A 57,671-nucleotide genomic window follows, 5' to 3' on the forward strand; every position below is an offset into this window, starting at 1 on the left:
TGGCGCCCCCTGCAGATGGGGAGCCGCCGCCTCACGCAGCCGGTACAGGTCGGCACACCAGACCAGGAAGACCGGGCACTGCTCGATATACGCCTGATTGCCGGATAAGGCGGAGAGCTGCGCTTTAAGTGCAGGCTCCGTTACGGCAATTACGCTATAAGCCTGCACATTGCTGGAGGTAGAGGCCATCTGGCCCGCCCCGATAATGGCAGCGAGCAGCTCGTCACTGACCGGCTTGTCCTGAAACTGGCGGACGGAGGTATGACGGTTCAACAGCTCAAGAGTTTCATTTACGGGTTTCACAGTAGGTTCGCCTCTCTTTTCACAGTTATATAGGAATATTATGAACACAATTTAGTATCCAGACAACAGGAGGGCCTTCGCGCTACCATCCGCCCCCCCGCTTCACCTCCTGGACTATGCCCCTGATCCCCTCATCAATCTGGTCCAGCCCGGCGCGGGAAATACTGATGCGTATAAACTTGTCCCGGGTCCGGTAATCGGATAAATAGAATCCATTGCCGGATACGACGCAGATCTTCCGCTCTCCCAGCCGCTTGACCAGCCGTTCCAGATTCACGGTTACCGGCAATTTGAATTGCATGTAGACGCCGGAGCTGTCCGCAGATGCTTCAATTAAACCTTCCGTATTATACCGCCGGAGCGCCTCATACACCGCCTGGATTCTTTTGGCGTACATCGCTTTTATTTTGTGCCTGTGGTGCTCATACATGCCGTTCTTGATATATACCTCAAGCGCTGCCTGGGATAACAGGGAGGTGTCCGTGTATCCTTTATAGGCGCGGAAGGTCACAAGCAACGGCTCCGGCAGCACAACCGCCCCCAGCCTGAGGCCGGGGAAGATGATTTTGGAGAAGCTTTTCAAATAAATCACATGTGAAGTCTGGTCATACGCGTATACAGGATCAAATTGCCGTCCGGCACCCAGATCAGCCATGTAATCATCCTCAACGACATACACATCGTATTTGCCGGCCAGTCTGGCAATGGCCTGCCGCTCTGCTGTGCTGTAAGATGTTCCGAGCGGATTATGATACCTGGGCATGGTATAGAACAATTTAAACCTGCCGCTTGCGAACCGCTCCTCCAGCTCCCGCAGGTTAATCCCGGCTGCGGAGCGGCCGATTCCGCTGACAGGCAGTCCCTCCGCCTCCAAATACCTCAAATAAATATCATACCCCGGCTGTTCAACGAGGATCTCCGTCCTGCCGCTGGGGAACGGCATTCTGGCCAGAATCTCCAATGCCTGCTGGATTCCCGAAGTAAGGATAATCCGCTCTGCCTTGGCAAAAACCTGATACTCCGCCAGATGAGACACCAGCGTGCGGCGCAGCGAATCCAGTCCCTGCGCATCCCCGTAAGTGAACAGGTTGTATTTGTAATGGTCAATCGCCTTGTTAAGGCAATGCTGGAAATCCAGATACGGAAATACGTTCAGATCGGGCGATGCCGAAGCGAAGTCGATTGTTCCGCTGCCCCCGGCAGGTCCGGGTTCTTCCGTCTTCTCCACCATATAATAGCCGCTCTGCGGAATCGAATATATGGCATGTGTTCTCTCCAGCTCCCCGTAGGCCCGCAGAATGGTGCTGACACTACAGCCGTAGAATGCTGCGGCGCTGCGCACGGAAGGCAGCTTTTCCCCAGGACGGTACTGTCCTTCCTTCATCCGCTTCTCTATCTCCGTTACAACCGAATGATACTTTTTCACGCTGCCCCGCCTCCCATCGCCTTCATTCCACGGCCTGCTGTTCATGATACCTCTATTATCCTTCAATTATTATACAGGAAACAACGAACTGTACCGGTACAGTAGCGGAAAGGCGGTATTGTTCTGCTGCTGAATTCCCTTTAATTTTAAAGTAACACATACGATGTTCACAGCATCCAGTCTTACTCACACAAAGGAGATGTACCTATGCAGCAGCAAGGACTCAAGTTGGCTTATAGCTTTGCCGTACTCAATGCGGTAATTATCGGATTCTCATTCCTGTTCACCAAGGTGGCTCTCTGCCATGCCGGACCGCTCGATACATTAACCTACCGTTTCGCTGCTTCGTTTGTTGTGATGTCGGTCCCGGTCGCCTTCGGCTGGGTCAAAATCTCCTACCGCGGCAAGCCGGTTGGCCGGGCACTGCTGCTGGCAGCGATGTATCCGCTGGGATTCTTCACCCTTCAGGTATTCGGACTTCAGCGTGCAACCTCTGCCGAGGGCGGAATTCTCTATTCGTTCACTCCTGTCGTGACGATGATCATCGCTTCTATTTTCTTGAAGGAGAAGACCTCTCTGCTGCAAAAGCTGTGCATCTTCCTGTCGGTATTTGGCGTTGTGTTTATCTTTGTCATGAAGGGAAGCAGTATTCAGCTGTCCAACCTGACCGGGATTGTGCTGTTGTTCCTGACTTGTCTGGCGTTTGCCGGATACAGCGTGCTGGCCCGGTCACTCTCCAGGCACTTCAGCCCCGCTGAACTCAGCTACCTCATGATGGGGATCGGCTTCGCAACCTTCCTGATCATTTCGCTCACCGGACATGCAGCCAGCGGAACCTTCAGCGAATTCCTAAGCCCGCTCACGAGCGGCACCTTTATCCTGTCTGCAGTATATCTGGGAGTCATAGCCTCGCTGGTGACTACCCTGACTTCAACTTATATCTTGTCCAAAATCGAAGCTTCACTCATGAGTGTGTTCACCAATCTCTCAACCATCGTCTCCATTGCAGCCGGAGCATTTTTCCTGGGGGAAGAGATTACAGTGTACCATTGGATCGGATCTCTTTTGATCATAGCCGGGGTAATCGGCACCAACCGGCTCGGACGGAACAAGCCTTGCGTGCAGGTTGCCGGCCGGAGCGAGTCTGTGTAAGCAGGTAGTGCGCTGTTCCACATTGCTCTATTCAGACTACTTCTAGGGAGGCACATTGTATTCGTTTTTTCGCATACATTTGGTCCGGTTACCTTCGCAGAAGCACATTGTATTCGTTTTTTCGCATACATTGGGTCCGGATCCCTTCGCGGAGGCACATTGTATTCGTTTTTTCGCATACATTTGGTCCGGTTACCTTCGCGGAAGCACATTGTATTCGTTTTTTCGCATACATTGGGTCCGGATCCCTTCGTGGAGGCACATTGTATTCGTTTTTTCGTATACATTGGGTCCGGTTGCCTTCGCAGAAGCACATTGCGGTGCGACCCCCTTATCCCGGAGTCCTCCGTATAAAATCAGTACTTGTTGTAGATATGCTCTTTATTTCGCTTTTTCTCTCGGCCAGAAGAAGCGGGAGCGGTCTTCTAGGGTCAGCACCCACTCTGCAAAGGTAGCTGGCGGCAGGTTACGAAGGCTCGTATGCATTCTGCGATTGTTGTAAAAGTCCATGTACCGGTCCACCGCTTCATAGGCCTCTTCGAACGTTTCGAATGCCTCTTTGCGGAACAAATCCCGATCGATATTACTGTGGAATGATTCAATAAAAGCATTTAAATCCGGCGTTCGAGGCGGAATACGTTCATGGGTCATTTCCCAGCTTTCACACATGTCGCCAAACAGGTGGCTGACGAACTGTGGGCCGTTGTCGGTGCGGATCACAGGGCGAGCGCTGTCAGGGGCGCAGTGATGCTCCATGGCGCGCGCCAGCGTCTGGCAGGCGTGCTTGGCCTCACACGACGATCCCCGGTGGTAGCCGACGATGACACGGGTAAACACATCGATAATGCTCAGGACAAAGAAATGCCGGTCACGTCCCTCCACATACCCGTATTTAATGTCCATCTGCCAGAGCTGGCTCGCTCCTGTAATGACTCGGTTCTCCGGCAGCTTCCGGGGATGCTTAAAGCGCTTCTGACGCTGGGGCTGCAGGATATCCAGCTCCTGACACAGCCGGTAGCTTTTCTTGTGATTGAGCTTCAACCGGTGCTGGTTCCACAAGCACTTGGCCAGGAGTTTGTACCCGTACACGTGCTCTTCTCCAGCGATTAATTCCAGCAGCCATTCCTGGATCTCCTCGTCACTAATCTTTTCCCCAGACTCGTTAAAGGAGTAGCCTGGCTGGGGTCTTCCACGCCCCCCTTGATCGGCCTTTGGGGACAGTGACCTGCGTTTCTTACGGTCGTAGTACGTGGACTCTGCTAGCCCCATGAGACGCAGTACCAAAGCTGCGGTATTCCCCTGCTTAATGAACATGTCGGCTACCTCGATTTTTTCGGATAAGCAGGGGTTGGCTTTTTTAGCAGTTCACGCAGAATCTCAATCTCTAACTCCTTTTCGCCGAGTATCTTGACGGCCTTCTCGTATTTCTGCTCCACTTCCAGGAGGCGCTTCAGTTCCTCCACCTGCTCCTGGGGATACGGATGATCTTGTTCCCCATGGGCCCCTCGGTAATCTCTCACCCACTGATTCACCGTCGCTGGGGTCACCCCATATTTTCGGGCAACCACCGCTGCCTTAATGCCAGACAACACCTCTTGCGCTGCCTTCTCTCTTGTTCCCGTTAAGTGTCCCATTGTGTTCATCCTCCTCCTGTATTCAGTCTACATTTTTATGGGGGAGGACTCCAACTTCATTAGGGGGCTGTGGAGATTGTATTCGGTTTTTCGCATACATTGGGTCCGGATCCCTTCGCGGAGGCACATTGTATTCGGTTTTTCGCATACATTGGGTCCGGATCCCTTCGCGGAGGCACATTGTATTCGGTTTTTCGCATACATTGAGTCCGGTTACCTTCGCGGAGGCACATTGTATTCGGTTTTTCGCATACATTGGGTCCGGTTACCCCTTAGCACACTTTCGGTGGAATCAGGGGCACTAGTGCCCCTCATTTCCTCCCTTGGCCCGCCTTCGGCGGCAACACAAAGAACCGCCGGACATTAACGCTCCGGCGGTTCTTTGGTTATCGGCGCTCAAGTCCGGATCGCTCCGTCTGCAGCAGAAGCAGTGAACATTACAGCTTGACCCGCTGCAGCCGCAGCGCATTCAGCAAAACGGATACAGAGCTGAAGGCCATTGCTGCACCGGCCAGCCACGGAGCCAGGAAGCCCAGCGCGGCAACCGGTATGCCGATCGTATTGTAGGCAAGCGCCCAGAACAAATTCTGCTTGATATTGCGCATCGTCTTGCGGCTCATCAGAATGGCATCCGGAATGCTCAGCAGATCGCCGCGCATGAGCGTAATATCCGCCGCCTCCATCGCCACATCCGTGCCGGTGCCGATGGCCATACCGGTGTCTGCCGTTGCCAGTGCCGGCGCATCGTTGATGCCATCGCCAACCATGGCAACCTTGACTCCGCCGCTCTGCAGCCTGCGGATCTCGGCTGCCTTGCCTTCCGGCAGCACCTCTGCCAGCACCGTGCGGATGCCCGCCTGCTCAGCAATGGCCTGAGCCGTAATCTTGTTGTCCCCGGTGATCATAACGACCTCGATGCCCATCTCGTGTAGTCTGGATACCGCAGCGCGCGAGGTTTCCTTAATCGTATCCGCCACCGCTACGACACCGGCAATTTCGCCGTCAACAGCTACCAGCATCGCTGTTTTGCCTTCATGCTCAAGCCGGGTCATGATTGCTGTCCACGGCCCGATATCAAGGCCGCTCTCCTCCATCATCCGCCGTGTGCCCACGCTTACCTTCTGGCCGGCCACTACGGCAGATACGCCGCGGCCCGGCACAGCCTCGAACTGCCCGGCAGGCGGAAGCTCAATGCTTCTGCTCTGCGCGCCCGCTACAATGGCATCAGCCAGCGGATGCTCCGATAGCTTCTCCGCCGCCGCTGTAATCGACAGCAGCCGGTTCTCGGCAAGCACCTTGCCCTGTGCTACAATGCCGGTACTGGTTACAATGTCGGTCAGCACCGGCTTGCCGTTGGTCACGGTTCCGGTCTTATCCACTACAACAACCTTAATGCCCTGTGCAGCTTCCAGATGCTCCCCGCCCTTGAACAGGATGCCGAACTCGGCTGCCCGGCCGGACCCCGCCATTATGGAAGTCGGTGTCGCCAGTCCCAGTGCACACGGGCAGGCGATCACGAGCACCGCGATGGCTTTCTCCAGCGCATCGGCGAACTGCCCGGGTGCGCCCCAGATATACCAGATTACAAAGGTTACAGCTGCAATCCCGACGACAATCGGTACAAAGATCCCGGAAATCACATCGGCGATCCGCTGAATCGGCGCCTTCGAGCCCTGCGCCTCTTCTACCACTCGAATAATCTGCGCCAGCGCCGTATCCCGGCCGACCTTGCGGGCTTTGATCCGCAGCATGCCGTTTTTGTTCAGCGTGGCTCCTATAACCGAATCACCCGGCTTCTTCTCCACCGGCATACTCTCGCCAGTCAGCATGGATTCATCGACGGAGGACAGCCCCTCGACCACTTCACCGTCTACAGGCACCTTGGTTCCCGGCTTCACCAGCACGAGATCTCCGATAACGACATCCTCTACGGGAATGCTCAGCTCAACCCCGTCGCGCATCACCAGCGCGGTCTTGGCCTGCAGCCCCATCAGGCTGCGTATCGCGTCTGAGGAACGCCCTTTGGCCAATGCCTCGGACCATTTGCCTACAAGAATCAGCGTAATCAGAACCGCACTGGTCTCGAAGTACAGCTCCACCGTATGGTGCATACCGCTCATGTTCAAGGAATCCACCGTCAGGTACAGACTGTAGAAATAGGCCGCCGAGGTGCCCAGCACCACCAGCACATCCATATTGGCACTGCCGTTCTTCAGCGCTTTGTAGGCATTGACATAGAACTGCCAGCCGATCAGGAACTGCACGGGAGTCGCCAGCACCAGCTGGAACCAGGGATTCATCAGCAGCTCTGGTGTCCAGATCCAGGAAGTGAAAGAGAAATGGCCCGCCATGGCCCAGAGCAGCGGCAGTGACAATATAGCAGAGATTATCCACTTGTTCCGTTTGTGCGTGATTTCCTCTCCGCGCTGGCTGGCGATATCCTTGCGGTCCTGCTTCAGCGCCGCCTTGTAGCCGATGCTGCTCACCTTATCCATAATCTCAGCTGTACTGATATTCCCCGGCGAATATTCCACATGTGCCGTCTCCAGCGCCAGATTCACATTCACTGCGGCAATCCCGGGCATCCGTCCCAGCACCTTCTCAATTCTGGCCGAGCATGCCGCACAGGTCATGCCCGTAATATCGAAATCCGCCGATTCCTTCAGCGTATCATAGCCAAGCGAACGGATCTTCTCCTCGATCTGCGGCACGCCTGCGACCTTCGGATCAAATCCCACCGTTGCCTGCTCCAGCGCCAGATTGACATTCGCCCGGGATACCCCCTCCATGCGGGACAATCCCTTCTCGATCCGCGCCGCACAAGCGGAGCAGGTCATCCCGGTAATCTGCAGCGTAGCCTGCTGCTGGACAGGTTCTGCACTCTTTTCCATGATTCACGCACCTCCACATACCCCCAAGGGGTATAATTATCTTTAAAAGAAAAGGCATTGGCGCCCGGCCCTATTGCTCTAGGGTTCCCGGCTCCAAGCCCTTACATTACATTCCTTCACTTAAACTACGTCGTAGCCCTGATCCTCGATAGCTGCCTTGATTGCATCCAGGCTTACTGCGTTCTCGTCAAATTCAACCGCTACCGTCTTCGCCGGAAGATCTACCTTCGCCGCAGCCCCAACGCCGCTCACAGCTTTCTCTACAGCACTTACACAATGACCACAAGACATTCCTTCTACATTCAATGTTACGTTCGACATTTGATTACCCTCCTAATGGTTTGAATAGCATACGCCTCCTGACCAGCCTCGAAAGCATACGCTTAATTTGGTTAGCATCCGCTTAATTGCCAGCGAATGCTTGGTTTGACGGCTCCCCGCATTGCCTGCAGAGTTTGATCTTGAGAAAAAATAATCCCAGATGAAAGTAACGGAGGGGAATTTTGAAACTGTAGGAGCGCCAGCGACCGCCTTTGTCACCGGATTTCTACCGCAAATAGCGGTTTAAATTAAAGAATCCGTGGACAACAGCGGCCGAAAGTTCAAACATTCACCGCAGTTACGACCTCCATCAATAATTAGGACTTCTCCATTCAAACTCCCCAAGCCCAACCTCTATTTCATCAGCTTATTCACCGTAATCAGCAGCTCATCGATAACCTCATGCTCGCCGGCTTCGATCCGCTCGATAATGCAGCTCTTCATATGGCCTTCAAGCAGCAGCTTGCCGACACTGTTCAGTGCCGCCTGCACCGCCGCCAGCTGATTAAGCACATCATCACAGTAGGTATCCCGTTCAATCATGCCTTTGACGCCGCGGATCTGTCCCTCAATCCGGTTAAGCCGGGTGGTCAGTCCACTCTTGAATTCCGGGGAATGATGGCTCTTGCGGACGCCGGAAGCAGAAGAATGGCAATCCTCGCCGCAGTCATGCCCGGCATGCTCCTTCTCATTTGTTGACACAGGAATCAGCCTCCTCAAGTAACAATATAATATACCCCCCATGGGTATGTCAAGACCTCACTGCAACTTATCTCCTTTATCCTGTAACACATGCGTATTTGTCATGATTTAGCAGGAGAATTCCCGTTTGAACGCGAATCTCCTAGAATAAAACATCTACAACTACGTGAATGGAGGAGGAGCAGTGCTCAAATCAATCATCAGCCAGATGCATCGCCGCAGGAGCTATTTGTACTCCTTTATCATATGCATTGCCGGGCTGGGCTTGTTCATTTATCAAACGGAACCGCAAATTCTTCAGCTCTCCTCATCCGGCTGGGGCTGGGTTACCGCCATGTCAGGCGCGGCCGTCCTGCTCACCGTCTTCACCTTCCAGCTGCCTCCGCAGGGGAACGGGCTGTCACTGGATTCTTCCATCTATCTGGCCTGTATCTTTATCTTCGGCGCCCCATCCGCCCTTCTGGTTCTCCTGCTCTGCTCCATCGTACTGCTGTTCATCGAATGGGGAAGCACTCCGCTCTGGAAGCATCTCAATAATTTCGCCGTGTACTGTATCATGATCACTTCCGCAGCCTTTATCTTCTCGTGGTCCGGGGGCCGGCAGGGACCGCTTCTCAGCAGCTATCTGGCAGCATACCTCAGCGCTATGGCCATATATTTCATCCTGAACCTGCTGCTTGTCGGCTTCTTCTACTACATAATTTTCCGTGAGAATCTCTACAATACACTCAAAGCAATGCTGACAGACGCCGTACTGGCCTATTTGTGCACGCTGGTGCTCTCCCTGGTGCTGACCGTTCTGCTCTTCTATAACGGAATTACCGGCCTGGCCTTATTCCTGGGCCTCAGTGTACTGATCTCCTATTCCTTCAAACGGCTGTTCAGCATGTACCGTGACATTGAAGAGCGGGCTAACCGCGATCAGCGTACCGGACTGTTTAACCACAGCTATTTCGAAGCGGCGCTAGAAGAGGAAATGCGCAGATCGCAGGCAGGCGGCAGCGCACTCTCCCTGGCCATGATTGATATCGATGATTTCAAGAAATACAATGATCACTTCGGCCATCTTAAGGGGGACGGGCTTATTGTTTTTCTGGCTGAGCTACTGAAGAAGGAAACCGGGTCCACCGATATTATTGTCTCCAGATATGGCGGTGAAGAATTCACCCTGCTGATGCCGGGCTACGATGCCGTGACGGCCAGGCAATTCATCGAAAAGCTGCGCAAAACGCTCAACAATTCTATTTTTGAAGGCAGCGAGATCTTCCCGCAGGGCTGTCTGGCGTTCTCCGCAGGCGTAGCCGGATACCGGCCCGATGTCCACTTCAAGTCAGAGCTGGTCGACCATGCCGATCAGGCGCTGTACTATGCCAAAAAACAGGGCAAGAACATGGTCCACGTCTACGGCAACCAGTCTCTCTTGGAGCGCGACATCGATTTCAGTCAGGATGTGCGCGATATTGAGCAGCAGCTTAATCTTTTTATGTACAAGGATCTGGAGACCTTCAAGCATTCCAAACGCGTATTCCGCTATGCCATGGACATCAGCGAGCTGCTGGCGCTGGACAATCTCTCCAAACGGCAGTTCACGCTCGGCGCACTGATCCACGATATCGGCAAGCTGGAGATTCCCTGGGGCATACTTAACAAGAAGGATAAGCTCGCGCCGGAGGAATGGGAGATGGTCAAATGGCATGTCACCTGGGGCAAAGAGATGGCACTTACCAACGATAAATACAAGGATCTCGCCCCTTATATCGAGCTGCACCACGAACGGTATGACGGCAAAGGGTATCCGTACGGCTTCAAGGGAGAAGAGATTCCCCGGCTATGCCGGATGCTGACCATTATCGACTCGTTCGATGCCATGACCACGGAGCGTCCGTACCAGCCGACCAAATCGTTCGCAGAAGCTATTGTGGAGCTGCGGGCCTGCGCGGGAAGCCAGTTTGACCCGGAGCTGACTGAGCTGTTCATCAGGTACATAGAAGCCCGGGAGCTGCGTTCAAGCGATGCGGCCATGTAGGAAGAAGCATCTACCCCCGCTGCGGATAAAGGTCCGCCTGCGAGGGAATACCATACATAGAAGTCCTGCCGTTCTTGTTGTACAAGGGCGGCTTATTTGCGTCCACAGCATTATTTAATATTTAATTTTGAAAAAAAGGATTGCCACCCTATTCAAATTTGAATATAATAAGATTTGCCATTGAATACTGAACGTAAAGGAGTCTGTAAATGCATACTAAAGAAAGCAATCTTAAGCTCGTCGTTGCCGGCCTGCTGCTCGGTATTCTGATGTCTGCCATGGATAATACGATTGTGGCCTCAGCTATGGGCACCATCGTCTCCGACCTCGGGGGACTTGATAAAATCGTCTGGGTAACCTCTGCTTATATGGTCATGGTTATGGCCGGAACCCCCATCTTCGGCAAATTGTCCGATATGTACGGACGCAAGCGCTTCTTCATCTTCGGACTGATCGTGTTCCTGATCGGCTCCGCCCTGTGCGGAACGGCGGCCAGCATCACACAGCTCAGTATTTACCGGGCGATCCAAGGGATTGGCGGCGGTGCGCTGATGCCGATCGCCTTCACGATTGTATTTGATATTTTCCCGCCGCAAAAAAGAGGCAAGCTCACCGGATTATTCGGTGCTGTCTTCGGGATCTCCAGCGTAATCGGCCCTCTGCTGGGCGCTTATATCACTGATTACGTCGGCTGGAACTGGATTTTCTATATTAATGTACCGATTGGTATCGTCTCCTTCTTCCTGATTATGACGTCCTACAAGGAATCCGTCTCCCATGCCAAACAGCGGATTGACTGGGGCGGCGCCTTCACGCTGGTGGCAGGAATTATCTGCCTGATGTTCGCGCTTGAGCTTGGCGGCAATCAGTATGCCTGGGATTCAGCAACGATTCTCGGACTGTTCGCCGGCTTCGCCGTATTCCTGATTGCCTTCATCTTCATTGAGCAGAATGCGGCAGAGCCGGTCATCTCGTTCAACATGTTCCGGGGGCGCCTGTTTGCCACCAGCAGTCTGCTCGGCTTGTTCTACGGCTCGGCGTTTATCGTAGCTACGGTATACATTCCGATCTATGTCCAGGGGGTATACGGCGGCTCCGCCACCAACTCCGGTCTGATCCTGATGCCGATGATGATTGGTACGGTAATCGGCAGCCAGTCCGGCGGTCTGCTCACCACCAAGACGAGCTTCCGCAACATCATGCTGTTGTCCGCAGTGTGTTTCGTTGCCGGTATCTTCTCACTCAGCACACTGACACCGGATACTTCCCGTCTGCTGCTGAATGCGTTCATGGCGCTGACCGGCTTCGGGGTAGGGTTCTCCTTCTCCGTACTCAGCATGTCATCCATTCACCATTTCGATATGCGCCAGCGCGGTTCAGCTACCTCCACCAGCACCTTCCTGCGCTCGCTCGGGATGACGCTGGGGATTACCATCTTCGGTATTATCCAGCGCAACAGCTTCACTTCGGAGCTTAGCACGGCCTTCGGAGACGGCGGCCAGGCCTCTTCCTTCGGCGATCCGCGTTCTGCGCTGACCCCTGAGGCCCGTGCACAGATTCCGGCACCGGTGCTGGAGAAGATCACAAATTCACTGTCTACCTCGATCGCACATACCTTCATGTGGGCTATCGTGCCAGCGGTGCTTGCCGTTATCTTTGTCCTGCTAATGCCCAAAGACCGGCTGACGATTCAGCCTAAGGAATCCCAGCCAGCTCCGGCTTCCGGGCAGAGGTAAGCACCATGTCCATGAAGCTGCTGATTCTGGGGCTGCTGCTGGAACGGGATATGCATCCTTATGAGATTACTCTCGTCATGAAGGAACGTACGATGGACCAGTTCATTAAGCTGCAGATGGGCTCATTATATTATGCAGTCGACAAGCTGGCCGAGGGCGGTCATATCGAAGCTGTGGAGATCATCCGCAGCGCGGACCGGCCGGATAAAACCATCTACCGGATTACGGATAAAGGCAAGGAGTTAATGGAACAGCTCATTCTGCAGCAGATCAAGAAGAGCGACCCCCTGTATCATCCGCAGTACATGGCCTTGGCACTCTCGCGCTACATTGACCAGGAGAAGGTGGAGATACTACTGGAGGAACGCATCCGCGAAGCGGAGCACCAGGTGAACTTCGCCTACCAGGTATACGAGGAGCATATCTCCATTGTGCCGCGTTCGGCGCTGCATCTGATGTACGGCCGGTATGAGCATAGCCTGACAGAGCTGAAATGGCTGAAGCGGCTCCATGAGGATGTGGCCGCCCGCAGGCTGAGTGACAAAGGCAGCCCGATTATTCCGCAATAAGTATAGCATTTCAGGAGGATTGTTCCGCCGCCGTTACAGGCAGCCGGAGCAGTCCTCCATTTCATTTCCAAAGCCTGTTCACACAGGAACCTGCGGTTTATCACAGGTCCCTGTGTTTAATTAGCCCGAATTGTGTTTATTAGGGAGCAAACTGCCGGCAAGGCTCAGGAGAATTCTCTAGCACATTCCCCATCCTTGTCCTGCAAATATTCCGAAAGGGAAGTGAACTTAAGATGAGCCATAGTGACGATAAGAAGCCGATAAGAGACGAACGCGACCACCCTGAGCAATACAGGGCCGACAAGCCAAGCTTATTCGACCTTGATGAAAGCGAACAGAATGTAGATCCGATTCCGGTGGAGGATCTGACACTCGAGAAGCAGGAGGAGAAGGATAAGGAAGGCACGAAACACCGCTCCTCCAGCGACAAAAAATACCATACCGGATTCTAAAAGTGTACACTTAATCTTAGAGCATTCAAAAGTTATGGCTTATGGAGGGATACAATTGCTGAAAGCGTTACCACTTAACAAACGCGGAATTCCTGCCAGCCGCATTGCGCTGGGCTGTATGGGGCTTGGCGGAGGCTGGGACCATGAACCGGTTACAGCGGAGAACATAAAGCAGGGGCATGAGGCGCTGGATGCAGCGCTGTCGATCGGCATCAATTTTTTTGACCATGCGGATATCTATACCCGGGGCAAGGCGGAGAAGGTATTCGGACAGATCTTCAGGGAGCGTCCGGGTCTGCGTGAGGAGATCATCCTGCAGTCGAAATGCGGCATCAGGCTGATGGAGCCGGGTGATATCACCAATATGTTCGACTTCTCCAAGGAGCATATTCTGTCCAGTGTAGACGGAACGCTCTCCCGGCTGGGCACTGAGTATATTGATATTCTGCTGCTGCACCGCCCCGACCCGCTGATGGACCCCGAGGAAGTCGCCGAAGCACTGCGCATGCTTAAGGCAGCCGGCAAGGTGCGCCACTTCGGTGTCTCCAATATGAGTGCTGCCCAGATCAAACTGCTGGAGACCTATTGTGACGAGCCCTTCATCGTCAATCAGCTGCATATGAGCCTGGCCAAGATCAGCTGGGTCGATGCCGTACTCAGCGTGAACCGGGAACAGTGGAAAGACCTTACGTTTCCTGAGGGTACAATAGAGTATTGCCGTGCGGGGAACATCCAGCTTCAGGCCTGGGGCCCGCTGGCCCAGGGGCTGTTCAGCGGACGGCCGCTTGAAGGACAGCCGGAGAACGTGGTGAATACAGCGGCCAGAGTACAGGCGCTTGCCGATGAGAAGAATACAACACCTGAGGCCATCGTCCTGGCCTGGCTGATGACGCATCCAGCAGCCATCCAGCCTGTAATCGGCACCGTCAATCCGCTGCGCATCGCAGCCTGCGGAGGGGCGGATAAGATTGAGCTCTCCCGCAAGGAGTGGTACGAGCTGTACGTCAGCTCACGCGGAGAGAAGCTTCCTTAAGGAGCGGACTTCACTACAAATGGAAAGGTTATGCCATCCGTATTTGTTATGCGGATAGCATAACCTTTTTTTGTTCTCAATAAAGAACATTTGTGAAAAACAGCGATATATCAAGAAAATTAAAGATAATCAGATGCATCCGTGCTTTATTGCGAACAATTCGCTGAAATTGACATTTCTCTTTTCCCGGGTGCGCAGTGTATGATTTCATTACGAAGACGTTCTTAATAAAGAACGAATATAACGAATATCAATCAGTAAGCCATGAGAGGGGGCCTACCTTTGTACCCCAGATCCGCCAAACGGCGTAAACGGAAATACACGAAACTCGGTCTTCGGATCCTGCAATCCGGTGTGGCTGTATCTGTTCTTATAATGTATACCTCCAATCAGATTGGCAGTACTTACGGAGAGTATAACACTTCCCAGGAACAGAACACCTCTATCGGGCTCTGCTCCGTATTTCCGGGTCAGATCGAACAGCTGCTGTCAGAGTTCAGCGGACATGTCCGCACAATTACCCAGCTGAAGTCTTCTCTTGGCAGCCACATTACGAGCGGGAACTATAACACTCCCCCGGTCTCTGAAGAACTGTCAGCGGAGGAACTGGATCAGATCTCCAGTGAGATCTCGGAACAAATCCGGCTGGCAAGCGATACAGTTAGCGCACTGGATACACAGCTGAGCCTCAATGCAGGTATCTGGCAGCAAATTCTGCAGGAAATTGGCAGTGCAGCAGCCATTCTGCATCAACTCGGAGGATATATGGTTAATCTCGAACCCAATTGCCTGGAAATCCGTGACGCCCGGTTCTTCGAACAGCTGCAGGAAGGTCTCCATCAAAGCGGGGTGCTGTCGGAATCCCTGACGGATACATTAACGGGCATTGTGCATTATCTGAATACGATTCATGATTTCGGCGGCTCGCTGCCGACCGGTAATCCTGACCGGGTGCTTCTCCGGCAAGAAAGCTTCGGCTTCCCTGCCGAGGAACCGATTTTCTCACTCATGGCCAGAGCCTACAATGCAGACCCCAATGTATCTCCCGCCTTACAGTCAAGCTACGATCAGTTAAGTGCAGAATTAACAGCCTCCAGAGACAACCTATCGTCCACAATCTCCACGCTGCAGGAACAGCAGGTACACATTGCTGAAGCGAAGGCGGCGCTGGAGGAGAAAGCCAAGGCTGAAGAAGCGGAACGGCTGGCGCTTGAGAAAGCCAAGGCTGAGGAAGCGGAACGGGATGCACTGGAGAAGCAGAAACAAGAGAACGATCAAACCAAGAATAATCCGCCCGCAGCCAGCATTCCTGGAGAAGATAAGACCATCGATGAACCTGCTATAGAAGCTCCTGAGGGAGAAAAACCGGCTCCTGCACCCTCACCGGATGCAGAGGTTACCGCTCCGCCTGCCACACCGGCACCGGAAGCCAATCTTCCGGAGGCGACTCCAGCGGCAGACTCACCTGGGGAGCTCCCGGATAGCGGTACAGATACCGCGCAGCCAACAGCTACAGTTACACCTACAGCTACACCTGCTCCACAATCGGATACCAGCAAAGGCGGGGAATAATATGCGCATTAAAAAGATAGTCAGCACCACATTGTCCACACTGATATTTATGATTTTCCTGGTGCTGGTAACAGCAGTAGTCATCTCCAAAGCCTCCGGAGGCGAACCTTCCTTCTTCGGCTATCAGATCAAGACGGTGTTATCCGGTTCCATGGAGCCGGGCATCCAGACCGGATCTATAGTAGCGATTAAGCCGGGCGGGGATATGACCCGTTTTCAAAAAGGCGATGTGATTACTTTCATGAATTCCGATAACCTCCTGATTACACACCGTGTGGTCGATGCTTCAATAAACAGTGCCATAGGTGAAGCCAGCTATACCACCAAGGGGGACAATAACGATGCAGCCGATACCTCAGCGGTCAGCTCAACAAATGTGGTAGGCCAATATACCGGCGTCACCGTCCCTTATGTAGGATATGCCATGAATTTTGCGGTCTCCAAAGCCGGAAGCGTAATGCTGATGATTATCCCCGGGCTGCTCCTGCTCCTCTACGCACTGTATTCCTCCTGGAAAGCCGTAGCGGCACTGGAGAAGAAGAATGCAGGGCCAGCGGTGACCGGCGGACCGGATACCCTTCCAGACATTGTGCAATAAACCGATTGTCCTCTCCCGTTTACGAAACGCGGAGCAACAATAAATTTTCCCCGAAGACAGGTAAAGACAAAAAAAGAACGATGAGAGAGGGATGAACAAATGAACGTTAAAAAAACATTAGGTCTCGGCGTTGTATCGGCAGCACTCGGATTAACCCTGGTCGGCGGAGGAACCTTCGCTTACTTCAGCAGTACCTCCACCACTGCAGCTTCTTTTAACAACGGAACTTTATTACTTAATTCGGACCCCTCCGTTATTGTCAATCTCAGCAATCTTAAACCGGGGGATACGATCCTAAGAGATTTTAAATTGAAAAATGACGGAACGCTCAATATTCCCAAAGTTGTTCTGCGTACCTCATCTGTCATTACAGATGCCCAGGGAGATAACGGCGCCCATAATCTCAAAGACGATATTATTGTGACGTTCCTAGTTAACAAGGATAAGGTAACATCACCTGTTCTGGTCGTTTCACTGGCCGAACTTGAGCAGCAAAGTCCGGATCTTGTAGCCAAGGGAATTCTCGGCGGAATCTTTGGTGTAGAGAATGGGGGCATCAAAGCAGGCACCTCAGATAAACTGAGCGTACAGTTTGCCTTCAAGGAAACCTTCCAGCCGCAAAACTACTATCAAGGCGATACACTGGCCCTGACCCTGAACTTCGAAGCCAACCAGGAAAAAGGCGCCCTCAAATAATCTATCTGTATATGCATTCCTGATCACCGATCTTAAAAAAACATAATATACTCGAGGAGGAAATTAATTATGGGTATCAAAAAAACATTGGGTCTTGGCGTAGCATCGGCAGCACTGGGATTGTCTTTAATCGGAGGGGGCACCTTCGCTTACTTCAGCTCCACAGCAACCAGCACGGCAACCTTCGCGGCAGGCACGCTGAAGCTCGGCTCTTCCTTTAATACACCTGTTGCCCTGACCAATCTGAAACCGGGTGATTACACCGTACGCACGTTCACCTTGTCCAATGACGGCACCCTGGATATCAAACTCCTAACGCTGGCCACCAGCTACACTGTAACTGATGCGAAGGGCGATAATGCCGGCCAGGATCTTGGAGATCACTTCAAAATCAAACTTCTCGACAGCTCTTATACCAGCGGTCCGCTTGCCGGCCATGTGCTGTCCGAGATCTCCCTGAAGGACCTGAAGAACACTTCCAGCTATGATCTCGTAACGGCGGGTGTACTGCCGGGAGGCATCGCCGCTACCCAAACCAAAACCTTCAAGATTGCTTTCGAATTCGTTGACAATACCCAGGATCAGAATATCTTCCAGGGTGACGGCTTGGCGCTGAACTGGACATTCAATGCTACGCAAGGTTTGGGAGAAGCCAAATAAGGCTATTAAATTATATACACAAAACGGCATATCCTCCCTCATCCGGGCTGGATATGCCGTTTTGTCTCTCCCCGCCAGCTTCTGGCAGGAACAAGGGTTTTTGTCCGTTTTGCGAATTTTTGTTATACTGATAACAAAAAGTACGGAGGGCGTTGTAATCGTGTCAGATAATATGGGAAGCCGCATCCATAGGCTCCGGCTGGAGAAGGGTTATTCTTTATCCGAGCTTGCGGATAAGGCTGACGTGGCGAAATCATACTTAAGTAATGTCGAACGGAATATCCAATCCAACCCCTCCATTCAATTTATCGAAAAAATTGCCGATGCACTCCAAGTATCCATTCACGTATTACTGTATGGCGGAATTGCAGAAACTGCAGAGCCGGTTCTCGATGGAGAATGGTTCAGGCTGGTTCAGGATGCGATGGCCTCTGGTATAAGCAAACGTGAATTCAAGGAGTTTCTCGATTATCAGAAATGGCGGCTGGAGCAGAAGGATAACTGAAATACCCCACAAAGTGAGGCAGCAGCCTCGATGATTACCCAGGTACTTTGCGGGGACCCCGAAACAACATGTAAATTCCAACAGAAGAGGGCACAGCGTGTACACCGCTGTGCCCTCTTCTGTATGTATCCGTACAATGCTGAATGCCCTACATCGCCTGGAGTGCTTTTTCAGTAAAAAAACGCCGAATCTCGTCTGCCTGGATGCCAGCCTGCTTAGCAGACATTAGCAAATGCACCCATTCTAAATCCAGATCAACTGCCTGCAGTTCGTCATTCCCCTGGTTGGACTTATCCAAGAAATCTCCTCCTAGAATTTTCGCGTCCCCAGGCAGTCCGGCCATCATAGTATTTCTACTTTAGATCCGAGACTTTGTGCCCCTGTCTTTCGGCAGGTTTACCCTTTACTGGACCCTTTACATGAAAGGATCTGAAAAGAATCGATGAAACCGTTCTCCGCAATAACATTATACAAGATCTTACATGAAAAGTGTGTCGTTTTCTGGAATTTTTTTATGTTAAATCGTGAAGACCCTTAGCTAAAATTGCCAATAGCTTGTATAAATAATTCCAATTCATCTTCAATCGGTCCAAATTAGTTTAAATATACTAAATAGATATTAATCCCGTAACACAATATAGAAACAATTACCCATTTCTATGATTTACAACCACCTAAATCCCTTAATTTTTATTAATTTTAACGATATTTTATTTTTCCGGCTTCACCCGGAAAATTTATGATTGTTCCGTATGAATCCCCCGCTGAATCATACCGTTTTGCGAACGGATTGCACGAAAGTATGAATTGATTACCCTGCCGGAAAGTAGCACAATAAGATGAGAATGAAACCGCAAACATCGCAGCTCCGCTAAGCGGTGTTCCTAATATACCGCATGTGGAGTTTATCCGTTAGGAGGACCTACTCATGGCCGTCAAAGAGCCCTATAACGAATCTGTCTGGAGCAAGTATTACGGTCCCAATCTGGGCTACATTCAGGAGAAATACGAGCAGTTTGTCAAGGACCCCACTTCCGTAGAGCATCATTACCGCGACCTCTTCACAGTATCCGGCCCGCCTCCCCTGGCTCCGGATGCCGTCAAGACGCCTCCCCCCGCCATCTCAGGAGATACAGAGTGGCTCAGGAAAGCCGTTAAAGCTTCCAAGCTAATGGCTAACATCCGAATATACGGCCATATGGCTGCCGATATCGATCCGCTGGAGCGGAGCACCAACCCGATGGCGAAATGGCTGGAGATCGAGACCTATGAGCTGACGCGCGAAGATCTGAATGCCCTGCCGGCTTCATTGATCTGGGAGAATGCCCCTGAGGGCGTGCATACCGCTATGGATGCCGTTCACAGAATGCGCCAGGCCTACACACAGACCATTGCCTATGAATTCGGGCATGTGCATGACGAGCGTGAGCTGCGCTGGCTCAACAGCCAGGCGGAATCCACAACGTCGCCTGCTCCACTGAACCATGCGGAACGCAAAGAGCTGCTGAAACGCCTGATTCAGGTAGAGCAGTTCGAGACCTTCCTGCATAAGACCTTCGTCGGCCAGAAGCGCTTCAGCCTGGAGGGCAATGATGCCCTCGTGCCTATGCTGGATGAAATTGTCCGCGCTGCCGCACATGACGGCGCAGAGCATATCCTGATGGGTATGGCCCACCGCGGAAGACTTAATGTGCTTGCCCACATTCTGGGCAAACCTTATGATATTATTTTCTCGGAATTCCATCATTCGCCGAACAAGGAGCTCTTCCCGTCCGAAGGCTCCATGGGTGTCACCTATGGCTGGAGCGGGGATGTGAAATACCATCTAGGCGCCGACCGCGCCGTCCGCGAAGGCGAAACTGTGCGTACCCGCATCACGCTTGCGAACAACCCGAGCCATCTCGAGTTCGTGAATCCGGTCGTTGAAGGCTTCACGCGTGCAGCCCAGGAGGAACGGGGCACCCCAGGCCTGCCTAAGCTGAATACGGACAAAGCCATGGCCGTGCTTATGCATGGCGATGCCGCCTTCCCTGGTGAAGGCATTGTTGCGGAAACACTTAATATCGGCAAATTGCAAGGTTATCAGAATGGCGGCACTGTGCATATTATCGTCAATAACCGGATCGGCTTCACCACCGAAAGTGAAGATTCCCGCTCCACGCATTACGCCAGTGATCTGGCGAAGGGCTATGAGATCCCGGTAGTGCATGTCAATGCCGACGACCCCGAAGCCTGTATTGCTGCCGTCCGTATGGCCAGCGCTTACCGCCATTTGTTCAAGAAGGATTTCCTGATTGATCTGATCGGGTACCGCCGGCACGGCCATAATGAGATGGATGATCCGGAAACCACCCAGCCGGTGGTTTATGGCAAGGTCCGCAACCACCCTACCGTCTACCGCGTTTATGCGGAACGCCTGCAGCGCGAGAAGGTCGTTACAGCCGATGAGGTGAAGAACATGATTGCCGAGGCCGAGAGTGTGCTGCAGCAGGCCTTCGAGCAGATGAAGGAAGGGAAACAGAAGAACGCCGAGTCCAAGACTTCGGTCGTCCTGGATACGGGAACACCGGTGCACCGCCCTACAGCGGTTCCGCTGGCCAGCCTCCAGGAGATTAACCGTGAGCTGCTGAGCGTACCGGCCGGCTTCACAGTCTATCCGAAGCTGGAGCGGATTCTGCAGCGGCGCAAGGATGCGCTGAATGACGGTGAACGGGTAGACTGGGCGCTGGCCGAAACCCTGGCCTTCGCTACCATTCTGAAGGACGGCACGCCGATCCGCCTCAGCGGACAGGATTCACAGCGCGGCACCTTCGCTCACCGCCACCTTGTCCTGCATGACAGTGAGAGCGGGGAGCTCTTCTCCCCTCTTCACCAGCTTAAGGATTCCCGCGCCTCCTTCGGCGTCTACAACAGCCCGCTGTCAGAAGCCTCTGTACTCGGCTATGAATACGGCTATAATGTGTTCGCACCGGAGACCTTCGTGCTCTGGGAAGCGCAATACGGCGATTTCGCCAATGCCGCCCAGGTCATTATCGACCAGTTCATCTCTGCCGGACGCGCCAAGTGGACACAGCGCAGCAATCTTGCGATTCTGCTGCCGCATGGATATGAAGGCCAGGGACCGGAACACTCCAGCGGCAGGCTGGAACGTTATCTGCAGCTCTCCGCCGAGGAGAACTGGACCGTAGCGAATCTGACCTGCGCGGCCCAATATTTCCATCTGCTGCGCCGTCAGGCTGCACTCTGCGGACAGCCCGACGCCCGGCCGCTGGTAATCATGGCACCGAAGAGCCTGATCCGCAATCCGCGCAGTACCTCGGCCGGTGCTGATCTCGCCTCCGGCAGCTTCCAGCCCGTGCTTCCGGAACCGCTGCTCGGCAGCAAGCCCGAAGAGGTCAAGCGCCTGGTGGTATGCAGCGGCAAGGTCGCCATCGACCTGCAGACTGAGCTGGAAGCCGCCCGCGGACAGGACTTCTCATGGCTGCATATTCTCCGCCTGGAGCAGCTGTATCCGTTCCCGGAACGTGAGCTTGGCGCACATCTCAGTTCGTTCCGTTCCCTGCAGGAAATCATCTGGGTGCAGGAGGAACCGAAGAATATGGGCGGCTGGAGCTACGCCGAACCCCGGCTGCGTGCCATTGCCCCGCAGAATGTTACCGTCCAGTATATCGGACGTCCGGATCGCTCCAGCCCGGCCAGCGGTTATGCGGATGTGCACAGCTTCGAGCAGCGGCGCATCGTTAGAGAAGCCCTGAAACTAAACGCTCAAGTACAAGCACCTGTACCGTCTTCCTGACAGCAGCAAGGCGGTCTCTCGATAACGTAAACTACTATATTTGGGGAGGTAACGGCCTGTGTCCGAAATTAAAGTACCCGATTTGGGCGAATCCATTTCCGAAGGAACGATCTACAAATGGCTGGTTAAAGAGGGCGACACTGTCGGCCAGGGCGATGTGCTCGCGGAGCTTGAGACCGACAAGGTCAACCTGGAGATCAGTGCGGAGGAGGATGGTGTCATCTCCTCCATCCTGCGCCAGGCGGGCGAGAACGTTGCTGTTGGCGAAGCTATCGGCATTATCGGCAGCGCCGACGGTGCGGCAGTAGCCGGAGGCGGCAAGCCGGAAGCAGCAAGCGCAGCGACGGGCAGCAGCGCCTCTGACGGCGGTAAGCCGGAAGCGGCAAGTGCAGCGACGGGCGGCAGCGCCTCTGACGGCGGTAAGCCGGAAGCGGCAAGTGCTCCGGCCGCCTCCGAAGGTGCGGCGGCGGGCTCTGCGGCCCTGGCTTCGCCGGGGGCGCGCAAGCTGGCCCGGGAGCGGGGCATCGACCTCGGCGAGGTCAGTGCCCGCGACCCCATCGGCCGGATCGGCCAGGCCGATGTGAACGGCCATGGCGCAGCCGTGCCGGAGGCCGCTGCGCCTGCAGCTCCGGCGGCGGCGGCGCGGCCGGAGCCGGTGAAGCCGCCCGCGCCGGCGGGCAAGGCGCCGCATGCCGAGGACGGCAAAGCGACCGAGCGCAAGCGCATGTCGCGCAGACGGCTGACGATTGCCAGCCGCCTGGTCGAAGCGCAGCAGACGGCTGCCATGCTGACCACCTTCAACGAGGTGGACATGACCGCTATTCTCGACATCCGCAAACGCCGCAAGGATGCCTTCAAAGAGAAGCATGAGGTCGGACTCGGCTTCATGTCCTTCTTCACCAAAGCCGTGATCGGCGCACTCAAGGCTTATCCGCTGCTGAATGCCGAGATCGACGGTGAGGATCTCCTGCTGAAGAAATACTATGACATCGGCATTGCCGTAGCCGCCAAGGAAGGCTTGGTCGTGCCGGTCGTCCGCGATGCCGACCGGCTTAGCTTCCCGGAAATCGAGCGCAAGATCGGCGAGCTCGCCTCCAAAGCGCGCGCCAACACGCTCAGTCTGCCGGAGCTGCAGGGCGGTACCTTCACGATCACCAACGGTGGTGTATTCGGATCTCTGCTGTCTACGCCGATCCTCAATACGCCGCAGGTCGGCATTCTCGGCATGCATAAGATCCAGCTTCGTCCGATCGCCTTGGATGAAGAGCGGACAGCCAACCGTCCGATGATGTATGTCGCCTTATCGTACGATCACCGGATTGTGGACGGTTCAGAGGCGGTAGGCTTCCTTGTCAAAGTCAAGGAATTACTGGAAGATCCAGAGGCGCTGCTGTTGGAGGGCTAAGCCCTCCTCCCGCGGCATCCTTCATTCCTCATACGTATGAACACCAAAGGCATCCGCAGAGCGTATTCGCTCTACGGATGCCTTTTTGGATTCCTTTTTGAATACCTTTTAATACCTAAATTGAATTCAATCTATTCACTTAAGCTGCTGGCTGCTCAACGATGAATATTTGGACTTCCGGCTGCTGTTTAAGCAAGAGTTGCCCGATTCATCCTTTGCACATGGAGTGCTTATTAAAATCCTGCACAGAATACAACATTTCCCTCAATAACACGGCCTAAATCTATAATTGTTGCACAAAATGCAGCAATTCCCTCGTTCCAGGCCGATTAACGAAGCTATTGTTGTATTTCATACAACAATCCTACTGAACAGCCGGTATTTATGAACCAATGTTGCAGTACGTACAACATTTATGCCTGTATAGACTGAACTTAACAAAATCACTCACCAGAACCGCCGCCTACAGCCCGCCCCGGATCAATTCACCCGCCAAATCCAGCAGCTGCTCCTTGGTCAGCTTCCGGTCACCGTAGGTGGTGACAATATAATACGCATCCTGCTGCTCGTTGTACCAGTTCAGGTAATGGTAGCTTATATCCGGCCGTACCTCTGGCTTGTCGGCGTGATTGTATACGATCTCACGGCCCTCTACCTCCAGCTTCTCTGCGGCCACCTCCGGTCTTAGCATGACCTGCACATTGCCTCCATGCAGCAGGGTAGCCCCTATTTCGATGACCGCCCCTTCTCTGGTATACTTGCCGCCAATAGAAGCCGCTTCGGTCCACGGGATCGCCTTCATGAACAGATTGCGGCCGGTATTCTGCTTCGCCTCAGCCATCAGTTCGTCAAGAGTCTGACGGTAAAGCGGATTTTCATCGCGTTCCGCGGCTAAGGGTGAGCCGGGGTGTATCGTGCCATACTTAAATTCATAACCTCCGGCTTCCTTGGGCAATACAGGCGTCTTCAATTTATTCATCTCTCCAAGGAAAGCCGGGTAATCGGTCAGACGCAGCTCCTTGCCTGCAAACTGCAGTGCCGATTCCGCCCCTTCAGGAAGCTTCTCTCCTCTAACGAAATAGGCGATCAGTTCCCCCGGTTTGGCAAAATCCATCAGCTTCCATGCGTATTTGTTATACGCAGCCGGCGGTCCCGGATTGGGGTTCTCTGCCTGGTGCTGTACCTTCACCTCGCCTGCCTTATTCCGGATCTGAATATACTCCGAGGCAGCGTAGGCTGTTACTGTGATCAGCAGCAGCATAACCAGCATCCCTGTGAACGCTGCCGTTTTACCGGCGAATCTGATCCCGCGCAGACTCCGCTTCTGTTCAGTCCCCCGCACACGTACCATAACTCTATCAGTAACCTCAATCACGGATAGCTGCTCTTCACGGACTGCAGCGTCTCTTATATCTTGGTACTCATTGCCGATTCCTGCCCGTTCCATGATATCCCCTCCTCCGCTTGCATCGTTTCCCGCACTTTTCGTTTGATCCGCTCCATCCTTTTATGCAGCGCATTAGGCGTAATATTCAGAATTGCGCTGATCTCCAGAAAGGTCTGCTCTTCAAATACCCGCAGAACAAGCAAATTCCGTTCCTCCAGCGATAGCCGTCCAAGTGCAGCCTCCAGCGCCGGACTGTATAGCCGCTCTTCCAGCGTCTGCTCCGGACCGGCCGCTGCCGCCGTATCGGGACGGAACACCCGCAGGAAGTGCCCCTGCATCCGCCGCCGGCGCAGCAGATTCAGACAATGATTGCCGGCAATCCGGTACAGCCAGGCTGAGAAGCTGACGGTGGGCTTGTACCCCCTAATGGATTGATAGGCTTTGACCAGTACATCCTGCACCGCATCCTCGGCATCCTGCCTGTTCCCCAGCATCCGGCAGCAATACCGGTAAACCGGCTGCTGAAAAGCATCTACAATGAACGCAAAGGATTCCTGCTCCCCTTGTTGAACCCTGATAATGGCCGCCTCTACCTGCCGCATATCCGGCATATTCTCCTGTGACGTTGCCCTCACCTCCTTGCTTGTATATCTCTATAACACCTGACTTCTGCAAAAAGTGCCTACCGGCACAACTTTATTCGAGTAAAAACGGTTGTACGGGTTTCATCCTATGTAGTCTTTCAATCCAATATAATATAACTTTAGCAGATTTATTGAAGGCTGATTTATGCACTTTCCACCTCTCATCCGGCCCCCTCCGGACTCTTACCCCTCTCCACAGAAAAAAAGAGACCTCCCCCTCCGCTCACGCGGAAGTATGGACATCTCTTCTCCGAAACCAGTCTCTTGGTCTTCAGCACTCTTTTTTACAGCACTCTTTTTTACAGTACTCTTTCTCTACAACACTCATTGCCCGTCATTCTCTTTCTCTACAACACTCGTTCCCCGTCATTCTCTTACTTTACAGCACTCTTGGTCTGCCATTCTCTTTCTCTACGACACTCTTTGTCTCTGTTTCTTTCAAGCCAACATCAATCTCTATATGGTTAAGCCGTATGCCGTGAAGGCTTCAGGCTCATTCCCTTTACTTTTGCCTGCCCTGCTACCGGAGGCTTCAGGGAAACCGCCAGGATGCAGGCCAGGATACACAGCAGACCAATCACGATGAACGTAGGCTTGAACCCGCCCAGGAACGCGGCGATGAACGAGCCGGACAACGCGCCGATGCCGAAGCCCTGATAGACAATGCCATAGTTCTTGCTGTGGTTCTTCAGGCCGAAGAAGTCGCTGACAATCGCCGGGAATACGGTAATATTACCGCCGAAGCAGAAGGCAATCGCCGCCACACAGGTGAAGAATATGCCGTAGCTCAGGGTGGCGTAGCTGAGAGTAAACATCGCTACAGCCGTAACAGCCAGCGTTACACTAATCAGCTTCAAGCGGCTCATGCGGTCGGATAATGCACCCAGAATCAGGCGCCCGGCCGTATTGAAGATGGCGATCATCGCTACAGCATTCGCTGCTGCCGCAACATCCAGTCCGGCCAGCTGCACACCGATATCCTTCACGATGCCGATCAGATAGAGGCCGCTCATGCAGGCGGTGAAGAAGATTACGAACAGCAGGTATGCTTCCTTCGTGCGGAGCATTTCTTTAACAGTGTAATCTTTCGGCACAATAATGGCTCCAGCGGCAGCCTTCACCCGATTCCCGGCAGCCATAGCCGCCGATGCCGGGGCCGCCACTGGCGCTTCCCGGACCAGCATTGAGCCGATTACGATCATAATCATCACCATGAAGCCCCAGTACAGAAAAGCATTCGACACGCCCGCCGACTCAATCAGGCTGCCGTTGATATATTTGAAGATTAGACTGCCCGTGCCGTAAGCACCCACGGATACACCGGAGATCAGTCCCTTATTCTTCGGGAACCACTTAATCAGGTTGGAGAGTGAAGTAATATATGCCGTTCCGTCCGCGTACCCGACAATTACGCCGGCCAGCAGGTAGAACATCGGGAGGGAGCTGGCCTGCGAACTTAGAATCAGACCAAGCCCCAGCATAATTCCGGCAGCAGCGGTCAGTCTGCGGAGGCCGAACCGGTCCTGCAGTTTCCCCGCGAATAGTGTCGCGAAGGCCAGGGCAAAGCTGGTGATGGAAAAAGTTATCGAAACAGAGCTGAGCTCCCAGCCGAACTTGCTGACAAGATGGGCATTGAACAGGCTCCAGGTGTAGATCGTACCCAGTCCCATTTGCATAATCACTGTACCTAGCACGATGAGCCAACGCTTGCTGCCTGGCGTAGTCGTAGTCATGGGTGATTCCCTCTTTCTCTCTAATATCGCTTCCAAAGTCGCTTCAAGGCTTGCTTTGCCTCTTCATTGTAGCGAAAAGATGCTGACTTAAGAGAAATCCGGAATGAGATGACGCAAACGGGGAATGAACTGCCGCTAGAGGCGCATGATCTGCCTGAATTCCTTCACCTTGCCGCGGCTGACCGGCACCTCGAAGTCCAAATCACGCAGCCGGAGCAGATAGGTGTTGTTGAACCAGGGGATGATTTCCTTGATCTTGGACAGATTGACGAGATACGAACGGTGGCAGCGGAAGAACTGCTCCTGCGGCAGGCGGCTATGGAATTCGCTGATGCTTAAGGCCATGCTGTACTCCCCGTCTTTGGTAATGACGCTCGTTGTTTTCTCCTGCGCCGAAGCATAGTAGATCTCGTCCGTATCGACGACGATGATCTTTTCATTTTTCCACAGATTGACCTTACCGCTGCTGAGCTTGACCGGCTCTTCTTCCCCCTGGCGGCTCCTGGCCGCAATGGCCCCCTCCAGCTTCTGCAGCATCGCTTTGATCCGCGTCTCACTGTAAGGCTTCAGGATATAGTCGAACGCTTCGATCTCGAACGCCTCGGCGGCATGCTCCTTATAGGCTGTGATGAACACAATATAGGGCTTGACCGCGAAACGGCTAATATTATGGGCCAGCAGCACGCCGTCAACCGAAGGAATATTGATATCCAGAAAAATCACATCCACCGTATCCGTCTGCAGATACTTCAGCGCATCCAGCCCGTCTTCGAACTCGGCGGCAATCTTGAAACTGCTGTGTGCCTGTATCAGAAAAGCAAGCTCCTGCCTCGCCAGCACTTCATCCTCGACAATTATCGCTCTCATCGCTGCTCCTTTATCACATCAAAGTAAATTTCCGTACCCTTGGCAAGCCGGCGGATCGTCAGACCCGTGCCATAGATCAGCTTCACCCGCTGGTGCACGTTGTACAGTCCGATTTTGTTCCCTTCCATGCTGCCGCTGTAGACCTTGGCAATCGTCTCTTCACTAATTCCCGCTCCGGTGTCGGCAATTCTCACCCTTACGCTGTCCCCGTAGTCTTTGACTGAAATATCCACAGTGCCATTGCCCTTCTCCTTCAAAATCCCGTGGACAATCGCGTTCTCCACCAGCGGCTGAATAATCAGGCTTGGAATACGCACCGCCACCTCATCAATATCGTACAGAACGGTCAGGCGGCTGCCGAAGCGGGCCTTCTCAATCTCCACATAATGCTGGACCTGCTGCAGCTCCCGGTGGATATCAATGGACTCATCGGTCAGCTCCAGATTATATCTCATATACCCCGACAGGTTGACGATCAGCTCGCGCGCCTTGTCCGGATCGATCCGGATCGAGGAGATAATGGCATTCAGCGCATTGAACAGAAAATGGGGGTTGATGCTCGTCTGCAGCGCCTTCAGCTCAGCCTTGTTGGCCATCTCCTTGATCCCCTCCACCCGCGAAACCTCCATTAGTGTAGAGATGATTTGTGACAGCCCGACTGCCATTGCCTGAAGGGAATAGGTGATTTTATGCGCATTGGTATAGTAAATCTTGAGCGCCCCCGTCACTTCACCCTTCTCCTTCAGCGGAATAATGATCAGCGAGCGGATGCCACGGTTCATGTACTCGGTATCGTCATCGCGGATGGTGATCTCCCCGCTCTTCAGCGTCTGCTTGGTCTCTTCACTGATAATCTCATTGGCCTCGGCATAATACTCTTCACCGACACCGACATAGGCCAGAATGAACCGCGTATCGGTAATCGCCACCGCATCCGCTCCGATATCCTCCTTGATAATCCCGCAGATGGTACGCAGCGACTCTGGATTAATATTGCGGAAATACGGAAGCGTCTTGTTGGCAATATCCAGCGCAAGCTTGGACTGCTTGGCCGCAATCCGTTCCTTCTCCCCCTCGACACTCTGCACGAGCGTAACAATTAGCCCGACACTGATCTGACCGATAATCATCGGAAAAGCAATCTTCGACACAATATCCACACCCAGCGAATAAGGGTCCGCCATGATCAGAATCAGCGCCATCGTCAGCGCCTCACAGGCCATCCCGGCCGCGATACCGGCGATCCAGCGTCGTTCCGGTGAGGTGCGCCGGTAGATGATCCCCGATACAAGCCCTGCTGTGATGCTTGTAATCAGACACGGTAGCGAGGTGACCCCGCCGATATCAATCAGGAAACGGTGCACCCCCGAGATAATCCCGGTAATCAGCCCGACCCAGGGGCCGAAGAGAATCCCGCCAGCCATAATGGCGATAATCCGCACATTGACCAGCGACCCTTCCACATTAATCCCGCTGTAGGTTCCGAAGATGGCGAACAGGCTGAAGATCACCGTTACAATCGCCAGCTCCTGCGGCGCATATATCCCTTTGGCAAAAATCTCTTTAAAGCGCGGCAGCCGGGTCAGTACGAACAGACACATCAGCAGCAGCGCCGCCCGCTCAAACAATTGCAGCAGAATACTCAGGTTATGTTGCACATTCAGGCCCCCATCGGACAATCTATCGGTCCATTATAAAGCCTTATTTTTCAGAAAAAAAGGCCTTCTGCGAAGCATACACTTTCCGCTCCATCCGGGCTATAATGGATTATTGTCTTCATTTCAGCAGAGAAAGAAGAGATTATACAATGATAATAACCAGTGAAGCAGACATTCTCCGGCGGGTGATGGGAGATGCCTGGATGATGGATATTCTGAAGGCTGCCGGAACTTTGCAATTACCGGACTGGTGGGTCTGCGCCGGATTTGTGCGGTCGAAGATCTGGGATGTGCAGCATGGTTATACGGAGAGGACACCCCTCGCGGATATTGATGTGATCTATTATGACCCCGGGGACCTGCGGGAGGAAGTGGAGAAATCCTGGGAAGTCCAGCTGAAGCGCCGGTATCCCGGAATCCCCTGGTCAGTCAAGAATCAGGCCAGGATGCATACCGTCAATAACCTGCCGCCCTATTACTCGTCCACAGACGGCATGTCCAAATTCCCCGAGACGGCAACGGCGCTTGGACTCTCCCTGGACGGGAATGGGGAAGTAATTCTGGCCGCACCTCATGGAATTTCGGATGTCATTCAGCTGGTATTGCGGCCCTCGCCTTACTTCGCCGCCCATCCGCATCTGCTGCCTATTTATGAGAAGCGGATTGCAGGCAAGAACTGGCAGAGCATCTGGAGCGGGCTGCGCAGCCTCCCGGCTGACGCTACCTAGTCCGGACTGAGACCCGGTACAACCGCAAAGAGCAGCAGGTACTCCCTGACCGGGGCAGCCTGCTGCTCTTTTTTACAAGACAATGTTATCTGCTTCGTACAGTTATTCTTCCTCAGCTATCCCGCCGGAACACTCTAGTTTACACCGCCAGATCTATCCCCACCACACCTACAATCTCTCCGCGGCCATCCTTAATCGCTCTGGAGAGCGTAATGCAGGAACGTTTGGTAATCGCCGAAACATACGGCTGCGAGACGTACTGGCCTTCATTCATAGCCCCGTTCCACCAGTCACGGCGTTTGGCATTCAGGAGTCCTGCCGCAGGCTCGGAGTAAATGAACGTGCCATCCGTCCGGTTGGACCAGATCGCCTGCACATCCGGAGCCTTACGGATACAGGAAGCAAGGACGCTGCTATGGCTGTCCGCATCCGGTGAATACAGCTCCTGCTTAGCTGAGAGCTCCTCCAGCAATACCTGCATTTCCTGCAGCCGTCCCTCGTACCCGCTCATCTCAATCACCCCGCGCGCCGCAATTGCATTCACTGATTGCTGCAGGGATTGCGACTCCATGAGCAGGCTGGCGCTGATATTATTCAGCTGGCCGATCTGGGACCGCTGCCGGGTGACCTGCTCCAGCGTCAGGTCCACACCTGCGATGGTCTCGTTGACAATACCCACTGCACCGCTGAGTTCGGCTGTCACCTCATCAATCAGCCTGCTCTGCCGCGCAGCCGCAGCGACTGATTCAGCTACCGCCGTCCCCACCTCTTCTATTCTGTCCGAGATATCGCCGAGACGCCGCTTCACGGTTGCTACTTCATTCACACCGTGCTCAACTGCCGACTGCTCTTTCGTAACCGACTCCAGCACCTGCCGCACTCCGTTATTGATATCGAGCAGCACCTCCGTGGAGCGGTCTACCGAACTCCGGCTCTGGTCGGCTAACTGCCTGATCCGGCTGGCCACTACCGCGAAGCCCCGCCCCTGTTCACCCGCCCGCGCAGCTTCAATAGAAGCATTGAGCGCCAGCAGCGAGGTTTCGTTGACAATGCCGACAATCAGCGAGTTAATCTCCTCCACCATGGCAATATGGCCGCTAAGCGTCGTAAATTTGTTCAGCATATCTCCGCTCTGCTCCTGCAGCTCCTCCATGACCTCATCTGTATTCTTCAGTGAATCCACCATCTCGGCCATTCCCGAGCGGGTCGCCTGCATGGTCGCCCCCAGCTTCCCGGTCAGCTCCTCTATATGCTGCGTCACCGCCGCTACTCCGCCCATGGTGGCAAAAGCACCCTCAATATTGGCCTTAGCCTCATTACTGCGCGTCTGCAAATCCACTTCGTATGCATGTGAATAGTCTGCCGTCTGCTGCAGCCCTTCCGTATGGCGGCTAATTTCTTCGAGCGCCCCATGCAGCCGGTCCGAAGTGACAACAATCTCATTGCCCAGCAGCTCCACCTTGCCCCGGGATTCCGCCAGCTGCCGGTCCTTGAGGACTCCGCCGTGATAGCTGTCCAGCGCAAGTCCGCCGAGCGCCGCCATTAGCAGCAGATAGATCACCTTATGTATCCAGTACATATCAACCCATAAGCCGTACACACCTACAAGCAGCAGTAAAACAACGACTAGAACGGCCTTCCCCCGGCGAATACCCATCTTCAACGTTCACTCCACTCTATCATGTTATGTATTCTAACATTATATCAGCAGAGTAAAATTAAGGAAACCATTTCTATACCCATCCTCCATATGGCGTTCCGCTCCACTCCGCCCCGCCCCTGCCACAACAAGTGGATAAATGTATCTTAATTTGCCCGTTTCTTACGAATGAACGGAAGCAAGTGGATTAACAGCACCTATTTATGTTAGTTTTCGCTACTTTGGCTGAATTGGGGTAATTTAAGTGTTCTTTTTCCAACTATTGGTTTGGCAGCACCTTTTCGCGCATCAGCAAGTGGAGGAAATCCATCTATTTCTGCTCCGCTAGCTTCAAGCTAACTAGCACCAACTTTTCCCGCTCCCGCATATTCTTCAGACTCGACAAACCGGTAAAACAGTTGAAAACGAGGAGTATTGGGTTGGGTTGGGTTGGGTTGGGTTGGGTTGGGTTGGGTTGGGTTGGGTTGGGTTGGGTTGGGTTGGGTTGGGGGTTGGGTTGGGTTGGGTTGGGTTGGGTTGGGTTGGGTTGGGTTGGGTTGGGTTGGGTTGGGTTGGGTTGGGTTGGGTTGGGTTGGGTTGGGTTGGGTTGGGTTGGGTTGGGCGCCCGGGGAGGTTCAGACTCCAACATATAACCTCCCAAAAAAAGGACAGCCGTGTACACCGCAGCTTCTGCGTGTAAGGCTGTCCTTCCGGCATCCACCTGGGCGGTTCTATAGAACTGCCGGTTGCATGTTGCCCTCTTGTTTAATCTTAACCATCATTCCCCGGGCGATCCATACTCCGGCCGCTCCGGCCTGTGCAAGGCCGCGGGTAATGCCTGCACCGTCGCCGCCGCAGTAGAGCCCGGAGATCTCGGTCTCGAATTGCTCTGTCAGCTTAGGCCGGGCAGAATAGAACTTCGCCTCAACTCCGTAGAACAGCGTATGCTCGGAGGCAATACCCGGTGTAACCTTCTCCAGCGCCTCGACCATTTCAATCAGGCTCTTCATCGTGATGTACGGCAGGACCAGACCCAGATCGCCAGGCACCGCTTCCTTCAGCGTAGGCTCGAGGAACCCTTCCTTGATCCGTGTCTCCGTGGAACGGCGGCCGCGCAGGATATCGCCGTACTTCTGCACGATCACGCCCCCGCTGGACAGATCATTGGCCCGCTTACAGATTTCCCGGGCATATTCATTCGGTTTATCGAACGGCTCGGTGAAGGTATGGGAGACCAGGAGGGCAAAATTGGTATTCTTGGAGCCAAGCGCCGGGTCCTTGTAGGAGTGTCCGTTCGCTGCCATCACGCCGCTGTGATTCTCCACGACAACATGTCCTGAAGGGTTGCTGCAGAAGGTGCGGACCCGTGTCCCCACAGATGTATTGAAGACGAATTTCCCCTCATAGAGATGCTCGTTGATCTCACGCATCACCACATCAGAGGTTTCCACACGCACCCCAACATCCACCTGGTTGTTGTACATTTTGAGCCGGCGTTTCTTCAGCACCGCAGTCAGCCAGGCAGATCCGTCACGTCCCGGAGCAATCATTACCTGATCCGCCTCATGGCTCTCACCGTTCTTCAAGGTAATGCCCGTAATGCGATGTGCACCGTTCTCCTTGACGGTAACAATATCCTCTACTTCAGTCTTGTACAGCATATCAATGCGCGTCTTCAAATATTCGTATATGGATTTCAGGATTTCCAGGTTTTGTTCTGTTCCCAGATGGCGGACCTGCGCACGCAGCAGCTTAAGCCCTGCCGCATACCCCCGTTGCTCAATCCCGCGGATGCTCTCGGTAGTCGGATCGGTAATAACCGGCGTGGCCCCGTGCTCCAGGTTGATGCTGTCAACATATTCAATCAGCTCCATCACCCTGGAAGGAGGCAGATAATCGGTCATCCAGCCGCCGAACTCGGTCGTGATGTTGAATTTGCCGTCACTATACGCACCCGCACCGCCAAAGCCTGCAGTAATCGAACAGGCCGGCAGACACCCGGCGAATTCCTTACGGCCCGAAGCCGGAGGGCAGAGCTTGATTTTCTCCTCGAGAATCGGGCAATTCCGGCGGTAGATATCATGGCCCTTGTCCACCAGCAGGATCTTCAGCTCCGGTGCTTTAAGTGTCAATTCATAGCAGGCGAATATTCCGGCCGGACCGGCTCCAACAACAATCACATCATATTTACTCATAGGTTCTCTGTTCCTCCCAGGATGAAACGGCTGCCCTGCAGTGGATAAGGGCTGCTCTGTTTCTGCGATAAATATAAATTCACTTACGCAAACAGCACAAAAATCCCGACCTCTTCATAGGTATGCAAAATGCACCCTATTCGTAGCCAGGAATTTACGGTCCCCTGTAGAAACCCCCAAACCTTATCATTGAGGATATACGAACAGCTTAGCTCATTATTGTGAGCCAATTGGAATTCTACAGAAATTATGCGAATGTGTCAAGGATATATCGCATTAATAATTCGTGTTTGCATCATTATATCAGCATTAGTAGCTATAAATACCTAGTGTTAATCACCAAAACACGAACAATGATCACAGTATCGGATTAGGGAGGAAAATCGGGGTAATTGTCGAATATATAAGTATATTGCCACTGGAAAAGAGGAACATCTTATGCACATCCCACCGCCAACTCCTCGCCAAATGTACTGGAACCGTGTCCTCCTCAATACCTTTTGGATGGTCCTGTTTGTTTATCTGGCAAGCCAGCTATTTGTTGCCTTATCCATGTGGGGCCACCGGCCTGAGCTCTCAGGCGGGCAATATTTCATTAACCACATATTGATCCCCGACTCCATACTGCTCGTCTTGCTTCTGATTCTCGAGGTTGTACATAAATGGAAACCGCTGATGTCCGAGTTCTCAATTATTGTCGCAAGCCATCTGTACGGCATTCTGATGATCATGAATCTGAGCACGGAGTTTCATGTGAAGCCGCTGATTATGCTGCTTCCGCTGCTGGTATCCATGATCTATCTGAAGGACAATTATCTGAAGGCTTCCTCGGTTATTTGCCTGATCTATATCATTATGCTGTTCCTCAACACAGCCACCTATGACTATACCCTGCGCATCCAGAACATTATTATCACCCTTATCTTCGCAGGAACTTCACTGGCCGGGTTCGGCGTCATTGCACGGGGACGGGATCTAATGCAGTCACTGGAGAATTCGGTGAAGTCGGAGCAGGATCTGCGCATTCAGAATATTATTATGGACAGGCTGTCCAAGATTGACCCCTTGACCGACTTGTACAATCACAAGACCTTTCATGAATATCTGGGCTGGCTGATTGAGCATCAGCAGAACAATCCTTTCCCCCTGCAGCTGGCGGTTCTCGATATCGACAATTTCAAAAAAGTAAACGACCAGTATGGCCACTGGGTTGGCGATATTGTACTGAAGCAGGTAGCTGCAGTTATGCTGCAGCATATCGGATCGGATGACTTCGCCGCCCGGTACGGGGGTGAAGAGTTCGTTATCATTCTGACCGCCAAGCCGCTGGAGGATTCTGTGCGGATTATGGACAAGATCCTAACCGGAATTGCCGGCCTGCCCATTAATGAAATGGAGAATAAATCGGTTACGGTCAGCATCGGCATGCATGATTATGATGGAACCGATTCGAAGAGCTCCACTTTTCAGCAGGCAGACGATGCCCTGTATGAAGCCAAAAAAACAGGCAAGAACAAAATCGTTATCTTCTAGCTGCGAATAAACATTTTTATAGTTCAAAAAAAGCGGGTCCACAGGCATATTATCCATGCCCGGGACCCGCTTTTATTATGTAATAATCTATAAGCTCTAATTCAGATGATCTACTTCATAACGCTTCTGCGGCACGAGCAGTTCAATTACTTTGCGCTGCGGCACCGGCCGGCTGATCAGGTAACCCTGAACCTTGTCGCAATTCGATTCCTTGAGGAAGGCCAGCTGGCTGAAGTCCTCCACGCCCTCGGCTACAACATCCAGGCCCATCTTATGGCCCAATATAATGATCGTCTGAACGAAGGACTCGCTATAGGCTTTATCCGCAAGGGAATCAATGAAAATTTTGTCCATTTTGAGTGTCGAAATCGGCAGCTGCTGAAGATAGCTTAAGGAGGAGTACCCCGTCCCGAAATCATCCAGCGCAATCCGGATGCCGCGCGACTTCAGGAATTCCAGCTTGCTGACGGTGCTCTCGAACGATTCCATGAATATGGATTCCGTAATCTCCAGCTCCAGACTGCTCGGCTCAAGACCGCTCTCTTCCAGACTATCCAGCACAATCTCCACGAAATCATCCTGCAGCAGCTGAATAATGGAGATATTCACTGATATTTTATAAGAGATTCCGGTAAGCTGGTGGATGCTGTTCATGAATTTGCAGGCTTCCCGCAGCACCCATTCCCCGATATAAATTATCAGCCTGGAATCCTCGGCAATCTTGATGAAGGAGAGCGGAGAGACAAAACCGAGCACCGGACTGTTCCAGCGGATCAAAGCCTCGAATCCCGATATCAGTCCCGTATCGATCTGCACCTGCGGCTGATAATGCAGCTCAAATTCATTATTGTTCATGGCACTCCGCAGATGCTTCTCAATGTTCATCCGTTCATTAAATGCCGTATGCATTGATTTGTCATAAACCACATAAGTGCTTTTTCCTTCTTCTTTGGCCCGGTACATCGCTACATCAGCATTCTTCAGAATCTCCTCCGTCGTCTCCCCGTCCTCCGGGTAGAAGGAGATCCCGATGCTGCAGGAGACGTACAGGTTGCTCTCGCCGATGAGGAAGGATTTGCGGAAGGAGCGCATAATGTCCTCGGCCAGATTCAGCACATCCACGCGGCTCTCTATGTCTTTGAGAAACACTACAAATTCGTCGCCGCCAAGCCGGGAGAGCATGTCCCCTTCCCGGACTACCGACTGCAGGCGCTCGCTGGCCTTGCGGATCAGAATGTCGCCGGATTTATGTCCTAGCGTATCATTAATATACTTGAAGTTGTCTGTGTCTACGAACAGAAGCGCTGCTCTCCCCCCAGGCCGGCGGAAATAATTCTCCATCGTCTCCAGCAGACAGATCCGGTTGGGCAGATTGCTGAGCGAATCCACATAAGCCAGGCGGTGCATGTTCTTCTGATTCTCCAGCAGCATCTCATATTGCCCTACAAGCTCCTGCTGCGTAGCCGTAAGCTGCTCATAGGTTGCTTCAAGCTCCTGATAGCTGTTATTCAGATTGAACTCCGCCTGCTTCCGCTTGCTGATATCAATCAGCGAGCCAAGGAACAGTACGATTTGGTCTCTCGGGTCCACAATCGCCTTCCCTCTAACCTCAAACCAGACGTAGACGTCATCTTTGGTCTTCATCCGGTACTCGGTTTCGTAGATCGGAGTCAGCCCGGTAAGATGCTCCTGTCTGGCTTTGCGTGCAGATTCCTGATCATCCGGATGAATGATGCTGAGCACGCCGCCTTCGAAGGCGTTAATCTCTTCCTCGGTGTAGCCCATGACCTCATACCAGCGGTCCGAGAGCTTGTAGAAGCCGCTATCCCAGTCGAGCTCCCACATATAGGCACCTGAGCCTTCGGAGGCCAGACGGAAACGCCGTTCACTGACGCCCAGCCGGTTGAACTGGTCCTGCAGCTCAACTTCAGTTGCCGCAAGCTCCTCATAGGTAGATTCCAGTTCCTCGTAACTCATCTGCAGCTTAAGTTCGTTCTGTTTGCGTTCATCGATATCAAGCCCGACCAGGACAAATATATCCTCCGCCTGATCATCCATCCCCTTGATCAGGGTAGTGCGGATGGAGAAATAATGCGCAGCCGGAGAATGCTCCGGAAGCTTCAGCTCCACATTAGTCACATAATCGAGATAAACCGCTTTGGTAAGGAGATCCCGCAACACTGCCGCTCCGCCCTCAAGACCAGGCAGGTCATCGATACTCACGCCGAGCACATCCTTCTCTGAAAGCCCGGTCATTGTCTCGGCATATTGATTGAAGCGCACGCTCCGCTTGTCTCCATGAACCGCCCATATGATCATCCCGGTATTCTCGATCACATCCTCGAAGAATTCCTGTTCAGAGTGAATTGTCCGGCGCAGACGCCGGATATATATCCGGAGCAGCACAGCGCCGAATACCAGCAGGATAGCCCCTATGGCCACTCCTGATATGATTCTGTTACGGATCATCGACTGATGATAATCCGAGTGAGCGAAAAAATATTGCTGATACAGCTCTTCGAATGCCCCGGAGCGTTCCAGCCGCTCAAGTCTGGCATTCACATAAGACACCAGCTCCGGCTTGGTCTTGCTGATGCCATAAGCGACATCCTGAGGATAAAGATTGTTCATTTTGCGGACAATCGTTCCGGTCAGTCCCTGTTCAACAATCAGATAATCCACAACCCCCTGATTCTCGAACAGCAGATCAATCTCGCCCTTGCGCAGAGCCTCCACTGCTTCAGGTACGGTTGCATATTCTATGTATTGTGTGGATGAGATTCCCACCTTATTCTGCAGAACAGTTTCCGAATACTGTCCCTTACCTACACCGATTTTGTAATTTTTCAACGTGCTCAGCTTCACTTCTTCACTAAGCTCCTGGCGGGAATAGACGGAAATGTAGCTCCTTAGCACAGGTCTGGAGAACAAGGTATCCTGCTTTCTCTCCTCGGTTACGGCCATGAGGCCGGTCGTGTCGATCTTGCCCTCAGTCAGCAGGCTGTATGTACTCTCCCATTCCCCGGTGCTGTATAGAATAAGATAATCCTTTTTCTCAAAAATCATACTCGTCAGATCAATATCAAAGCCTGTCAGATATCCGTTCTGTATGTACTTGTAAGGGGGATATTCCAGTTCTGCCTGGTACTTAATATCCTGTCTTTCGGCGTGAGCGGCAGCGGCGGGTGTAATCATGAGCACGATGCCAATTAGAAGCAAGAGTTTACACCGCTTCATCGCAATTCTCCTTTGTCCCATAAAAATCGGCTAAACGCATTTATATGAAGCTGTATTCGACAAAAAATGGTAAGGTTCCTGCTAGTTATGCTTCAGTTCTGATAAAATGTGCAAATTCTGCAGAATCGTTTATTTATTGTCGAAGAAGCACATGGAAGCGGCTTTGCCGTCCTTTTAAGGACGGTACGGTTTCAGCGAGAATTTTAAAATAAGAAAATTTATATTTGTATTGCTTTTTGGGAGCAAAATGTGGATAATAACATAAAGGTTGATAATGATTATCATTATTGAATATCTATTATTCATTACTTGACTATATTTGAGTTAAAAGGAGACTGAACACCCATGAACGCAGCCACCACCCGGACCGCATTACAGGTTGACGATTATCTGGATCTGCTCAATCTTGCTGTAAAAGTCGGAGATATGAAATGGCAGAAAGAGATCAAGTCCAGATTGCAGTATATCCTCTGTCTGCAAACCCGATAGATTATTCCGCGCACACAACAGCTAAGCCTCCTGCCATTGGCAAGGACACAGTTGCTGTTAGTTATAGAAGAATGTATATAGCCGCATTTCCGTTACGGGAATGCGGCTTTTTTTGTAGTATACGGGGGCTAATTCCAGGGCGGCTGCATCTGAGGTCTCCGGAATGTTTAATGATATAATGATTAGCATAATATAACGAACAACAGCCCATAGATCGGAGTGTGCAGACTTGAGAAAAATCCTCGCCTTGGTCTTACTATTATCCTTGCTCCGGATCCCCGGCGTCTATGCTGCGGATATTCCTGTACAGCAGGGAGTTGTTACTGATGAAGCCGGCTTACTTACTGCCCAGGAAGCAGAAGCTATCACCCGGATGACCGCAACGGACCGCTATACTCTCCATATCCTGACAATAGACTCTCTTGACGGCGCGGACCCAGCCAGTTATGCAGATGAGGTATACGATACCTGGAACTTGAAGACCCGGGATATCCTGCTTCTGATCGCTTACGGAGACCAGCAGACGGAGATTAACTTCGATAATCCGGAGCTGCAGAACTCGCTCAATGCCTGGTCGCAGAACCTCGGCGGAGCTTCAGGCAGCGCGGCAATCACTAAGCTGCTGGAGACTTACTTCAATCCTTATGCCAGAGACGGTGATTTCGCGGGAGGAATCAGCTCTGTCATTAAGGAGCTGCAAGCCGTCGGCAGCGGACCGGGCAGCGCTGCCGGAGGAACTGCTGGAGGGGGTACAGGTGGTACTGCGGGTGGCGGATCAGGCGGCAACGGCGGGACAGCCGGAAGCAGCGGATCGGAGGCGGCCGAAACCGGCAGGGGCGGACTATCCTTCTTATCGCTCGCCGCTATTGTTGTGGGTGCCGCCTTACTGCTGCTCCTGCTGTACGTGCTGATTACAGGAATGCGCCGCCGCAGCGGGCTTGCAGGGCAGCAGGAATTGTTGTCTGACCTGCTGGTACGGGCGAATCGTGCCCTCGAATCCCTTCAGCCCTTCCAGGGAATCGTGCAGGGCAAGACCGGGGAACTGGTCGAGGGCATATCGAAGCGCCTGACCTCGCAGCTGGTCGAGATCTCAGCGCTGCAGACAACTGGGCAAGGTGCCCTGCCGCCCTTCTACCGCCTGTCCGCTCTCAAAGCAGCAACAGAACAGCTTCAGCAGACGGAAGGTACTTTCCGCACCTCGCTTGAAGAGGAGGAGAAGAATATTGCTGTCATCAGCGAGGCCGACCGGAACGTCAAGCAGCGGATCACCGAACTGAAGCAGGATGCGCCCGAGCTTGACGGACAATTGCAGCAAGCGGCCCAAGAGACCGGCTACCCGCTGCAGGAAATCGCCGAAGACCTGCAGGAGCTGGCCGCAGAAACTGCCAAAGCTGACCAGCTGGAGCTGTTTGACCCGATTGCTGCACAGGATATTACCGCAGAGGCGCAGGAGCGCCAGGAGCAGATTGAGCGGGACCTGCAGGATGTAGATGCTTTTGACGATAAGCTGAAGGCATTCCCCGGGGTTCTGGCCGCTGCCCGCAGCCGAATTGCCGGGCTGATTGAGCAGAACTCCCTGCACAATATGAAGGTTAAGCCCTATGACAGTCTGGAGCAGGCTTCCGCTGCCGCCGGGTCCCTGGAGGCGCCGCTGCGCAGCGGCGACATGGATGAGGTGCGGCGGATCGGTGCCGCGCTGGATGCGCTGCTGGCTGAAGCCGTCGCCATGACGGAACGCCAGGCCATGATCCGGCAGAGCAACCGCGCAGATCTGGAGACGGTGCGCAGCAAGTGGGGGAGCTTGACCCAGCGGCGCAATGAGCTGCAGAGCAAGCTCACCGAGGCGGGGAACCAGTTCGCCCGCCAGCATCTGGACGGTCTGGAGAAGACGCTTGAGGAGACAGGCGCCGCACTGCGGCAAAGCGCAGGCGAAGTGCCGCAGATAGAGACCTGGACCAGCGATGCACGCGGTGAATATGAGAATGCGCGCAGCGGGCTCGACCGGCTGCTAACGCTGCAGGACGAGACTGAAGGCAAATTCAGCAGTATCGACAGCAGTCTGAGCTCTCTGTACGAACGTCTGGACAGCCTGAGAAGGCTGTTCACGGAAGGACAGAGCCGGGTCGATGCGGCACAGAGTCTGCTGCATAGCAGAGGGATTGCTGCACAGAGCCGCTTCCAGCTGTCCCTGCTGCCGGAATATGCCGAGCTGGAGCAGCGCCTGTCCGCCCGTCCATACAATCTGGATGAACTGGAGAGTACAGGCCGTGCTTATGCTTCGCAGATTTCCAGCTTCGTGGAAGAAGCGAACCGGCTTGTCCGCCAGAAGGAAGCGGCGGAGCAGGCCGCCCGGCTGGCAATGATGCGGGAACAGCAGCGCAGAGAACAGGCCCGCAAGCGGATGTCGTCCGGGCCGCCCTCCTCGGGCGGGTTCGGCGGCGGCGGACGTTCCTCCGGCGGCTCCTCCTGGGGCGGCGGCGGCCGGTCGTCGGGCGGCTCTTCCTGGGGCGGCGGCAAGTCCGGCAGGAATTCTTCCGGCGGCTCCAAGTGGTAGACGGCGGATTGCCGGGAGCGGCATAGACATATTTAAGACGGCTTCAGCCAGGGTTATGGCTGAAGCCGTCTTTTTCTGAAGAACCTGTATAAGTCTCGGGGGGGGCTGATGCTGAGAATGTAAGATGTGTTATACAGGCTCCTGCAGCTGCATATGGGCAATGAACTCCATGAATACAGGGGATAGCCGCTGCTCCTTGCGGTAGATAAGCTGAATATAGAACGGCTCCAGCTGCCCGGCCAGGGGAATTCCGGTTAACACGCCGGTGCACAGCTCCTCTTCTACCGCATACCGCGGCAGAAAGGCCGTCCCCCAGCTGTGCTTCACGGCCTGCTTGATCCCCTCGAGATTCCCGAACTCCATATCTACACGCGCAGTTATACCGGATTCCCTGAGCACATGCAGCAGCTGCTTCCGGTACGTGCAGGTACTCTCTGTCAGCACCAGCGGTTCCCCCTCCAGATGCTCCGGGGTAACCGCCTTTTCGGCTGCCAAGGGATGCTCCGGATGGGTGATCACATACAGCTGCTCCTCCCGCAGCGGCAAAGTGACCAGTTCCCCCGACGCATACGGAACATCGAAGATCAGACCGAAATGGGCGGTTTTATCTTTGACTGCGGCGATGATATCTTCTTCAGAGCCGGGCTGTACCCGCAGCTGCATTCCGGTATGCTGCTCCCGGTACCGGTGCAGCCGGTGAGGCAGATAATATGCGGCCAGCGTCTCAATGGCTCCAATATTCAGCACTCCCTGATCACCGCCGGAGATTATTCCTTTAGCTTCCACACTCAGCGCCAGCATTTGCCGGGCATACGGGAGCAGATTGCTGCCGGCGAAGGTTGGAATCATCCCCCTGCCCGATCGCTCCAGCAGAATGGCTCCGTACAGCTCCTCCAGCTTGGCAATCTGCGCCGTTACACTCGATTGTGCGTAACCCAGCACTTCTGCCGCCCGGGTATAACTTCCGTGGTCCGCCACTGTACAAAAGGTCCGTAAATAGGTTAATTCCATACACAGTTCTCCTGAATTATCAATATTTTCGATATTTGCTATCACAGACTATAGATAACTCCAATTATAGATCCCTTATATAATAAAACCAACCCATTTAACCAAGGAGGACTCCGCAATGAAACTACAGGCGAAATCTCAAGTACTGGCTGCTCCGGCAGCGCCCTCCGCGGATGCGGTACGCTATTTCACAGCCAAAGCAGCATTCGAGACCGATGTGGCCGATGTGGTTTACGATCTGCGTGAAGGGATCACCGGCTTTCAGCTGGTCGATGTCCGCGATGCCCGTTCATATGAAGAGGCTCACCTGCCGGGAGCCCTCTCCCTGCCCTCCGGGCGGATAAACCACACTTCTCCGGAGCTGCCCACAGATGATGTACTCATTCTGTATTGCTGGGGACCCGCCTGCAATGGAGCCAGTAAAGCTGCAGCCAGACTGGCTGCGCAGGGCTACCTTGTCAAGGAGATGCTTGGCGGTATTGAGTATTGGCGCAAGGAGGGGGGCATACTGGAGGGCACCCTGCAGGAGGAAGCGCCGCTGTACTATAGCATGCCTGACGGATCGCAATAGCAACAAAGAAGACCCCTAGGAGACTAGTCTCCTAGGGGCCTTCTGCAGCAATCACTCCTTCATTTCTTCGTGAAGATTAGTTTATCGAGGTTGCCCACATAATTCAGACTCGAGGTAGTCGATCCCTTCAGTGAGACATACAGATGCTGCTTGCCGGTCAGTGTCTGACTGAGCAGAGCGCCTGCAGTCTTGTAGTTCCCCCAGGCTCCGCCTGTATTGGGCAGACTGACCGTACTGATCACTGTGCCGTCTTTGCCGCCCAGCCGGATCTCAGCTGTGATGTCAGCCGGGGCACGATTGGTCGGCGCATCGTACTGGATGGACACGTAGTTCTTGCCCTGTACGCCGAAATCAACATTCTCAAAGGAGAACCAGGCTCCGGTAAATGTATTAGCCACTACAGTTCCGCCGTTGTTGCCTTCAGTTTTGAGCGGATTGCTGTTGAAGGTATTTTTGGCATCGGACCAAACGGTCTTGTTCTCAAATTCCACAAGAACATCCGGCTCAGCTGCGGCCAGAGAGAAGGACGCATTGTCAAAATTACCGATATACTTGAAGGTTGAATCCGTTGTGCCCCTAAACACCAGGTAGATGTCCTGCATGCCGGTAAGATTCTTGCTCAGCGCCCCGGACACCGTCTTGTATGTCCCCCAGGCATTTGCAGTCGGCGGCGCTGACAGAGTGCCTACAAGCTCACCGTCCACTCCGCCCAGACGGACTTCAACAGATGAATCTGCAGCTGTATTCGTTGAATTGCCTGTATACTCCACCGACCACTGATTCACGCCCGTGCTGCCGAAGTTCATTCCCTTGTACGCCAGCCAGGCCCCGCTAAAGGTATTGGCAACCTGCTTGCCGCTGATGCCGTTCTCGGTCTTCAGCGGACCACCGTTGGCCGGATTATTATCTGTGGACCAGGCATCATAGCTCTCTAGCTCCAGCTTGGTATAGTCGGTCCGGATCGCCTGGTAGTCCCAGATGAACTTGTCCAGATTGGCGATATACGGACGATTGCTGTCGGTACTGCCCTTCAGCACGAAGAACAGGCTCTGCTTACCGGTCAGTGTACGATTGAGGATTCCTGCCGCCGCCTTGTATTGCGTCCACCCTGCACCGGTATTCTTAAGCTCCACATTGCCGAGAAGCTCGCCGTCTACAGCCCCGAGCCGAAGCTCAAGCACTGCATCCGCCGGTGTCCGGTCAGAGTTTGCATTATACTCGACCGTAATCCGGTTTGTCCCTTTGGTTCCGAAATCGATATCCGCAAAGGATAGCCAAGCGCCGGTAAAGGTATTGGCGACCACCGTACCGTTATTGCCGTCTTCAGTTTTCAGCTTATTGTTGTTGAACGTATTGACCGCATCCGACCAGGCCGTGCGGTTCTCAAATTCTACCGTCCCCATATCCACTACCGGTGGCTGCGGTTCCTCCGCCGGGTCAGGTACAACCGGAGTCTTCACCGGTACCGGCAGCGGTTCAGGCAACGGATCTTCCCCGCCCGGCTGCTCTCCTCCAGGTTCGCCTGGTTCACTTGGTTCACCAGGGTTCTGCGGTGCCGGCTCCGGCTGCGATTCAATAGGATCAGCCAGCCACAACGAGTCGTAGATGTTGCCGTTAAAGCTGTCCACCAGATAGATATTCACCTGATACTTGCTGGCGTTCACACTGAAGTTCTGCGTCAGCTCGAAGCCGCCGGACTGGACCGGTACGGCACTGGACAGCAGTGCCTGCTCTCCTCCGTCCATCAGCTGAATTACAGCAACCGCCGAGTCTACATAATCCCCTTTGAGCGTTCCTGATACCTCTACGGTCATATTGCCTGTGCGCTTCACGTCTGCCTTCAGATCGTACACATCCCATAGGATGTCCGAGGTGTACGGGGCATTAGAAACCAAGGCATCACCTGTCATGACATTCCGTTCCTCATTTGCTTGGATGCGTACTTGTACAGCGCCCGCCGCAAAGGCCTGCGGTCCGACCGTCTGCGGATTCGCTGCAGCTGTCTTCCAGCTCACACCGCCGTCGGTGCTGTATTCATAATCGGCCGGGCTTGTGAAGCCCGGTACTGTCGTCCAGCCGAAGGTATTGGCCGTATCGTCCACCAGCGGAGCTGTTGGCGCGTCAGGCTTCACCATTTCCTTGACTGTCTCCAGACTGAGATCAAATGCGATATCCGAGCTGCTGAAGTTTACCTGATGCACTTCTGCGGCGAGCACATTGATGCCTTCCTGCAGATAATCCGGATTGATCTCATAACGGTTCCAGTCACGTTCGTCTCCGACTGTAGCATTGGCATTTGTACCATAAGCCACAGCCCCGTCCGGCATGTTCGTCCGGATAATCTCATGTCCGTTCAGATAGACGATGGCGCCGTCATCACGGATCAGACCGGCGTCCAGCTCCAGTATGTCCTGCAGCTCAGATGCATTGAACGTTGTGCGGAAGTAGGACGTCGTATATTTCTTGCTGGCATCCGGACCGTAGCCGATCACAGTTTTGGCATACCCCTTGTTGTCGTAGCCGAGCGGTGCCTGCCCGGAGGACCAGCTGCTGTCATTGAAGCCCGCTAATGTCCAGCCATTCGCCGGGGCTTTGCCTTTATCATAATATTTCCACTCTGAACCTTCGCTGATCAATGAAGTCCGGGAGAGTGTGTTCTCAATGTCAGCATCGTAATCTGCTGTAGGAGGTGCCGATTTGGCCGAAGCCCCCCAAGCATAATTGGGCGTGTCTCCCATATCAAATTCCAGCGTGCCTCCGTTCATCAGATCATCATAGCCGATCCAGGCCTGATTATACGATTGACCGTTCAGGGCGGCGGATTGAATGAACCGGTTGGCGGAGGAGACATTGTCCGCTTTAATAGTAAAGGTCTTGCCATTATCCAGATGCAGGGTCAGCTCCGAGAAAACGGGTGAGCCGATCAGGAAATTGGCGTCCCCCGGATTACCGGGGAAGAGTCCCATTGCGCTGTATACATACCAGGAGGACATTCCCCCGGCATCGTCGTCCATAGAAGGCAGATAACCTTCAGGATCAGCACGGTAGACCCGCGATTGGATCGGGTAAGCATACGGCCCGTGGTTATGGTATTTCTGAGTAACCACCTCGGTTGTATATTCTCTGGCATAATATTGGGTCAGATAAGGATAACCCAGATAGTTGAACAGATAGGGTACGTCGATGTCCGGCTCATTGATAGCCATGTACTCATTCCGGGCAAAGAAATCCTGCAGCTGCTTCGCCATTTCTGTCTTGCCGCCCATCAGCTTGGCCAGGCCATTGATGTCCTGTGTAGCGGACCAGCGGTATGTCCAAAGATTGCCCTGATAGGCATACTTGTCCACTGCGGTTACATCCCCTTTGGCCACTGTTGTACCGTTCGGGGTAAAGAACCCGGTCTTGACGCCGTTCTCATCGACCTGGTTCGCATTCCACAGCTTCTGATAGGAGAGTGCGAGTTTCTTATACTTCTCATACGAACTCTTGTCGCCCAGCAGCGCAGCAAGCTTCATGGGGAAATAGGCACTCTTCGCCTTCTCCAGCTTGCCGGAAATTTCGCCGTCCGAAATCGAGAAGTTGTCCGCATCGACTGCCATTCCTTTTAGCGCCGTGTACACGTCATAGTCCGTGAAGCCTTTCGCATAGGCATCGAGAATGACGGCACCGTTGAATTCATTGCGCACCGTCGGGCTTGGCCAATAACCGTCTCCCCATTGCGTGTAGGTTCCTCTGGTCTTGTAAAGATCAACCAGCGATTTCACCATGTTGTTATACTTCTGCGGCTCCAGCACGGAGAACAGGGAGTATTTGCGGAAATCATCCCAGGTCGTCCAGCCGTTATAGTATTCAAAATCCTCACCAAGCCCGGACGCTTGGCGCACCGTATTCTCATCCCTGCCCGCCTTGAAGGTTCCGGCTGAGCTGGTCACGTTCTTCGGATGCAGGTACGTATGGTACATTTGCGTATAAAATACTTTCTTATTCTCTTCATCTTCATCCTTGATTTCCACTTTGCCCAGAACATCGCTCCAGGTGCTGCGGATCTTGGCATGCTGGGCGTCGAAATCCCAGTCTGCAATATCCTGCTTCGCTTCGGCTCTGGCCTGTTCCACACTTACCGCCGACAGACCGACCTTAGCCTGGATCACTTTGCCGCCATTCGTATCGAAATTAACCCAGACTCCGCTGTTCGCCCCGGTACGGACTGCTTCCGTTCCGGTTGTATCGCCCTGCCAGGAGGTGTAGGAATCGAAATCATAGTCAAACTGGATGGAATAATAGAGCTTATAATACCCGTTGCCGCATACGTTCTTGGATTGGATCATGCCCGTAATTTCATTGCTGCCTTCCACCTTCAGGTTGGCATCAAGCATTCCGGCATAGGAATTGGAGAGATCCACGAGTACAGAACCCGTCTTCGCGGATGCCGGGAATGTATAGCGCTGGAAGCCGACATTGTCCGATGCCGTCAATTCTACGCCGATTCCTGATGCCAGCGTAACACCATAGTACCCGGCAGAAGCCTGCTCACTGCTTTTATCGTACAGCTGCTTATATTCATTCACATTCTTCGTGAACGAACGCGTCTCAGGCATCATCAGGATGTTGCCGCCTGCCCCACTGCAGCCTACACCGCTGAAACGTACCTGCGAGAAGCCTTTCAGGTATTTATCCTGATAATAATAGCCGCTGAACGCCCCGCCGTCGCTGTCAGGTCCCAGGGAGACGAGTCCGAACGGCGTCGACGGTCCCGGATTCGTCTGACCGTTATCTCCAAGGGTGTTGATAAGCGGATCGACATAATCCACCGGCTCCAGATTTACTGCAGGATATGCCGGATACTTCCCGGCTTCCACTCCATATACCTGCAGCTCATACAGCCGGACAGTATCGCCGTTCGCTGCAGCCTTGCTTACATAGAACCGGAGATAGCGGGCTGTCACTGGCTGGGGCAAATACCGGTCAACGACCGTCTGCACGTTACCCTGCACAACATCCACATCGCTCCAGCTCTGGCCATCATCACTCTTCTGCAACCGGAAATTCTGTGTGTTCCAGAACGGGCTGTTCGAGCTCTCATTGATCCCTGCGTTGTACACCGTCCATTGGTTTATCGTATATTCCTTGCCAAGGTCGAGCTTCATCCATTTGATCTTGGCAGCTGTGTTATCACACCACTTGGTGTCGTTCTTGCCGTCTACGGCAAATTGCGGCCGTTCATTCACATTACATTGACCTGATGCCGTAACTTGTGCATTCAGTGCAACATTCTTCGCCGGAACTACTTCTATACCAGCCTCCGCGGCGGATACCGTAACCGTAAAGGCAGTCACTGAATCCAGCAAGCCAAGCAGCATCAGAACCGACATCAGAATGGAGAACAGTTGTTTACGCATGAGATTCCAATCCCTCGCTTTCATCTTATAGTGAAGAGCCGGTCTGAACCAGACGGCCTACCATTACAGCCACCTCAGCGCGGGTGACCTGCTTCTTCGGCTGGAATGCGGTGCCGTCTCCCTGCATTAGCCCGCTCGCTCCCGCCTCGGCCACACTGGCCGTCGCCCAAGAGGCAATTTCCCGCGCATCAGTATAAGCCTTACCTGCCTGGACGCCTGCCCCAAGCTTGAAGTACTTCGAAGCGTTAACCAGTGCTACCGCCGCTTCCTCGCGGGTGATCCGGTCATTTGGCCGGAAGGACCCGTCGTAGCCGTTCATTATACCCGTCGCTGCGGCCTCCGCCGCCTGCTTAGCGTAATAAGCATTTGAAGGCACATCAGCGAACGGTGCTGCAGCAACTTCAGCCGGCACGTTTCCCGTACGCTCTGCAGCCCGCATCAGCAGGGCGGCGAACTCAGCGCGGGTAATGCCGCGGGCCGGTTCATAATGTGCAGCGTCCACACCGTTCACCAGGTGCTTGGCGGCAAGAGATTTCACGGCTGCTTCAGCCCAGTGTCCGGTCATATCCGCGAAATTCTTGTCATAGACAAGCAGTGCATATGCAGAGAAATGGGTCGCCTTGAAGGATACCGTTCCAGCCGTCAACGTGCCAGCTACATATTCAGCACTGTTGCCGTCCACGTAATAAATGCCGGCGAGTTCCGTCTTCATCGAGGCAATCTGCGCTGGCGCCAGCTTGAGGCTAACCTCTGCCGGCTGAGTCAGCTGATGGATCTCAGTAACATTGCTGCCGTTTAGCGTCTGAATGACCAGCGACAGTAATACGCCAGTCGAAGCATAAGCGGCATCACTGCGGACAGACCCGCTAACCAGTGACTGGGCTTCCTTATTCCAGCTGGCATTCAGAACAATCCGCAACCGGGTCTGATTATCACCCGAGGTCTTCATTGCACCTGCGGGAAAAGAAATCGTCCTTACTCCATCCGTCAGTACAAGGCCTGTATTCCCTGCATTAAGCAGATTCAGCGATTGTTGCGGGAGCTCAAGTGCCACTCCAGCTTCTCCAGCCGTGGCCGGCAGCTCAATTGTGATCTGGCCAGCAGCTTGCTGCATAGCCTGCGCCAGCGTATCTGTACCAATCAGATAACGCCCGTCCCCGGACAGCTCCGGCTTGATACGTGCTGAGCTGGCTTCCCCGGCTCCGGCAGGAATCAAGCCGTCCGGAGAAGTCTGGCCGCTGCCCGTTCCAGCAGGCTGTGGCGTACCCGGATTACTTGGCGTTCCAGAATCAGGAGTTCCTGGAGTCGGACTCGGTGTCGCCATTGGTGTCGGTGATACCGTTGCTGTCGGCGACACTGTTGCTGTCGGCGACACTGTCGCTGTCGGTGAGACTGTCGCTGTCGGTGCCACTGTCGCTGTCGGTGCCACTGTCGCTGTCGGTGCCACTGTCGCTGTCGGTGCCACTGTCGCTATCGGCGTTGGCGTTGGCGTTCCAGTACCCGGATTACCCGGTGTTCCCCCGCCCGGCTCCTCTTCTCCCGGAATCATGAATGTTTGGGTCAGGGTTGTTCCGCCGGAACCGGCAACCACGTTATAGCTTCCGGATGGAGCCAATAGCTGGCTTGCCGGAATTGACACCCGCTGGGTATAGGCTCCGTCTACAGCTTTCAAGACATCAATATAGAACACTGTTCCGGCCGGGCTGACGATTTTGACAACAACCTGGTCACCCGGGCCCGGTGTCGTTCCAGACAGTGTGATGCTGCCGCCGCGCTCAGCCTCCTTTCCGCTCAAATGGAGCGTGAAGGAGTTAGCAGCGAAGACTGCAGCAGGTGAACACAGGAACAATAAGACCATAATGGCCGCTACAACTTTTTTCACCTTCGGATTCCTCTCTTTCCTGATCACTGAAGTTCTACCGGTTTCGCAAGCTGTCCAGGCACTTCAAGGTTGTTGTTGAACTGGTCAAATACAAAAACCTTGACCCGGTAGTTTTCACCTTTCACATTGTAGTACTGGGACATCGTCAGATGGCTGCTCGTAAGCGGGATAGCGTTAATCAGCAGCGGAGTATCGCCGTCCATCAGTTCGAAGACAACATAAGCGCTGCCGGTATACTCCGCGAGACGATCCAGTGAGACCTCCACCTGAAGCTGATTATCGCGCTTAAGCACACCTTTTATCTCGTACGTATCGGTATAATCATTTGGCGTGAACGTCTTGTCCGAGAGCAGTGCTGTTCCTGCTGGAGTACCGGCTGCCATATCACCTTTGATGCGCACCTGCACCATGCCTGCTGCGTAGCTGCCGTCATGGATCGGCTGCGGGTTCACCGTGACCGGCTGCCAGGTTTCGCCTCCGTCCAAGCTATATTCATAGTCAGCTGCTTCAGGGTAGCCAGGTACGAGTGTCCAGCCGAAGGTGTTGCGGGCATCGTCAATGACCGGAGCGGTCGGTGCCGCCGGATGCTCACCGCCGGAGAACACGGTAGCTTCCGAGGAATTGTCCCGCTTGTCTACGGCTTTGACTACAAACTCATAATCCACAGCCGGATTAGTTCCCGTTACCTTATATTCATACTGGCTCCGCGCTTCTTCCACGGGTACATAAACACTCCAGTTCGTCCCGAGTTTACCGTTCTTCTCATAAATCCGGAAGCCTCTGACGGCATCAGCGTCACTCTTGTCGGCTGGTCTTACCCAGGTAAGTACGGCCGCCTTGTCCTCTGTCCTGCCAGCTGCCAGCTCCTTCACCGGTTCGGGCTTGCTGTCATCGCGGACAATTGTGTACGTATCGAATGGAGCTGCATCGCCCGATTTGTACGAATTGATAGTGAAGCTGTCTTCCGTCATCGTGATGCCGGAGTAGATCGGTACTTTAGGCTGCTGATATACATTGGCATAATACGGATTTACACCCTTTTGGATATCGTAATATTTCGTACCGGCGGAATTATTGATCATGTACAGCGTACCGTCAGGGTTCAGCGGATTGCCGTCGCCGTTTTTTTGAATATCCGTTACCGCTTTGTCCTCATACATCTGGTACGAGCGCATGAAGGTATGGTCATGACCCTGCAGTACCACATCGATACCCAGCTCATCGAACACCGGAACCATCTTCTCTCTCAGCGCCAGAATATCACTGTCCAGTGCATGGTTCCCGAGCGAATAGACCGCCTTGTGGAAAGCAACCACTTTCCATTTCTTGTCCGTTACAGCTACCTCACGCTTCAGCCAATCAACCTGCTGTTCGAAGGAATTACGCTGCCGCTCGTCCCAGCCCATGTCCATCGTGTTCAGCACCATGATATGGGCATCGCCGTAGTCGTAGGAATAGACACTGCCTGGAGGAAGCGGATCATCGATTGAATCATTCGGATAGTTGAAATGATAATAATAGTTATCGTTATACGGCCCTTCATGATTGCCGACAGCCGCCATCAGCGGAAGCTTCATCAGCATGTTCTGCGGCTTGCCGAAATAGTCCAGCCACTGTGACTCCAGCGATCCGGCATCGACCTGATCCCCGGTCATTACCAGGAACTTGGCATCCGGATAATCATCCAGCCCGTTCTTCAGTGTTTTGGCCCATACCTCATAGTCGTTGGTATTTGCACCTTGGGAGTCAGTCATATAGAGGAAGTTGTATGCCTTTTCGTTCTCCCCCTCAGTCATGAAGCTGCCTGCGGCGCTCCAGTTTCCGTCACTGCCCACACGGTATTTATAAGCAGTTCCGGGAACAAGTCCGGTAGCAATCGCTTTATGGCTGATAAAAGCACCTTTTGTCGAGCTAGTGATATTCAGATTAAGCGCCCTGGTGTCAGCAGGATCTCCAACAAAGCGCTGCTTCACTGGGGAGTCAAAGTCCTGGTCTGCCGGCACGATCTCTACAATGCTGTCCATAATCCCCGCTGGTGCGCTGTCGGGTCTTTCATAGCTTGTATACCAGGCGAAGGACCGGTTGGTCTTCGCTTCATTCTGGAAGGACATTGCAATCGCAATCGGTGAGTAATCCACGGCCTCTGACATATTATCAGGACTATAAACGAAACTGCCCGCAGATGTACCGTCTGTAAACTTCAGTCCTGCCTGCCCGTCATAGGAGATGTTCACAATTTGCCCAGGCTTCACGATGGAGCCAAGTGTCAGTGTAAGCTGATCAGGAGCACTGCCTTGAACCGCATTCAGGAGCGGAATCACAGCTGTGTCCGTCTTGACTGTCAGATGGCTGGCCAACTCGGACGAAACCTGCTGCAGATCACCCGTGAGCTGCAGCGCTACACTGGTACCACCAGAATCTACGCTGCCGTAGACAGGGCCATTGTAATCAACCGGAAGGTAAAGGGCAGAGGCAGGTATAATCTGCTTCGTTATCCCCGGACCCGACCAGCGCAGATACAGGTTCGATCCGCCGAAATCCTCGAAATATTCTACTTTAAAGTTGTGCTTCACTCCGCCTTGCAGTGTAATCGGAGTGCTGGTCTGTTCCACATCCCAGTCGTTAGTCCAGTGGTCGATCACAAGCTGGTCGTCAAGCCACATCCGGAAACCATTGTCGCCGATCATATAGAAGGTATAGTCGCCGGACTCCGGCGCCATGATCTGGCCTGTCCAGCGGATATTTGCATCATCCGAGCGTCCGGTCCATGTCTGGAGAACGGGGTCCAGATTGCTGAAGTTAATCTGGGAATCAATTCGTGTGGACTTATAATCACCGAACTCAAAGGTCTCGGTACCGGTGTAATATTGACCAAGTAATCCGTGGTCTTTCGAGGCGGATACCCCTGCAGAAGCGTTGAGTTCGAGGGAGAAAAACGTATCGGAGCTGCCGCCCCTGTCCTGATGTACCTCGGCGGCAATTACATTTGTGCCCTTCAGTAACAGAGCCGGATCGATATTGAAGTTATTATCGAGCCGCTCGTCGCCGATGGCCGAAGAAGCATAAGTATTATAGAGAATCGTACCCGTCGGCAGGTTCGTGCGGTAGACTTCCTGACCGTTCAGATACACAACTGCGCCGTCATCCCGGACCAGCGTAGCCGCGAGCTTAAGGATAGCTGCCGGGTCGTCAATCTGAAATTCCTTGCGGTAATACGATGTTGTATATTTTTGGCTTGAATCCGTGCCGTAACCGATCCAGGTGTTCAGATCCAGCCCTTTGCCGCTGCCGGCATAGCCGAGCGGGGCTTGTCCCTGCTTCCAGCTGCTGTCATCGAAATAGACATCCTGCCAGACCGTAGCCTGATCAGAACCGTCATCCAGATACACCCATCCACTGTCCTTGGCGATCAATGTTCCCTCTGCAGCAGCAGCTGACATGGGAGCATCCTCACCGGCAACAAGAGATATTTCTCCGTCTGCACCGCTGGCGGCAGGCTCTGCAGCAGATGCTGATCCTGAGTTATCCGTTCCCTCAGCCGGATTAGCACCTGTGTCTGCAGGCTCTGCACTGGCCGGTAGTAACGGCACATAACCAGCGGTGAACAATGAAGCCGTCAGCAATGCAGCTGCAAGCATTCGGCTTAGCAGCTTAAACCTCTTCTTCACTTCTTTTCCCCCCAAATGAAAGTTATGATCATTTGGAAATGATACGTTTACCGGGCGAACTGTTCAATGCATGCTTGGTAAAACCGGGATGAGTTTTATGTAAAATTTGAAGAAATATATCTGGGAATTAATTCATTATAATCTATAATTATTCACGATCTTCCAAATCGCCTCCCTTACCCGCTACTGCCAAATAATCTGTGTCCCTTATAAGTAGCCGACGAAGCAGGGCTAGTTGTAATTCCGGCATTCTAAAAGGAAATGTAATCGGGAGGTTAAAACAGCTATGAAATTTACTATGAATTCCAGCAGGAACAAACAGCTTTTGTGTATATTTATCTCAACAAAAAGCAGAAAAGCGTTCCTCCATAACCGGAGAAACGCTTTTTGGTTTATTTGGCAGCCGCTTTAATGAGACTCCTCATCCAGAAACGGCTTATTCACATAGTAATACATCACGCCCATCAGCACCCCGCCGCCAATGAGATTCCCGAGCGTAACCGGGACAAGATTATGCACAACGCCTCCCCATGATATGGTGCCGGGGTGATCCAGCACGAGCGCAATTGCGAAGGTACACATGTTGGCAATACTGTGCTCATAGCCGGAGATGAAGAAACAGAAGACGAATAGAACCATGGCGAACATTTTGGCTCCGTCGCTTTTCATCGACATCGGGACGAAGAAGGCCAGACAGACGAGCCAGTTACAGAGAATAGCCCGGAAGAACAGCTGCAGCGCCGGGGCTTCCATCTTGTGAGCCACCACATTCAGCAGAAACCCGTTCACAGAGGAATCATAGAATAATCCGGTCAGAAAAATCAGCAGGGCGAACGCCGTAGCCCCAAGGATATTACCGATGTAGCTCACTACCCACATCCGCACTACCTCAGTCCATGCCATCTTGCGTCTCAAGGCCGCGTAGGTGTAATAGAAGGTATCTCCGGTAAATAAATCTCCCCCGCCGTAAGAAATGAGGATGATGGCTGCGCCGAACGTAATCGCAGCCATCGGATAGGTCATCGGCGATTGTTCCATATAGAAGAAGTTGCCGGTCTTAAACGCTACGATAACGCCGAATCCGATAAACATGCTGGCGAGCATGGCTCTGGCAATATACCGCAATATGCTTTGCCGGAAGATCTTCTGTTTCTTCAGTGCCAGCTTCTCCACCTGCAGCAGTGCCTCGTTCTCCATTTGACCTCCGTCTTAGCTTCGTATTTTCAGTGATTGTAGAGGCTGCTGTACAGCCTCCGGGTTATTATACCCAATAAACCGCTGGAAATTGCTTGAACCACAGAGCGTCAATATTTATGGAGCCCGCACACCTTCCGGACCTGCCTTACAGGCCTCTATCATCCGGGTCATTCAGCCTGGCAATAGCTTCCGCTTTCTCACTGCTGGCTACGACGATAAGCACAACTATCAAACATCCCAGAATCATCCGCTTATCCCCTCTTTCTCCACAGGTCGCCTTAGTGACAACTTATGTGGGAGAGCGGAGCATTATGAATGCTGATTATCATGACAAAAAAAGCCCGCTGATCCCCATCAGCAGGCTTATTGCAATCCTTCGTATGTGCTTACGGGCCGCAGATCAAATCATCAGTTCAAAAAGCTGCTCAGCCCATTCTCCGCCTGCTTCAGAGCCTGCGGCTGCGAGCCCTCATTAAGCCCGAGCCGGTTGTTCAGCTGGGTGTTGATGGTCGTCATTTTGGACGTATAATCCTGGCAGCTCTCGATAATCCGCCGGTTGGACTGCTCCGAGGTATCCAGAGCACTTAGCAGATCGCCTATTGCCTGATTCACAGCTTCGAGTGACATGGACGGCTTGGAGAGCAGCTCCGTGGTCTTCTCGGTAGTTGTACGCAGCAACCGTGCGTTCTCCTTGAACTGATCCTCGATCGTCTTGTTGGTGGCTTCCACAGCGTTAATGACATTCTCCTGATCAGCCAGGGACATGGCAATCATCGCCGACACGGTGATCAGGTTAGAAGTCTTATCAATCGCGTTGTTTACGGAATCGATCAGCTTATCATTGTTGTCATTGATGATATCCGTTGCCGCAATCGCCTGATTGTAGAGCAGAATCATTTCGGTCATGGACTGAATCCGTACCATTACCTTGCGCAGTCCCCGTTCCAGATACGCCTTGCGGAACTCGTTCTCCGGCTTGGCGATTTCTACCTCGAACAGCTCCTTCAGCTTGTTGCCGAAGGCAATTTTGGTCTGCAGGTTATAAATCTCCTCCATCGAGGTGCGCTTCAGCTGGCGCATGTTGACGATGCTCTCTTCCAGCGTATCGCGGCCGTCGCGCAGACCGGTAATGATGGCATCAATATTGGTGCGGACGGACTGATATTTGTAGACATAATTTTTGAGCGGACTCTTGCGCAGCATTTTGCCGAAAAAGCTGACATTCTTGCTCTGCTGCAGCGTCTCGCACTCATTACGCAGCTTCATAATCATATTCGGCACTTCCACCCGCTTGCCGCTCATCAGGTCATTGACCGGACGATCCAGCAGCTTAAGGGTTTGTCCCGCTTTTTCCTGCGTCTTCACGCCAAGCTTGCCGATATCATCCATCAGGGAATCCAGGGCTACCGTATCGGTCTTGGACACCTTCTCAATTAACTGGGAAGCTTCCTCCACTACCTTCTGTTCATCTTCTTTTCTCAGCTCGATCAACTGCGTGGACATGGTTTTCCTCCTCCTATAGTTCGGAACTGCTGTAACGCTGATGAATCAGTTCCGCCTTGGTCTGAAGTTCCATCAGGTCTTTATGTTCGATCGTAGACGCAATATCGGATATTTTGGTATCGACATCACGCAGACCGTTCAGCAGCATTCTCCGGTTTCTCGTCTTGGCTTCGCCGCCCAGCCTCAGGAACGGATTGATCACACCGTTGAGATCCTTCAGCACCAGTCTGCGGACGGTGTGGTTGATCTCGCCGTTGCCAAGTTCCTGCAGCAGAGGAATCACACGCTGCAGTCTGGCG

The 57,671-nt window shown here is 53.3% G+C and carries 41 protein-coding genes and 2 riboswitches (2 of these 43 running past the window's edge); of the genes, 18 read left to right on the top strand and 23 right to left on the bottom strand.

Translation table 11 applies throughout. The features are described from left to right. Together nfsA and NSU14_RS29835 are read right to left on the bottom strand one after the other, a co-directional pair. A protein-coding gene (gene nfsA, locus NSU14_RS29830) for an oxygen-insensitive NADPH nitroreductase (protein ID WP_340948206.1) crosses the window boundary here: on the bottom strand, positions 1–303 show its start. The gene continues 450 nt to the left of window position 1, outside the view; the window shows 303 of its 753 coding nt (coding positions 1–303); its start codon is at positions 301–303; its stop codon lies beyond the left edge, outside the window. An 82-nt stretch (positions 304–385) separates the two neighbouring features. Then, on the bottom strand, positions 386–1,729 hold the full coding sequence (locus NSU14_RS29835) for an aminotransferase-like domain-containing protein (protein ID WP_336102046.1): 1,344 nt from the start codon (positions 1,727–1,729) through the stop codon (positions 386–388). 207 nt (positions 1,730–1,936) lie between these two features. On the opposite strand from NSU14_RS29835, the gene NSU14_RS29840 reads away from it, so the two are divergent. Beyond that, a complete protein-coding gene (locus tag NSU14_RS29840; RefSeq protein WP_042133039.1) occupies positions 1,937–2,881 on the top strand; it encodes a DMT family transporter in 945 nt (314 codons plus the stop codon). Between the two features lie 381 nt (positions 2,882–3,262). On the opposite strand, the gene NSU14_RS29845 is transcribed toward NSU14_RS29840, so the two are convergent. From NSU14_RS29845 to NSU14_RS29865, 5 genes are all read right to left on the bottom strand, one after another. Further along, entirely contained in the window at positions 3,263–4,195 is a 933-nt protein-coding gene (locus NSU14_RS29845) for an IS3 family transposase (protein WP_340942717.1), read from the bottom strand. 5 nt (positions 4,196–4,200) lie between these two features. Then, entirely contained in the window at positions 4,201–4,515 is a 315-nt protein-coding gene (locus NSU14_RS29850) for a helix-turn-helix domain-containing protein (RefSeq protein ID WP_052421685.1), read from the bottom strand. A gap of 437 nt (positions 4,516–4,952) precedes the next feature. Beyond that, complete coding sequence (locus NSU14_RS29855) at positions 4,953–7,406, bottom strand: heavy metal translocating P-type ATPase (RefSeq protein WP_340948208.1); 2,454 nt, start codon at positions 7,404–7,406, stop codon at positions 4,953–4,955. Between the two features lie 120 nt (positions 7,407–7,526). Then, positions 7,527–7,727: a copper ion binding protein gene (locus NSU14_RS29860; protein WP_340948209.1), complete on the bottom strand. Its 201-nt coding sequence runs from the start codon at positions 7,725–7,727 to the stop codon at positions 7,527–7,529. A gap of 354 nt (positions 7,728–8,081) precedes the next feature. Continuing rightward, on the bottom strand, positions 8,082–8,471 hold the full coding sequence (locus NSU14_RS29865) for a metal-sensitive transcriptional regulator (RefSeq protein WP_042133035.1): 390 nt from the start codon (positions 8,469–8,471) through the stop codon (positions 8,082–8,084). 166 nt (positions 8,472–8,637) lie between these two features. Here NSU14_RS29865 and NSU14_RS29870 point away from each other — a divergent pair, with 166 nt between their 5' ends. The 10 genes from NSU14_RS29870 (at position 8,638) to NSU14_RS29915 (ending at position 18,276) form a co-directional block, all read left to right on the top strand. After that, positions 8,638–10,455 carry a diguanylate cyclase gene (locus NSU14_RS29870; protein ID WP_042140682.1) on the top strand — a complete coding sequence of 606 codons (1,818 nt, stop codon included), beginning with the start codon at positions 8,638–8,640 and terminating at the stop codon, positions 10,453–10,455. 209 nt (positions 10,456–10,664) lie between these two features. Next, positions 10,665–12,191, top strand: coding sequence for an MDR family MFS transporter (locus NSU14_RS29875; protein WP_076243545.1), 1,527 nt, complete (start codon positions 10,665–10,667; stop codon positions 12,189–12,191). Between the two features lie 5 nt (positions 12,192–12,196). After that, a complete protein-coding gene (locus NSU14_RS29880) occupies positions 12,197–12,760 on the top strand; it encodes a PadR family transcriptional regulator (protein WP_076243544.1) in 564 nt (187 codons plus the stop codon). 233 nt (positions 12,761–12,993) lie between these two features. Further along, the gene (locus NSU14_RS29885) at positions 12,994–13,212 is read left to right on the top strand and encodes a hypothetical protein (RefSeq protein ID WP_340948211.1); all 219 of its coding nucleotides are present in this window, start codon (positions 12,994–12,996) and stop codon (positions 13,210–13,212) included. A 55-nt stretch (positions 13,213–13,267) separates the two neighbouring features. Then, the gene (locus tag NSU14_RS29890) at positions 13,268–14,245 is read left to right on the top strand and encodes an aldo/keto reductase (RefSeq protein WP_336101572.1); all 978 of its coding nucleotides are present in this window, start codon (positions 13,268–13,270) and stop codon (positions 14,243–14,245) included. A gap of 282 nt (positions 14,246–14,527) precedes the next feature. Next, entirely contained in the window at positions 14,528–15,817 is a 1,290-nt protein-coding gene (locus NSU14_RS29895) for a hypothetical protein (RefSeq protein ID WP_042133027.1), read from the top strand. Between the two features lies 1 nt (position 15,818). Continuing rightward, positions 15,819–16,415, top strand: a complete 597-nt coding sequence (sipW, locus tag NSU14_RS29900; protein WP_336101570.1) for a signal peptidase I SipW — start codon at positions 15,819–15,821, stop codon at positions 16,413–16,415. 99 nt (positions 16,416–16,514) lie between these two features. Beyond that, entirely contained in the window at positions 16,515–17,111 is a 597-nt protein-coding gene (locus NSU14_RS29905) for a TasA family protein (RefSeq protein WP_042133025.1), read from the top strand. A gap of 69 nt (positions 17,112–17,180) precedes the next feature. Beyond that, entirely contained in the window at positions 17,181–17,771 is a 591-nt protein-coding gene (locus NSU14_RS29910; protein WP_042133023.1) for a TasA family protein, read from the top strand. A gap of 172 nt (positions 17,772–17,943) precedes the next feature. Next, positions 17,944–18,276: a helix-turn-helix domain-containing protein gene (locus NSU14_RS29915; RefSeq protein WP_042140681.1), complete on the top strand. Its 333-nt coding sequence runs from the start codon at positions 17,944–17,946 to the stop codon at positions 18,274–18,276. A 148-nt stretch (positions 18,277–18,424) separates the two neighbouring features. Here NSU14_RS29915 and NSU14_RS29920 read toward each other — a convergent pair whose 3' ends face one another. Then, complete coding sequence (locus tag NSU14_RS29920; RefSeq protein WP_083442555.1) at positions 18,425–18,574, bottom strand: anti-repressor SinI family protein; 150 nt, start codon at positions 18,572–18,574, stop codon at positions 18,425–18,427. Positions 18,575–18,602: 28 nt separating this feature from the next. After that, positions 18,603–18,687: riboswitch (cyclic di-GMP riboswitch) on the bottom strand. Between the two features lie 517 nt (positions 18,688–19,204). Between NSU14_RS29920 and NSU14_RS29925 the strand changes: the two genes are divergently transcribed. Together NSU14_RS29925 and odhB are read left to right on the top strand one after the other, a co-directional pair. Continuing rightward, positions 19,205–22,072: a 2-oxoglutarate dehydrogenase E1 component gene (locus tag NSU14_RS29925; protein WP_336101569.1), complete on the top strand. Its 2,868-nt coding sequence runs from the start codon at positions 19,205–19,207 to the stop codon at positions 22,070–22,072. 58 nt (positions 22,073–22,130) lie between these two features. After that, on the top strand, positions 22,131–23,477 hold the full coding sequence (gene odhB / locus NSU14_RS29930) for a 2-oxoglutarate dehydrogenase complex dihydrolipoyllysine-residue succinyltransferase (RefSeq protein ID WP_340948213.1): 1,347 nt from the start codon (positions 22,131–22,133) through the stop codon (positions 23,475–23,477). A gap of 463 nt (positions 23,478–23,940) precedes the next feature. On the opposite strand, the gene NSU14_RS29935 is transcribed toward odhB, so the two are convergent. The 5 genes from NSU14_RS29935 to NSU14_RS29955 form a co-directional block, all read right to left on the bottom strand. Next, a complete protein-coding gene (locus NSU14_RS29935; protein WP_340948214.1) occupies positions 23,941–24,924 on the bottom strand; it encodes a hypothetical protein in 984 nt (327 codons plus the stop codon). Continuing rightward, positions 24,885–25,475, bottom strand: coding sequence for an RNA polymerase sigma factor (locus tag NSU14_RS29940; protein WP_340948215.1), 591 nt, complete (start codon positions 25,473–25,475; stop codon positions 24,885–24,887). Before NSU14_RS29940 ends, NSU14_RS29935 begins: the two co-directional genes overlap by 40 nt. Positions 25,476–25,972: 497 nt before the next feature. Then, a complete protein-coding gene (locus NSU14_RS29945; protein WP_340948217.1) occupies positions 25,973–27,241 on the bottom strand; it encodes an L-lactate MFS transporter in 1,269 nt (422 codons plus the stop codon). 135 nt (positions 27,242–27,376) lie between these two features. Then, positions 27,377–28,108, bottom strand: coding sequence for a LytR/AlgR family response regulator transcription factor (locus tag NSU14_RS29950; RefSeq protein ID WP_042133014.1), 732 nt, complete (start codon positions 28,106–28,108; stop codon positions 27,377–27,379). Further along, complete coding sequence (locus NSU14_RS29955) at positions 28,105–29,709, bottom strand: LytS/YhcK type 5TM receptor domain-containing protein (RefSeq protein ID WP_418793894.1); 1,605 nt, start codon at positions 29,707–29,709, stop codon at positions 28,105–28,107. Before NSU14_RS29955 ends, NSU14_RS29950 begins: the two co-directional genes overlap by 4 nt. 206 nt (positions 29,710–29,915) lie before the next feature. Between NSU14_RS29955 and NSU14_RS29960 the strand changes: the two genes are divergently transcribed. Beyond that, entirely contained in the window at positions 29,916–30,494 is a 579-nt protein-coding gene (locus tag NSU14_RS29960) for a nucleotidyltransferase family protein (RefSeq protein WP_340948218.1), read from the top strand. Positions 30,495–30,633: 139 nt separating this feature from the next. On the opposite strand, the gene NSU14_RS29965 is transcribed toward NSU14_RS29960, so the two are convergent. Together NSU14_RS29965 and NSU14_RS29970 are read right to left on the bottom strand one after the other, a co-directional pair. Then, positions 30,634–32,151: a methyl-accepting chemotaxis protein gene (locus NSU14_RS29965; protein WP_340948219.1), complete on the bottom strand. Its 1,518-nt coding sequence runs from the start codon at positions 32,149–32,151 to the stop codon at positions 30,634–30,636. A 713-nt stretch (positions 32,152–32,864) separates the two neighbouring features. After that, positions 32,865–34,328, bottom strand: a complete 1,464-nt coding sequence (locus NSU14_RS29970; protein ID WP_336102877.1) for an NAD(P)/FAD-dependent oxidoreductase — start codon at positions 34,326–34,328, stop codon at positions 32,865–32,867. 123 nt (positions 34,329–34,451) lie between these two features. Beyond that, positions 34,452–34,551: riboswitch (purine riboswitch) on the bottom strand. A gap of 245 nt (positions 34,552–34,796) precedes the next feature. Between NSU14_RS29970 and NSU14_RS29975 the strand changes: the two genes are divergently transcribed. After that, positions 34,797–35,861, top strand: a complete 1,065-nt coding sequence (locus tag NSU14_RS29975; RefSeq protein ID WP_340948220.1) for a GGDEF domain-containing protein — start codon at positions 34,797–34,799, stop codon at positions 35,859–35,861. Positions 35,862–35,957: 96 nt separating this feature from the next. Here NSU14_RS29975 and NSU14_RS29980 read toward each other — a convergent pair whose 3' ends face one another. Continuing rightward, positions 35,958–39,056, bottom strand: a complete 3,099-nt coding sequence (locus tag NSU14_RS29980) for an EAL domain-containing protein (protein ID WP_340948221.1) — start codon at positions 39,054–39,056, stop codon at positions 35,958–35,960. Between the two features lie 387 nt (positions 39,057–39,443). On the opposite strand from NSU14_RS29980, the gene NSU14_RS29985 reads away from it, so the two are divergent. Both NSU14_RS29985 and NSU14_RS29990 read left to right on the top strand, forming a co-directional pair. Further along, positions 39,444–39,587: a hypothetical protein gene (locus NSU14_RS29985; protein WP_171720322.1), complete on the top strand. Its 144-nt coding sequence runs from the start codon at positions 39,444–39,446 to the stop codon at positions 39,585–39,587. 229 nt (positions 39,588–39,816) lie between these two features. After that, the gene (locus NSU14_RS29990) at positions 39,817–42,141 is read left to right on the top strand and encodes a TPM domain-containing protein (protein ID WP_042133007.1); all 2,325 of its coding nucleotides are present in this window, start codon (positions 39,817–39,819) and stop codon (positions 42,139–42,141) included. 129 nt (positions 42,142–42,270) lie between these two features. Here NSU14_RS29990 and NSU14_RS29995 read toward each other — a convergent pair whose 3' ends face one another. Continuing rightward, positions 42,271–43,152: a LysR family transcriptional regulator gene (locus tag NSU14_RS29995; protein WP_042133006.1), complete on the bottom strand. Its 882-nt coding sequence runs from the start codon at positions 43,150–43,152 to the stop codon at positions 42,271–42,273. Between the two features lie 118 nt (positions 43,153–43,270). Between NSU14_RS29995 and NSU14_RS30000 the strand changes: the two genes are divergently transcribed. After that, complete coding sequence (locus NSU14_RS30000; RefSeq protein WP_042133004.1) at positions 43,271–43,723, top strand: rhodanese-like domain-containing protein; 453 nt, start codon at positions 43,271–43,273, stop codon at positions 43,721–43,723. A gap of 59 nt (positions 43,724–43,782) precedes the next feature. On the opposite strand, the gene NSU14_RS30005 is transcribed toward NSU14_RS30000, so the two are convergent. The 6 genes from NSU14_RS30005 to NSU14_RS30030 form a co-directional block, all read right to left on the bottom strand. Beyond that, on the bottom strand, positions 43,783–49,122 hold the full coding sequence (locus NSU14_RS30005) for a GH92 family glycosyl hydrolase (RefSeq protein ID WP_340948222.1): 5,340 nt from the start codon (positions 49,120–49,122) through the stop codon (positions 43,783–43,785). A 25-nt stretch (positions 49,123–49,147) separates the two neighbouring features. Then, positions 49,148–51,004: an S-layer homology domain-containing protein gene (locus tag NSU14_RS30010; protein ID WP_340948223.1), complete on the bottom strand. Its 1,857-nt coding sequence runs from the start codon at positions 51,002–51,004 to the stop codon at positions 49,148–49,150. Positions 51,005–51,027: 23 nt separating this feature from the next. After that, positions 51,028–54,672 carry a PA14 domain-containing protein gene (locus NSU14_RS30015; protein WP_340948225.1) on the bottom strand — a complete coding sequence of 1,215 codons (3,645 nt, stop codon included), beginning with the start codon at positions 54,670–54,672 and terminating at the stop codon, positions 51,028–51,030. Positions 54,673–55,080: 408 nt separating this feature from the next. Continuing rightward, positions 55,081–55,869: a formate/nitrite transporter family protein gene (locus NSU14_RS30020; RefSeq protein ID WP_039299406.1), complete on the bottom strand. Its 789-nt coding sequence runs from the start codon at positions 55,867–55,869 to the stop codon at positions 55,081–55,083. A 408-nt stretch (positions 55,870–56,277) separates the two neighbouring features. After that, on the bottom strand, positions 56,278–57,372 hold the full coding sequence (locus NSU14_RS30025; protein WP_039299403.1) for a toxic anion resistance protein: 1,095 nt from the start codon (positions 57,370–57,372) through the stop codon (positions 56,278–56,280). Positions 57,373–57,385: 13 nt separating this feature from the next. Further along, on the bottom strand, positions 57,386–57,671 hold the end of the coding sequence (locus tag NSU14_RS30030; RefSeq protein ID WP_042132999.1) for a hypothetical protein. It continues 440 nt past the right edge of the window; the window shows 286 of its 726 coding nt (coding positions 441–726); its start codon lies beyond the right edge, outside the window; it ends in the stop codon at positions 57,386–57,388.

Origin of the sequence: Paenibacillus sp. FSL R10-2771, assembly GCF_038000205.1 — a bacterium.
In the GTDB taxonomy this organism is placed as follows: Bacteria; Bacillota; Bacilli; order Paenibacillales; family Paenibacillaceae; genus Paenibacillus_AQ; species Paenibacillus_AQ phytohabitans.

Bases quoted from the DNA above. Each gene is read 5' to 3' on its own strand.
- NSU14_RS29840 (WP_042133039.1), top strand. From the start codon at position 1,937: ATGCAGCAGCAAGGACTCAAGTTGGCTTATAGCTTTGCCGTACTCAAT.
- NSU14_RS29845 (WP_340942717.1), bottom strand. From the start codon at position 4,195: ATGTTCATTAAGCAGGGGAATACCGCAGCTTTGGTACTGCGTCTCATG.
- NSU14_RS29850 (WP_052421685.1), bottom strand. From the start codon at position 4,515: ATGGGACACTTAACGGGAACAAGAGAGAAGGCAGCGCAAGAGGTGTTG.
- NSU14_RS29855 (WP_340948208.1), bottom strand. From the start codon at position 7,406: ATGGAAAAGAGTGCAGAACCTGTCCAGCAGCAGGCTACGCTGCAGATT.
- NSU14_RS29860 (WP_340948209.1), bottom strand. From the start codon at position 7,727: ATGTCGAACGTAACATTGAATGTAGAAGGAATGTCTTGTGGTCATTGT.
- NSU14_RS29865 (WP_042133035.1), bottom strand. From the start codon at position 8,471: ATGGGGGGTATATTATATTGTTACTTGAGGAGGCTGATTCCTGTGTCA.
- NSU14_RS29870 (WP_042140682.1), top strand. From the start codon at position 8,638: ATGCATCGCCGCAGGAGCTATTTGTACTCCTTTATCATATGCATTGCC.
- NSU14_RS29875 (WP_076243545.1), top strand. From the start codon at position 10,665: ATGCATACTAAAGAAAGCAATCTTAAGCTCGTCGTTGCCGGCCTGCTG.
- NSU14_RS29880 (WP_076243544.1), top strand. From the start codon at position 12,197: ATGTCCATGAAGCTGCTGATTCTGGGGCTGCTGCTGGAACGGGATATG.
- NSU14_RS29885 (WP_340948211.1), top strand. From the start codon at position 12,994: ATGAGCCATAGTGACGATAAGAAGCCGATAAGAGACGAACGCGACCAC.
- sipW (WP_336101570.1), top strand. From the start codon at position 15,819: ATGCGCATTAAAAAGATAGTCAGCACCACATTGTCCACACTGATATTT.
- NSU14_RS29905 (WP_042133025.1), top strand. From the start codon at position 16,515: ATGAACGTTAAAAAAACATTAGGTCTCGGCGTTGTATCGGCAGCACTC.
- NSU14_RS29910 (WP_042133023.1), top strand. From the start codon at position 17,181: ATGGGTATCAAAAAAACATTGGGTCTTGGCGTAGCATCGGCAGCACTG.
- NSU14_RS29915 (WP_042140681.1), top strand. From the start codon at position 17,944: ATGGGAAGCCGCATCCATAGGCTCCGGCTGGAGAAGGGTTATTCTTTA.
- NSU14_RS29925 (WP_336101569.1), top strand. From the start codon at position 19,205: ATGGCCGTCAAAGAGCCCTATAACGAATCTGTCTGGAGCAAGTATTAC.
- NSU14_RS29935 (WP_340948214.1), bottom strand. From the start codon at position 24,924: ATGGAACGGGCAGGAATCGGCAATGAGTACCAAGATATAAGAGACGCT.
- NSU14_RS29940 (WP_340948215.1), bottom strand. From the start codon at position 25,475: ATGCCGGATATGCGGCAGGTAGAGGCGGCCATTATCAGGGTTCAACAA.
- NSU14_RS29945 (WP_340948217.1), bottom strand. From the start codon at position 27,241: ATGACTACGACTACGCCAGGCAGCAAGCGTTGGCTCATCGTGCTAGGT.
- NSU14_RS29950 (WP_042133014.1), bottom strand. From the start codon at position 28,108: ATGAGAGCGATAATTGTCGAGGATGAAGTGCTGGCGAGGCAGGAGCTT.
- NSU14_RS29955 (WP_418793894.1), bottom strand. From the start codon at position 29,709: ATGTGTCTGTTCGTACTGACCCGGCTGCCGCGCTTTAAAGAGATTTTT.
- NSU14_RS29960 (WP_340948218.1), top strand. From the start codon at position 29,916: ATGATAATAACCAGTGAAGCAGACATTCTCCGGCGGGTGATGGGAGAT.
- NSU14_RS29965 (WP_340948219.1), bottom strand. From the start codon at position 32,151: ATGGGTATTCGCCGGGGGAAGGCCGTTCTAGTCGTTGTTTTACTGCTG.
- NSU14_RS29970 (WP_336102877.1), bottom strand. From the start codon at position 34,328: ATGAGTAAATATGATGTGATTGTTGTTGGAGCCGGTCCGGCCGGAATA.
- NSU14_RS29975 (WP_340948220.1), top strand. From the start codon at position 34,797: ATGTACTGGAACCGTGTCCTCCTCAATACCTTTTGGATGGTCCTGTTT.
- NSU14_RS29980 (WP_340948221.1), bottom strand. From the start codon at position 39,056: ATGATTACACCCGCCGCTGCCGCTCACGCCGAAAGACAGGATATTAAG.
- NSU14_RS29985 (WP_171720322.1), top strand. From the start codon at position 39,444: ATGAACGCAGCCACCACCCGGACCGCATTACAGGTTGACGATTATCTG.
- NSU14_RS29995 (WP_042133006.1), bottom strand. From the start codon at position 43,152: ATGGAATTAACCTATTTACGGACCTTTTGTACAGTGGCGGACCACGGA.
- NSU14_RS30000 (WP_042133004.1), top strand. From the start codon at position 43,271: ATGAAACTACAGGCGAAATCTCAAGTACTGGCTGCTCCGGCAGCGCCC.
- NSU14_RS30005 (WP_340948222.1), bottom strand. From the start codon at position 49,122: ATGCGTAAACAACTGTTCTCCATTCTGATGTCGGTTCTGATGCTGCTT.
- NSU14_RS30020 (WP_039299406.1), bottom strand. From the start codon at position 55,869: ATGGAGAACGAGGCACTGCTGCAGGTGGAGAAGCTGGCACTGAAGAAA.
- NSU14_RS30025 (WP_039299403.1), bottom strand. From the start codon at position 57,372: ATGTCCACGCAGTTGATCGAGCTGAGAAAAGAAGATGAACAGAAGGTA.